This is a genomic window from Mucilaginibacter flavus (assembly GCF_030409315.1).
Classification (GTDB): domain Bacteria; phylum Bacteroidota; class Bacteroidia; order Sphingobacteriales; family Sphingobacteriaceae; genus Mucilaginibacter; species Mucilaginibacter flavus.
In genome coordinates, this window is the sequence record NZ_JAUFPS010000038.1 from 115,344 (window position 1) to 164,008 (window position 48,665).

At 40.3% G+C, this 48,665-nt stretch carries 37 protein-coding genes and 1 pseudogene (1 of these 38 only partly in view); 10 read left to right on the forward strand and 28 right to left on the reverse strand.

The features are described 5' to 3' along the window. A protein-coding gene (locus tag QWZ17_RS18160; RefSeq protein WP_290306712.1) for a GNAT family N-acetyltransferase crosses the window boundary here: on the forward strand, positions 1 to 131 show its end. 421 nt of this gene lie to the left of the window's left edge; only the last 131 of its 552 coding nucleotides appear in the window; its start codon lies off the left edge, out of view; the stop codon is at positions 129 to 131. A gap of 209 nt (positions 132 to 340) precedes the next feature. Here QWZ17_RS18160 and QWZ17_RS18165 read toward each other — a convergent pair whose 3' ends face one another. Then, positions 341 to 949 (reverse strand): HmuY family protein, encoded by a 609-nt coding sequence (locus QWZ17_RS18165; protein ID WP_290306713.1) that lies wholly within the window; start codon positions 947 to 949, stop codon positions 341 to 343. A gap of 29 nt (positions 950 to 978) precedes the next feature. After that, complete coding sequence (locus QWZ17_RS18170) at positions 979 to 3,072, reverse strand: TonB-dependent receptor plug domain-containing protein (protein WP_290306714.1); 2,094 nt, start codon at positions 3,070 to 3,072, stop codon at positions 979 to 981. A gap of 142 nt (positions 3,073 to 3,214) precedes the next feature. On the opposite strand from QWZ17_RS18170, the gene QWZ17_RS18175 reads away from it, so the two are divergent. The 3 genes from QWZ17_RS18175 to QWZ17_RS18185 all read left to right on the forward strand — a co-directional run bounded on the left by QWZ17_RS18175 (position 3,215) and on the right by QWZ17_RS18185 (position 6,858). Then, the gene (locus QWZ17_RS18175; protein ID WP_290306715.1) at positions 3,215 to 4,159 is read left to right on the forward strand and encodes a helix-turn-helix transcriptional regulator; all 945 of its coding nucleotides are present in this window, start codon (positions 3,215 to 3,217) and stop codon (positions 4,157 to 4,159) included. Positions 4,160 to 4,540: 381 nt separating this feature from the next. After that, on the forward strand, positions 4,541 to 5,023 hold the full coding sequence (locus QWZ17_RS18180) for a peptide deformylase (RefSeq protein WP_290306716.1): 483 nt from the start codon (positions 4,541 to 4,543) through the stop codon (positions 5,021 to 5,023). A gap of 443 nt (positions 5,024 to 5,466) precedes the next feature. After that, the gene (locus QWZ17_RS18185) at positions 5,467 to 6,858 is read left to right on the forward strand and encodes a Gfo/Idh/MocA family protein (RefSeq protein WP_290306717.1); all 1,392 of its coding nucleotides are present in this window, start codon (positions 5,467 to 5,469) and stop codon (positions 6,856 to 6,858) included. A gap of 239 nt (positions 6,859 to 7,097) precedes the next feature. Here the strand turns inward: QWZ17_RS18185 and QWZ17_RS18190 are convergent, their stop codons facing one another. The 6 genes from QWZ17_RS18190 to QWZ17_RS18215 all read right to left on the reverse strand — a co-directional run bounded on the left by QWZ17_RS18190 (position 7,098) and on the right by QWZ17_RS18215 (position 19,635). Then, on the reverse strand, positions 7,098 to 8,132 hold the full coding sequence (locus QWZ17_RS18190; protein WP_290306718.1) for a DUF1735 domain-containing protein: 1,035 nt from the start codon (positions 8,130 to 8,132) through the stop codon (positions 7,098 to 7,100). 75 nt (positions 8,133 to 8,207) lie between these two features. Continuing rightward, a complete protein-coding gene (locus tag QWZ17_RS18195) occupies positions 8,208 to 9,884 on the reverse strand; it encodes a RagB/SusD family nutrient uptake outer membrane protein (RefSeq protein WP_290306719.1) in 1,677 nt (558 codons plus the stop codon). Positions 9,885 to 9,910: 26 nt separating this feature from the next. Next, positions 9,911 to 12,772 carry a SusC/RagA family TonB-linked outer membrane protein gene (locus tag QWZ17_RS18200; protein WP_290306720.1) on the reverse strand — a complete coding sequence of 954 codons (2,862 nt, stop codon included), beginning with the start codon at positions 12,770 to 12,772 and terminating at the stop codon, positions 9,911 to 9,913. A 23-nt stretch (positions 12,773 to 12,795) separates the two neighbouring features. Further along, on the reverse strand, positions 12,796 to 14,652 hold the full coding sequence (locus QWZ17_RS18205; RefSeq protein WP_290306721.1) for a RagB/SusD family nutrient uptake outer membrane protein: 1,857 nt from the start codon (positions 14,650 to 14,652) through the stop codon (positions 12,796 to 12,798). Between the two features lie 19 nt (positions 14,653 to 14,671). After that, positions 14,672 to 18,193 (reverse strand): TonB-dependent receptor, encoded by a 3,522-nt coding sequence (locus QWZ17_RS18210; RefSeq protein WP_290306722.1) that lies wholly within the window; start codon positions 18,191 to 18,193, stop codon positions 14,672 to 14,674. A 230-nt stretch (positions 18,194 to 18,423) separates the two neighbouring features. Continuing rightward, positions 18,424 to 19,635, reverse strand: coding sequence for a FecR family protein (locus QWZ17_RS18215; protein ID WP_290306723.1), 1,212 nt, complete (start codon positions 19,633 to 19,635; stop codon positions 18,424 to 18,426). Positions 19,636 to 19,874: 239 nt separating this feature from the next. On the opposite strand from QWZ17_RS18215, the gene QWZ17_RS18220 reads away from it, so the two are divergent. Next, entirely contained in the window at positions 19,875 to 21,047 is a 1,173-nt protein-coding gene (locus tag QWZ17_RS18220; protein ID WP_290306724.1) for an ATP-binding protein, read from the forward strand. A gap of 118 nt (positions 21,048 to 21,165) precedes the next feature. On the opposite strand, the gene QWZ17_RS18225 is transcribed toward QWZ17_RS18220, so the two are convergent. Next, a complete protein-coding gene (locus QWZ17_RS18225; protein WP_290306725.1) occupies positions 21,166 to 21,957 on the reverse strand; it encodes an SDR family NAD(P)-dependent oxidoreductase in 792 nt (263 codons plus the stop codon). A gap of 126 nt (positions 21,958 to 22,083) precedes the next feature. After that, a complete protein-coding gene (locus tag QWZ17_RS18230) occupies positions 22,084 to 22,662 on the reverse strand; it encodes an RNA polymerase sigma factor (protein ID WP_290306726.1) in 579 nt (192 codons plus the stop codon). A gap of 329 nt (positions 22,663 to 22,991) precedes the next feature. Here QWZ17_RS18230 and QWZ17_RS18235 point away from each other — a divergent pair, with 329 nt between their 5' ends. Continuing rightward, on the forward strand, positions 22,992 to 23,705 hold the full coding sequence (locus tag QWZ17_RS18235; protein WP_290306727.1) for a DUF4397 domain-containing protein: 714 nt from the start codon (positions 22,992 to 22,994) through the stop codon (positions 23,703 to 23,705). 525 nt (positions 23,706 to 24,230) lie between these two features. Here QWZ17_RS18235 and QWZ17_RS18240 read toward each other — a convergent pair. From QWZ17_RS18240 to QWZ17_RS18320, 17 genes are all read right to left on the reverse strand, one after another. Beyond that, positions 24,231 to 25,580, reverse strand: coding sequence for a sugar transferase (locus QWZ17_RS18240; protein WP_290306728.1), 1,350 nt, complete (start codon positions 25,578 to 25,580; stop codon positions 24,231 to 24,233). A 302-nt stretch (positions 25,581 to 25,882) separates the two neighbouring features. Beyond that, positions 25,883 to 26,803, reverse strand: coding sequence for a glycosyltransferase family 2 protein (locus tag QWZ17_RS18245; RefSeq protein ID WP_290306729.1), 921 nt, complete (start codon positions 26,801 to 26,803; stop codon positions 25,883 to 25,885). Positions 26,804 to 27,065: 262 nt separating this feature from the next. Next, positions 27,066 to 28,046, reverse strand: coding sequence for a glycosyltransferase family 4 protein (locus QWZ17_RS18250; protein WP_290306730.1), 981 nt, complete (start codon positions 28,044 to 28,046; stop codon positions 27,066 to 27,068). 23 nt (positions 28,047 to 28,069) lie between these two features. Beyond that, entirely contained in the window at positions 28,070 to 28,990 is a 921-nt protein-coding gene (locus QWZ17_RS18255; RefSeq protein ID WP_290306731.1) for a hypothetical protein, read from the reverse strand. 344 nt (positions 28,991 to 29,334) lie between these two features. Further along, positions 29,335 to 30,498: a glycosyltransferase family 4 protein gene (locus tag QWZ17_RS18260; protein ID WP_290306732.1), complete on the reverse strand. Its 1,164-nt coding sequence runs from the start codon at positions 30,496 to 30,498 to the stop codon at positions 29,335 to 29,337. Positions 30,499 to 30,508: 10 nt separating this feature from the next. Further along, a complete protein-coding gene (locus tag QWZ17_RS18265; RefSeq protein ID WP_290306733.1) occupies positions 30,509 to 30,943 on the reverse strand; it encodes an acyltransferase in 435 nt (144 codons plus the stop codon). 131 nt (positions 30,944 to 31,074) lie between these two features. Beyond that, positions 31,075 to 32,082 carry a glycosyltransferase family 2 protein gene (locus QWZ17_RS18270; protein WP_290306734.1) on the reverse strand — a complete coding sequence of 336 codons (1,008 nt, stop codon included), beginning with the start codon at positions 32,080 to 32,082 and terminating at the stop codon, positions 31,075 to 31,077. Position 32,083: 1 nt separating this feature from the next. After that, a complete protein-coding gene (locus QWZ17_RS18275) occupies positions 32,084 to 33,439 on the reverse strand; it encodes a polysaccharide biosynthesis protein (protein WP_290306735.1) in 1,356 nt (451 codons plus the stop codon). A 124-nt stretch (positions 33,440 to 33,563) separates the two neighbouring features. Continuing rightward, positions 33,564 to 34,481: a transketolase family protein gene (locus QWZ17_RS18280; RefSeq protein WP_290306736.1), complete on the reverse strand. Its 918-nt coding sequence runs from the start codon at positions 34,479 to 34,481 to the stop codon at positions 33,564 to 33,566. A 1-nt stretch (position 34,482) separates the two neighbouring features. Beyond that, positions 34,483 to 35,301 (reverse strand): transketolase, encoded by an 819-nt coding sequence (locus QWZ17_RS18285; RefSeq protein ID WP_290306737.1) that lies wholly within the window; start codon positions 35,299 to 35,301, stop codon positions 34,483 to 34,485. Then, complete coding sequence (locus QWZ17_RS18290) at positions 35,288 to 36,211, reverse strand: NAD-dependent epimerase/dehydratase family protein (protein ID WP_290306738.1); 924 nt, start codon at positions 36,209 to 36,211, stop codon at positions 35,288 to 35,290. The genes QWZ17_RS18285 and QWZ17_RS18290 overlap by 14 nt, the downstream gene beginning before the upstream one ends. Then, complete coding sequence (gene rfbG, locus QWZ17_RS18295; RefSeq protein WP_290306739.1) at positions 36,204 to 37,280, reverse strand: CDP-glucose 4,6-dehydratase; 1,077 nt, start codon at positions 37,278 to 37,280, stop codon at positions 36,204 to 36,206. The genes QWZ17_RS18290 and rfbG overlap by 8 nt, the downstream gene beginning before the upstream one ends. Positions 37,281 to 37,282: 2 nt before the next feature. Then, positions 37,283 to 38,056, reverse strand: a complete 774-nt coding sequence (rfbF, locus tag QWZ17_RS18300; RefSeq protein WP_290306740.1) for a glucose-1-phosphate cytidylyltransferase — start codon at positions 38,054 to 38,056, stop codon at positions 37,283 to 37,285. A 178-nt stretch (positions 38,057 to 38,234) separates the two neighbouring features. Next, the gene (locus QWZ17_RS18305; RefSeq protein WP_290306741.1) at positions 38,235 to 39,317 is read right to left on the reverse strand and encodes a Wzz/FepE/Etk N-terminal domain-containing protein; all 1,083 of its coding nucleotides are present in this window, start codon (positions 39,315 to 39,317) and stop codon (positions 38,235 to 38,237) included. Positions 39,318 to 39,337: 20 nt separating this feature from the next. Continuing rightward, positions 39,338 to 41,818: an SLBB domain-containing protein gene (locus tag QWZ17_RS18310; RefSeq protein ID WP_290306742.1), complete on the reverse strand. Its 2,481-nt coding sequence runs from the start codon at positions 41,816 to 41,818 to the stop codon at positions 39,338 to 39,340. Between the two features lie 168 nt (positions 41,819 to 41,986). After that, positions 41,987 to 43,654, reverse strand: a complete 1,668-nt coding sequence (locus QWZ17_RS18315; protein WP_290306743.1) for a capsule assembly Wzi family protein — start codon at positions 43,652 to 43,654, stop codon at positions 41,987 to 41,989. Positions 43,655 to 43,968: 314 nt separating this feature from the next. Then, entirely contained in the window at positions 43,969 to 44,553 is a 585-nt protein-coding gene (locus QWZ17_RS18320; RefSeq protein ID WP_290306744.1) for a Crp/Fnr family transcriptional regulator, read from the reverse strand. Positions 44,554 to 44,708: 155 nt separating this feature from the next. Here QWZ17_RS18320 and mgrA point away from each other — a divergent pair, with 155 nt between their 5' ends. The 4 genes and pseudogenes from mgrA to QWZ17_RS18340 all read left to right on the forward strand — a co-directional run bounded on the left by mgrA (position 44,709) and on the right by QWZ17_RS18340 (position 47,195). Further along, complete coding sequence (gene mgrA / locus QWZ17_RS18325) at positions 44,709 to 45,704, forward strand: L-glyceraldehyde 3-phosphate reductase (protein ID WP_290306745.1); 996 nt, start codon at positions 44,709 to 44,711, stop codon at positions 45,702 to 45,704. Between the two features lie 22 nt (positions 45,705 to 45,726). Next, positions 45,727 to 46,548 (forward strand): glycoside hydrolase family 30 protein, encoded by an 822-nt coding sequence (locus QWZ17_RS18330; RefSeq protein WP_290306746.1) that lies wholly within the window; start codon positions 45,727 to 45,729, stop codon positions 46,546 to 46,548. 23 nt (positions 46,549 to 46,571) lie between these two features. Beyond that, a pseudogene (locus QWZ17_RS18335) lies at positions 46,572 to 46,934 on the forward strand (glycosyl hydrolase); the annotation flags it as partial. Positions 46,935 to 47,057: 123 nt separating this feature from the next. After that, positions 47,058 to 47,195, forward strand: coding sequence for a glycoside hydrolase family 30 beta sandwich domain-containing protein (locus tag QWZ17_RS18340; RefSeq protein WP_290306748.1), 138 nt, complete (start codon positions 47,058 to 47,060; stop codon positions 47,193 to 47,195). Positions 47,196 to 47,300: 105 nt separating this feature from the next. Here QWZ17_RS18340 and QWZ17_RS18345 read toward each other — a convergent pair whose 3' ends face one another. Then, on the reverse strand, positions 47,301 to 48,257 hold the full coding sequence (locus QWZ17_RS18345) for an MBL fold metallo-hydrolase (protein ID WP_290306747.1): 957 nt from the start codon (positions 48,255 to 48,257) through the stop codon (positions 47,301 to 47,303). Between the last annotated feature and the right edge of the window lie 408 nt (positions 48,258 to 48,665).

Sequence of the window (48,665 nt, forward strand, 5' to 3'; positions counted from 1 at the left end):
TGTTATTGGACGCATTGAACAAAGAGCGCCAACTAAAGTATTATAAAAATAATGGCTTTGAACATTTTTTGCTTAATGACATAGAGGACAAAACCAGAATCATGTATTACGATCTGGAAAAAATATCTTAAATCACACATTTAAATTTTTAAAAGAAAAAGGCTTAAGATAACCATTGAGCCTAACGAAGGGGGAAAGACTGTTTAGTTTTTCCTCTTGGCAGGGTTGCAGGGCCGTACCGATCAGAATACGGCCCTGCTGCTACCCAGCCTTCCCCCGCCCTCTTCCTGACAATTAACAAAGAGAGCTTTCGCTAAGCTTATCAACCAAAAAAAGAACGCTATTTAAAGCTCGTAGTACCATCGCCCTGGTAAGCAAAGCGGAAGGTGTAAAATCTTGATGCAGGCCTTTTGGTAAGGTCGGCAAAATCGGCAGTAGTTGTGTTTGGATTGCCTTTGTAATAGCTTATCATCTCAACTTTGGCGTAGTTGCCTGCCGCGGTTTTAATCACAAATATTTTACCGGGTACAGTAAGTATAGCGTGTGTTGGCGCGGTATCGGCAGTGTAGGTATACCAGCCGGTTATGGCATTAGCTCCGGTAGCATCGGCTTTGTAACCATCGGCAGGCGCTGTTAAAAGCGTTTCAAATGTGCTGCTCACCACCTGGGCTTGCGTAGTACCGGTACCAGATGTACCACTGTTTACAAATATGCTGGTGCTTTTAAATTTGAGATCCCATTTGTTGGTGGCAGTATCAGTACCGGTTACCTGCGCGCCGGTAGAAAGGCTGAAGTAAACATTCCCGGTAGATCCGTCCAAATCGGCTACGGTTTTGGTAGTGAGTTTGCTCGCCGCAGGGGTTACATCGTTATTGCTTTTACTGCACGATGAAGCCAGTAAAATTACGGCAGTACTAAAGGCTAAAGACAGGGTTGTGATTGTTTTCATTTGTGTTTTTATATGTGTTTAAATTTTAATTACTTGCTAAAATTGTAAGCTAAGCCCGCGTAGACCAACCTGCCGGGCAGGTTAAGTATTACCAGGCTATCTTTGTAGTTGAGTAGGTTTTGAGCGGTAAGCTGCACCCTGATGGCATCCTTCAGGAACATTTTTGAAATCGACGCGTTTACCAGCACGTAGCCTTTGGTGTATTCATCATCGCGGTTTACGATGCCATTGCCATCGCTATCCTTGTAGCCGTAGCGGCCCCGGTAAATAGCCCTTACAGATGCATTGATGCCTGTTTTTTCATCAAGGTAGTTTACCCTTACATTCCAGGTGTATTTTGAACGACCGAGCAAGCCGCCATAATCACTGCGTTTGATAACCTTGGTAAGATTAGTTTCGGGATCTTTGGTAAAAACCTTACCCGCTTTAATCTGATCAAGCACATCCTGGTCGTAAGCCTCCAAGTATTGAAAGCCCCCGGCCACTTGCAGGGGTTTAAAAAGCTGGTAACTCAAATCAGTTTCTATCCCCTGGGTAAATACTTTATTCAGATTGAAGTAAGAAAAAACCGATTGCCCGTTTGTTTTTATGGCGATGGCAGCGGTTTCAATCAGGTTACTGATATTATTCCTGAACACGTTGGTGGTCCAGTATAATTTGTCTGTTGGCTTGTAGCGGTAACCAAAATTGAACGATGTTGAACTTTCTGCGTTGAGCCTCTTCAGCGTAGATGGATCTATCAGTACCGTTTCAATTTGCCCTTCTTGCTGTAGCCGTTGAATACCCGCGGCCGCTTCCTCATAGCCGAATACACTATAGCCTACTTCCGCATTGGTGAAGTTTAAATACAGTTGCCTAAAATCGGGCGCTTTATAACCTCTGCCTACCGAACCCAATATGGTTAGCTTTGGGCTAAGCGCGTAACTTGCCGCCAGTTTAGGACTAAACTGCGATTTGTAAACGCTGTGCACATCGTACCGGCCACCGGCAATAATATCCAGCTGCTTAACCGGCAACCAATCGGCCTGGAAATAGCCATAGCCCGATGTAAATGATTGTTGTTTGGTATACCGGGTGGCCTCTACAGTTTCGTATTGGCCCCCAGCCCCGGCAGTAAGTTTAATATTATCGGCAATAGCGTAATCATTTTGAATTTCGCCACGGTTGAAAGTCTGGTTAAAATAAGTTTGATCGTAAACAGCGCCGTTATCCTCGTACCTGATATCGGAATTAGTTTTATAGGTTGACCGGTATAACTGCAATACAGATACATCCTTTTTGCTGAAACGGTGAGTTAAAATCGGGGCTATGTTAAAGTCTTTTTCGGTGCCTTTGCCTGCTGCATAACGGTTTGCATCTACCAAAAACCGGCTGTCCTGGTTATTGGTGTAATACCTGCCCGAAAGTTTAAGACTGGTATTATCATCAAATTTATAAGCAGTTTTACCATTAAAAGTATACCCTTCAAATGGCGATACCGTTGGTACGCCCGATGAAGGTTGCAAAGTGTACCCACCGCTGCTGTACCTGTTCACAAAGCCCGAGATATAAAATTTATCGGTTTTGTAGGCCGAGTTAACGCCCAGGTCGGCAGTTTTATTGGTGCCGTAGCGGCCCGCCAGGCCGCCTGTAAAACCTTTAGCAGGCTCGGTGGTGATAATATTAACAACGCCGGCCATAGCTTCGCTGCCATATAGGGATGATGTAGGGCCTTTAACAATTTCAATGCGATCTATATTATTGGTGGTGATGCGTGATAGTTCAAGGATACCCGTGCTGCGGCCAATCAACGGTAAGCCGTCAATTAAAATCAGCGTATAAGCCGGGTCGAACCCCTGGATCTGGATACCCTGTCCGTGCGGATCATCCAGTATAGTCATCCCGGTTTGTTCGCTCAGCACTTCGTTCAAGCGTACCAATCCTTTTTTCTTAATTTCTTCGGATGTGATACGGGTTATGGGTATGGGGACCTGCTGTAAACTTTTTAGGGTACGAGTGCCGGTTATTACTACCTCTTTCAATTGCTTTGTTGCAGTATCTTGCCTTAAAGTATCTCGTTGCTGGGCCTGCGCGTTTGATACGAAGAGTGCTGTAAGTAATGAAAGAGAAATATAAATTCGCATTTATTTAGACCAATTAAAAATAATGATGCAAATTTGTACTATTCCTAAGATGTTTAGTCAACGTTAAACGGATTGAAAACAACGCCAAACGGATTTTATGCGCATTACCTTTACATCAGCATCACAAAAAAACGCCCAACTTATGCTTGAATGTCCTCCTGCTTCGGACATAGGGCGACTAATCGAACAAAATTCGACTTTACAATTACCCAACGGTGACATCACCATTCAAAGTACCTGGTTTGGCGGTGCCTGTATTATAGTAAGCCAATGGGATATTAAAAAGCCATCGCCAATTACCATAAAATGTGATTGCTTTTGCTGGATGATGAATTTTATGATGGATGGTGAACTGGCATTAGGCCTGTCAAAAAAAGAACTTGCCTTAAAAGCGGGGCGGTACCATACCTTTTATAGTACGTTGCTCAATGTTGATATTAGTGGCAAATGTAAAAGCCAAATGTTAAGCATCTGCCTCAAGAAAGATTTTATAGAAAAATTATTGGGCCACCATCTGCTGCCCCTCCAACTTGAAAGTGATATTGAAAAACATTTTACATTAATAACAAAGGGAACTTATCATAATAGTACCTTAATGTTATTGGTAAATGGATTGTTAAATGCAGATCAGCCGCCATACATCAGGCGTATTTTTTTGGAGGCTAAAATACTGGAACTTTTATCCCTGCAATTGCAACAATTAGAGAATAGCAATAACACCATAGCTATTTTTAATGCTGATGATAAAGCCCGCTTGCAGGAGGCAAAAATGCTGATAGCGCAAAACCTGCGATCACCATGCTCACTTATAGAACTATCGCGCAAAACGGGGCTTAATGATTTTAAACTAAAAAAGGGATTTAAAACGCTCTTCGGCAATACCGTTTTTGGCTACCTGGCCGAGTTACGTATGAATACCGCCTACAAGCTATTACAGGATGGCGAACGCGTAGGCGTAGTTGCAGAAACCGTGGGCTATAAAAATGCCCATCATTTTACAGCCGCTTTTAAAAAGCGGTTTAATGTTTTGCCAAGCCAGGTGATTAGGGTGTTGTTTGTTTTGATGAATTTGGCTTGTTGTGTTTAGATTTACTTTTGTACAATTACAAGTTGCTGTTTAAAAACGAAAAAAAATGTCGTAATTACGAGTTTTAAAATCCAGCGAATTTTGAAGGAAAGCATGACGTAAATCGGTCGTAGAAGACTCACCCCGACGAGGCTACGCCCGTCTCCCCTCTCTCCGACTGCGTCGCATAGAGGGGGCAAAAAAGTTTTTATCTTCCTTACCCTCTTTGCGGCTTTAGCCGGAGAGAGGGTGGTCCAGCGAAGCGTAGACCGGGTGAGTCGTAGCCCGCGTTCAAAGCCAATAATCATGTAAAACATTTATAAACAAGGCATTAATAACCAATAAAGATTCCTTTTTGGCCAACGGCTTTCGAAACCATTCCTAACCAAACACTAACCAACCATGAAAACATTAGATAACCTTTTACTTTTAGGCGATGAGCGCTTGTACCAAGTTTGTGAACCCGTTTTACCTTCCGAACTACCGCAGGTAGCCGATTGGGTTGCCGATTTACATAATGTAATGGAACAGATCAGAGCAAAGTATCATTTCGGCAGGGCTATAGCCGCGCCACAGTTGGGTATTATGAAAAGACTTATCTATATGAACATTAATAAACCTGTAGTTTTCATAAACCCCGAGCTAAGCAACCTGAGTACCGATATGTTTGAATTATGGGACGATTGTATGAGCTTTCCCAATTTGTTGGTTAAGGTAATGCGCCATCAGCAAATAACCATTAACTATCTTGATAAACAATGGCAACCGCAACAATGGGTGATGGATGGTGCATTATCAGAGTTACTTCAGCATGAGTTTGATCACCTAAACGGTATATTGTGCACCATGCGGGCTATTAACAATACCTCTTTTAAATGGCGGTGATCGTAAAACCAAATCTGATGGGGTTTGGTGCTCTACAAGGGCTTCATTGGAGCAAAAGCTTTGTAGCTTAACGGAATAGGCCTATATGCCTGGAAGATATAAGCATCAAACGATAACTTGTTTTATTGCCTGGTCCTGGTTAAATGATCCAGGTGTCGAATGGACTTGTATTGACCAACAACAGGTACCAATATTTGGATGCGCCTGATTGCGCTTTACATCAGTTCAGTATAAATCATTTTAAAATATTGATTATTAGATATTTATAATTTCACATACATAAAATGTGTTAAGTTATGTTAACCCTGGTTAGATGCGTTTGCCTTAACTACTACCATAAATATTATTGCATTTTGATTTTGGTTTACTAAATTGCCTTGTATAAACCTATGTGATTGCGCCTTGCAATCAATACAATCAATTTTAAACTTTAATCCACTGCCATGTCAACCGATCGCCGGAAATTCATTAAGCACCTGGGTGCTTCTGTATTGCTTACCTCAGCAACACTCAATAGTCTTGCCGCCAAAGAAGATCATGAATTAAAGATCCTGAAAGCCCAAAAACGAACCGGACCAAACGACAAAATCCGCATTGCCACCATAGGCATGGGTATTATGGGTTTTAACGATACCCGAGCGGCCTTAACCGTTCCGGGTGTTGAGTTGGTTGGCTGTTGCGATTTGTATAAAGGCAGACTTGACAGGGCAAAGGAACTCTATGGCCCTACCCTTTTCACCACCGGCGATCACCGCGAAATACTGGCCCGCAAAGATATTGACGCCGTTATTATCGCCACGAGCGATAACTGGCACAGCCAGATTGCCATTGACGCCATGCACAGCGGCAAAGCGGTTTATAGCGAAAAGCCTATGGTACACCAGATAAGCCAGGGCCTTGCCGAGATAAAAGCGCAGCATGATACCAAAATGGTTTTCCAGGTAGGTAGCCAGCGGGTAAGCAGCATTGCCTACGCGAAAGCCAAAGAGTTATATGAAGCAGGCGCCATTGGGCAAATCAATTCTATCGAGGCATCATTTAACCGGCAGAGCGCTTTAGGTGCATGGCAGTATACTATCCCTTTTGATGCATCGGTACAAACGGTTGATTGGGCCAGGTATCAATCAAATGCCAAAGTGAAATATGATTTTGACAGCAAACGTTTTTTCAGGTGGCGCAATTACCGGGAGTATGGCACCGGCGTTGCCGGCGATTTGTTTGTACACCTGCTGAGCGGCATCCACTTCATTACCAGCTCCAAAGGACCGGAGCGCATCTATTCCATTGGCGACCTCACCTACTGGAAAGATGGCCGCAATGTACCCGATGTAATGAGCGCGGTGATCCATTATGGCGAAACCAAAGAACATCCCGCTTTCGAGGTAACTTTGCGCGTTAATTTTATTAGCGGAGAAGGCGACCGCAGCAGCACTAAAATAGTAGGCTCCGAAGGTGTACTCAATTTAGATGATGAGAACGGCTTTACCATCAGTAAACATAAACTGCCGGTAGCGCCGGGCATAGGCGGTTGGGATTCTTTATCAACCTTTACCGAGGCACAGCAAAAAGCCTTGATGGATGATTACAACAAACGCTACTCGCAAGCAGATAACCAACGACCAAGCTCACCGGATATCAGCTACCGGGTACCCGATGGCTATAACTCATCGCACGATCATTTTGCCAACTTTTTTGATTCCATGCGTACCGGCAAACCCGTTGTAGAAGACGCGGTATTCGGTTTCAGAGCCGCGGCGCCTTGCCTGGCCTGTAACGATAGTTACTTTGAAAACAAAGTGATCCACTGGGATGCGGAGAACATGAAGATTGTTTAAAACAAAAAAGCGTCCCCGAATCTCACAACGGGAACGCTCATTTAACATACTAATCAACTAAATCTCAAGATTTTTCTTGTAGAGACGCAATATTTTGCGTCTCCCGTGTGCAAATTAAAAATGCACATCGGATATAGTGCAAATGCTTTTACAAATCGGCTCTGTATAGCTGGAGACGCAAAATATTGCGTCTCTACAGAAAAAAGCAGGGCCGCTTTTAATAGCAGCCCTACTTTATCTTAATTTATTCTTCTAAAATCAATATTGGTAAGCTTAATACCGGTTGTGCCCAGGCTTGAACCTCCTGAACGGATAACCAGGTAGACTGTACCAGCTGTTGGGAACGAAACCACGTTACCATTCCCCGCGCATGAAAGCGATGACAGTAAAGCGTCAAATGGTGTTTTGCCACAGCCATTCCAGGTGTTTAAGGCTATGCGGGTACCGCCATCACTATAATCCTTACCGGCAACAGGTGCAGCCTGCCCAACATATACCTCAAACCAGCAATCGGTAGCGCCAGAGCCTGCAACATTCATATCAATTTTGTATTGCTTGTTGGCCCTTACCTGGAATGTTTGCAGAATGCCTTGCTGCCCCCAGTTCCCCCCGGTTGCCAGTACGCTTCCGTCTTCGTTCACTTTAAAGGTTACGCCGTCGCCGTATTTTACAATACTCCAGGCGCTTTTATCAACCATGTTGTTTTTAGGGGTTACGGCGTCAAGGAAATCATCGGCATTAAAGTAAATGATAACCTTATCCATAGCGGTGTTTATTGCCTGTTTGCTCGAGTTGGCAATTTTGATACCCATAGCCAGTGTTTTGCCCGAATACTTATTCATTTGGGCAATTTTTATTTTGGGTACAATGTTGCCTTTCATAATGTTATTATTCAGCGAAACCGTGTCTTTGGTCGCTATGGTATAATCGGCAGGGTCCAAAACCACAGTATTGGCAGGTAGCGCGCCCGAAGTGATCAAACCAGCGATAGCTGCATTATCGACACTTACGTCGACCGTTAACGATGCAAAATTCGATTCTCCCCCACGATATACCGGCACCGAAAAGTTGGCGGTATTCGCCGCGCTGTCTACCACATATTTAGTATCAGTAAGCGCCGCAACAAGCGCGTTGGCTTTTTCGGCCTGCGGAAAATACACCATTGTTGATGGGGTAGTTTTTGGTCCCTCCAAAAACTCCTGTTTGCAGGATAACACCATGGTAAGCATTAAACAGGCAGACAATTTTAGTATTGATGATACATGAGTTTTCATAAAATATCTTTTAATTAATAATTCAAATCATGAAGGTTCATCGCACCAAGATATGGCGCGATGAACCTGTTATTTTTACCAGCCGGGGTTTTGTGTCCAGTGTGTTTTTGAAATTTCGCTTTGCGGTATAGGGTACCAGTTCATTTTAGTTGAAAACACCCTATCCTCTAACTTTTTAACGGCATAGGTATTGGTAGCACCATTGTTGGTGATCTCGATACGGTTAACAGACCCGTTAAAGTAAGTCGCCCCCTTTTTCCAGCGACGTACATCCCAAAGGCGCTGGTTTTCAAAACTAAGCTCCACATTGCGCTCATGCTCAATACGGGCCTGGTTTACCTGGGCGGCTGTTATGGCCGGCATGCCTGCACGCTGCCTAACCAAATTGATGGCTTTTAGGGCAGTGGTACCATAACCTTCCGGGTCAGCATCAGCACCGTAGGCATTAAACATGGCCTCGGCAAAGTTTAACAAGGTCTCGCCGTACCTGAAATATCCCCAGGCATGGTTGGCCGTAGTAGCATTAGTTAAATCGACAGATTGGTTAACCCATTTTGACAGGTAATAGCCGGTTTTAGTTGCGTTTTGCTTTGGCAAACCGCTGCTACCGCCGGTGTAAGTTTGTGTTACACTACCTTTAAATGAGGAGCCGTTATAAACTACCGTAGCTGCAAAACGCGGGTCGCGGTTACTGTATGGAGCTGCCGCGTGAGTTGGGTTATTCCAATCAAACGGAACCGCTGTACCTGCCGTTACTACTTCATAGTCGTTCACAAAGTTTTCTGTCGGCGTAATGCTGTTGCCATTGCTGTTTTGAAACGCGATAGGAAAGTTGTTATACTCCACATAATTGATAGCGCCATAACGGCGGTAAAAAATATATTCTTTTGATGAGGTATTGTTTGAGCCAAAGAGATTTGAATAACTGCCATCAAGCGAATACTTGTTTAAGGCCATCACATCGTACGATGCCTTGGCGGCCTGCGCCCAGGTAGTAGTTGAACCGGCATCTTTAAACAACGGACTTGCGCCATACAACAACGCCCTTGCCTTTAGGGCTTTGATAGCACCCTGCGTAACCCTGCCATCATCATACCATGAATATGGCGAAAGATCGGCAGGTATTATGGCAGCTGCTTGATCGCACAGCGTGGCTATATATTTAATACATTCATCTACCGAGTTTCTTTGAATGTTATTCCAGCTGGCTGTGTTACTGTAATCAAGCGGTTGCTCCAATATGGGCACGCCGCCGTAGCGTTTTACCAATTCCATGTAGAAAAACGCTTTCAGAAACAGTACTTCGCCCTGCATAAATTTTACGTTGTTGCGGGCATTAAAATAAGTGGTTGAATCTGTTGAGGTGATCTTTCCTTTAATGTAGCTGATATCAACCTTATCCTTATTTTGGAGGTATTCATTAGCCTGCCTGATGCCATTAAAGTTATAGGCCCAGGCATCATCGGGATTGGTGTATTGACTCCAGGTGCCATAGTTAAAAGCCTGCGCTTTATCGCTCACATTGGTAGCCTCGGCATTATCTGTTGCCGATTCCAGGTCGAGGTTGGCAAACCCATCCGGTAAATAACTGTACGTGTTCCAAACCACCTGTTGCACATAGGTATAATTGGCATACAGTTTATCTACGGTAATATCGGCCTTTATCGTTTTAACATCCAGGTAGTCCTTTTTACAGGAGTACAATAAAGCACTCATTACCAAGGCTGCTGTTATATAATAATTTCTTTTCATGTCTTCGTAATTACTATTATTTACTACTACAATTTCACTTTTAAGCCAAAGGCCACCACTTTCATTAAAGGATATCCCATGGATAAGCGCTCGGCCTCCAGGTTATCTATTTTATCCCAGATAATAAGGTTGGTACCATTTGCAAATACTCTTACCGCGTCAAGCTTCTTTAAAAAACCAACACGTGGCAACGTGTAACCCAGTTCTACACTGCGCAGCTTGAAGAAATTACCATTGCGCAGCCAAAAATCAGACTGCTGATCATTGTTGGCGTTGCTTTGGGTTGATAAACGCGGCGCGGTAGCTGTGTTTGCGGTAGCAGGTGTCCAGGCGTTTGCAGAGAAAGGTGTAATGTTGTTATTATTTACAAACGGATGCGTGTAGATGTAGGCATCATCAAGCAAACTCACGGTACGGTGCAAAACACCCTCGCCATAGGCAGCAAAATCAAAGCCCATGTATTTGAAGCCCAAGTTGAAACCTAAAGTGATCTCGGGCAATTTCGCGTAACCTAAAGGCACTTTGTCATAATCATTAATGATGCCGTTACCGTCCTGATCTGCAAATTTTAAATCGCCGGGTTTAACGTTAGCGTATGAAGATGATGGTACTCCTGCTTTTAAATTACCATTGGCATCAAAATCCGATTGCTGATAATAACCTTTAAATACCAGGCCTTTCATTTGCCCAAGGCGGTAGCCTGTATTGTACAGGTAAGCATAAGGCTGCGCGTTTTCTGATTGCTGAATCACCTTATTACGGGCGAAAGCGGCAGATCCGCCTAAATTATACTGGAAACTACCAACGTTGTTATTGTAATTAAGCGATGCCTCAAAGCCTTTGTTCTTCACTTCGCCGGTGTTGGCATATTGCAAGTTAAAACCGGTAAAAGCAGGTACATTGGCAGATGGAATTTCAAGAATGCCGGTACGTTTTTCGGTAAACACATCAACAGTTGCCTGCAGGTTTTTCCAAAGGGTAAGATCAACACCGATATTCAGGGTAGTTTTCTTTTCCCATGATGAGTTAAGATTGGCAAACGCGCCTTCGGTCATTCCGTTTTTATAGCTGTTGGCGGTCCCTACAATATAGCCATTGGCTCCTACCGCGTACTGTTCATTTAAAAAGCGGAACGCCTCGTTGATATTACCGGTTGTACCGTATGATGCCCTAACCTTTAAAAAGTTGATGGCGGTATTATCTTTCAGAAAATCTTCTTTAGATGCTATCCAACCCAAACCTACCGATGGGAAAAATCCGTAACGGTGTCCTGGAGCGTAATCTGCCGATCCGTTGTAGGCTCCAGACAGGTTTACAATATATTTCTGGCTATAGTCATAAGTCACGTTGCCCGATAAGCCCTGGGTACGCACCTGGTAAACCAAACCATCGTGGCTGTAACCTTGTCTTTGCGCTAACAGCATACCAGTGAAGGTGCTTTTGCCAAAGCTGCGGTTATAATCAAACCCAAGCTTAACCGAATTGCGGTTCCAGTGTACATTGCCTCCATCCACTATTGCCTGCCCTACAGCGCCTATAGTTTTGTAAACAATATTACCATTCGCGTCTTTTGTCGGCTGGTCATTGGCATCTTTAACAATTTCATAAGATGGCACCGAGAATAACTTTTGATAAGTACCGATATATTGGTTACTGAACGATAATGATCCGTTAAATGCCAAGCCTGGCGTAATGGCATCCAGTTTTTCAACAAAACCAAAATTGGTTTGCAGGTTACGGGTATGCGAATTGTAAACACCAAACTGCTGCAAATACTCAACCGGGTTAAAATTATATACAGAGCTGTTCCCCCATGTACCGTTAGGGTTTTTAACCGGGAAGGCAGCAGCAGGTATATTCAAAAGACCGTTGAATAACGATGTGGCAGTGAAACCGGCCGGCGTGTTTTTATCTTCGGTAATACCGGTGATGTTGGCCTCTACAGATAGGCTTTTGCTCAGCTGCAATTCCACATTGGCACGCAGGTTAATTTTATTGTAACGCGCGTTGGTACCAAAGTCCTTATCAATGGCGTTGGCATTTTTGTATAAACCTTCAAAATCGGTATAATTCATGGCCACAAAATATTTGGCCATATCATTACCGCCACGGAACGAGAAGTTATAATCCTGTATGGTGGAGTTCTTTTTTAATACCTCATCATACCAGTTCACATTTGGGTGAAAAGGATCATTGCTGGCCTTGTACAAATCCGGATTGGTGTATTTGATTGGCAAGCCGTCATTTTGCAATGCCTGGTTATATAAACGGGTATAATCATAGGCATTCATGGCGGTTGGCAACTGCACCGCGCTTAAAATACCATACCTGCCGTTAACGGTTATTTGCGTACGCGGCAAATTAGCTCCTTTTTTGGTACGGATGCTCAATACGCCCGCACCGCCCTGTAAACCATAAATGGCGGTAGCAGCGGCATCTTTCAATAACGTAACCGATTCAATTTCATAAGGCGACAACGAGGCTATGGCGCTCATATCAACCTGGAAACCATCTAAATAAATTATTACCTGGTTACCTGCAATATTCCAGCTGCTTTGGCCACGTACGTAAAGGGTTGGGTTATCATATCCTGGTTCGCCCGAGCCTGTTACTACCGTTAAACCGGGGATACGGCCCTGCAAGGTATTTAACAGGTTACCGGTTACCATATGGGTTAACTCTTCGCCTTTAAGTGTATAAACAGCTCCGGTGCTTTTCCATAACTGCTCGGTACGCAGTCCGTAATCAACTGTTGCAGGTTTAGTTTTATTGATTTTTGCAGAATCTGCCGAGGTAACGTTGGTAGTTTGCGCTGAAGCAGCTGAAACACTACCGAACGTAAAAATCCAGGCAAAAAGCTTTATATATTCTTTTTTCATTGTTTTCATTAATTAAAATGTTTAAAAACCAATTACCATCCCGGATTTTGTCCATCCCAGCCCTTAGCATTACCCAGGTAACGCTTGCTCACTTCATCATTAGGGAAGGGAACGTAATAGTACCTTGCAGGGAACGTGCGTGTAACAAAAGATGTAGTTGCCCAGGTACGTTTTAAAGTACCGCCAACATTCCTGGCTGTTGTTACAATGCCATGCAAGGTTCCGTTCAATACAGATTTGGCTTTTAACCAACGATTAAGATCATTATACCTGTGGCCTTCATAGGCAAACTCAATAGTTTCTTCGTTTTGTACCGCGTCTCTGAAAGCGTTAGCGTCGGTAAGGTGCTTCTCTGGCATACCGGCTCTTTTCCTTATCAGGTTAAGGTAATCGGTAGCCTGTCCGCTTGGACCAGCATACTCGTTCATGGCTTCGGCATAATTCAGATAAAACTCAGCCAGGCGGAATACCGGCCAGGCAAAGTGATTATCGCTCATGTTATCAATGCGGGCAACAAATTTGTAGGTTTCCATAGCGTAACCATCCACACCGGCATCACTGCTGGCCAAATTACCATCGGTAGCATAATCACCTTTTTTGTAATAGGCCAGTATGCCACGTTGAGCGCTATAATACATGCCATCGTAAGCGATGGTTTGATAAAAACGAGGATCGAGGTTAAGCGCCTGTATATCTGTTGGCAAATCGCTGCCGCTTGCGGGCAGCGTCCATTTGGTACCGTCGCGTTTTTCGTACTGTTGCATAAACTCAATAGGCACGTTATTTTTTACACCCCATTGTGCCAAACGTAATTTTGATGACAGGTACTGGCCCCATGCAGATCCATCGCCCCAGGCGTTACCGCTTGGCACCTGGTTTGAGGTGTTTACCAATATCAGCTCCTGGTTGGCAAACACGTTCCAAACAGATTCATAATCGCCAATGGTAGCGTATGTTTCGCCGGTTGTTAAAGGTTTGCCGGTATTGTACAACGATGCTCCTGATGCACCGGCAGCGTCAATTACATCTTTAGCGGCTTTGGCAGCTTTGTTCCAACGCTCAGGATCATAGCTTGGATAAGCCAGCACCGTATCGCGGCCATCGCCATAACGGGCACCGGCTACTTCTGATTTTAAACTTGCAGGGGTATTATAAAGCGGGCTTGCAGCATATAACAAAATGCGCGATTTTAAGGCTAATGCGGCCAGTTTGGTAATACGGCCATAATCGGCAGATGGACGGGTAGCAGGCAATAAGCTTGCAGCCAGATCGCACCATTTCACTACACTATCTACAACAGATTGTACCGAACTGCGTGGTACAGATATTTTACCGGTACCATCCAAAGGTTTGTTTACAATGGGTACGCCACCATAATATCTAAACAGTTCGTAGTGCTGCATAGCACGGCAAAATAAAGCCTGCCCTTTAACATCCTGTTTCCAGGCGTTATCGGCATCGGTAACCATATTGATGTTTTTTAACACTAGGTTGGCCTGGCGAATGCCTTTGTAATGCCAGCCAAAACCGGGACCATTATCGGCACCAAAACCATAATCACAGGTATTATTGGCACTCATATTACCGGTAATGTAGGTACCGGTACCAATGGTGTTTGAAGCCCAGTCATAAGCAGGGTGAATAATGTACAACTGATCTGTAATAGCCTCGGGACGACAACCGTCATAAGTTTCAGGGAAATAACCCCTTATGCACAGCATGTACATTTGTGCCACGGCATATTGCGCCTGGTTTTTGGTATGGAAAATTGTATCAACCGTTACCGCGCCGCCCTTTGGTTTTTCAAGAAAACTTTTTTTACAGCCCGGTGAAAATATACCACCGGCTAAGCAAGCTAAAAGCAGTATAATTATATTTTTTCTTTTCATAATTTCTTCTCCTGATTGATTAAAAATTAACATTTAAGCCAATATTGTAGGTTTTGGTAAGCGGATAGCCCACGTAGCCCAAATTCTCGGGATCGCCCCAGATTTTGTTTGGCGACCATGTGTACAGATTTGTTCCGTTCACATAAAAACGTGCCGACCGGATACCTATCTTCTTTAAAAATGTTGGCTTAAGGGTATACCCTATTTCCATATTTTTTAACCGCGTGTACGATGTGTTTTTCAGGAAAAATGTATTATAGGTAGCCGCCTGGTTGTATGCCGCAATAGGGAAATCAATCCGTTCGCCGGCATCATAGCGCTCCTGGGTAAACCTGTTTTCATCCACCTCAAAAAGTGATTGCTGTTTGTTAAAGTGTATGGTGCTATTAGCAAATTTGGCTACACCGGCTACACCTTGTAGCAAGGCCGAAAAGTCAAAACCCTTGTAGTTAAAGCCGAAAGATAAACCGTAGCTAAGCTCAGGGATATCGGTTTTACCGGTGCGGATATAATCTTTCTCGTTAATGACACCATCTTCGTTAACATCCTGCAATCTAACCTCACCTGGTTGCAATGCAGCGCCCGCGTAACCCAAATCTTTTTGGTATACAGGATTACCCGCCGCATTGGTGTAAGGCTTGCCTGCCTTGTTAAGCGCCAGTACAGGGCTTGATAATATTGGATTACCATTAGCATCTGTTTTATACAACTGCGACCATGAAGTATATAAACCCTCGGCTTGTAACATTAACGGCTGATTAATTGGGCGGCCGGTTGCAGCCTGGTACTCTAAACCCGGTACAATGGCTTCGTCCTGAAAAATGATTTTGTTTTTGTTGGTTGAAGCATTGCCTTTTATCCACCAGGTAAATTTGCCCGGAGTGCTGTTGTAAGTAAGTTCCAGCTCGTTACCCCAGTTTTTAACCTCACCCAGGTTATAAGGCGGCAAGGTAGCTTGTACAATGGCAGGTACAGTACCTTTGTAAGATAGGATGTTGATACGATGTTCGTTGTAATGATCGTACACCACGGTTACCCTATCGCCAAACAAATGAGCTTCTAAACCAATGTTTGATTTGGTAGCAGTTTCCCAGGTTACGTTGGGGTTACCAATTACACTTTCATAAGCACCTTGTATGGTGTTACGATCATTAAGCGTTCCAAAAGTGTAACCACCACCGTTGTTGTAACCCTGTCCGTACTGCCAGGTATCGGGCAGGTACAAATAGCGGGCACCACCAATGTTATCATTACCTACTTTACCCAAACTACCGCGTACTTTTAAATAAGTAACGTAATCGTTTTTAGGGAAAAAAGATTCGTTACTGGCTATCCAGCCTGCCGAGTAAGCAGGTAAAAAACCAAAACGTTTGCCTTCGGGAAAGTTTTCAGATCCGTTATAACCCATGTTATATTCAACAAAATACCGGTTATCATAAGCGTAGGTTACCCTGCCTGCCACACCCATATAAGCGTGCGGAAGATCATAGGCTAAAGTTGGATCGTATTTCTTCTCGGCATTGTACAGCAATAAACCTGTTACCGCATGTTTTTTATCAAAGGTGTGGTTATAGTTGATAGAGAACTCGCCATAAACCTTGCGCCATTTACCATTGTTCCAATCGCTCCAGCGTTGCGGCGGGGTATCGTCATTTAACTGTACCAGGATAGGATCAAGCTTGTTACCGTTAGGGTTGGGCCTTACACCGTACAATAATGGCTTATAGCCACCACCTGTACGGCTGCTAAAAAAGCTATCATAAGCGCCTTTGGCGTTTACAGATAAACCTTCGGTAATAAAATCTAACTTGTGGCTCAACCTGATGGCCGAGTTTAAAGTACTGTTATTGGTGATATTATAGTTATTGCTGCTCGCGATGGCATACAGCGGGTTAAGCTGATCGTTCTGGTTACTAAACGGAACCACAAATTTGCCATCAATCATACCCGGCGAACCTAATGGCGATGACCACAGGATTCTTTTTTGCCAGGTATAACCATCGTTATCCATACCGGTAATGGTTACAAACTGCGTACCCACATCAACCGAAATCCTGAAGTTTTTATTTACATCAAAATCGAGGTTGCTCCTCAGATTGTAGCGTTTCTTTTTAAACTGCATCTCATCAGAAAAAGGCATGTACGATGTATTGAACAAGCCACCCTGAGTAAGGTATCCTAATGAAACAAAGTACTTTACAGATTCGGTACCGCCGGTAATGTTGGCGTTATATTGGGTTTGAGGCGCAAACTTTTTAAAGATCTGTTTTTTCCAATCCTGGTCCGGGTGTCCGTATGGATCATAGTAAGGATTTGGCTGACCGTTTAGAGTTGGCGTATGCGCGTTTTGGTAATATTTTAAATCCTCGGGCGAGTAATAAATGGTAGCTTCTTTAATCCAGTTGGCATCACGTTTTTGCGCGAAATCATTCCAGGTAGTAATATCGGCATCTTTAGAATGCTGAATCCAGTAATTTTCATAACTCTGTTCATTAAGCAATGAAGCATACTGGTACGAGTTAACAAAATTAGGCATCCGCGAAAACTCAGAAATAGCAGTCTGTGCTGTAGCGCTCACTTTTGGCGCACCCTCTTTACCACGTTTAGTAGTAATTAAGATTACACCGTTTGCACCACGCACACCGTAAACCGCAGTAGCCGATGCATCTTTCAAAATACTGATACTTTCTACCTCGTTGGCATCAATATCATTATAGCTATCGCGCACAATACCATCAACCATAATCAATGGCGCTGTTTGGCCGGTGTAAGTACCAATACCACGTACATATAAGGTTGAGTTATCATCACCTGGCTTGCCCGATGTTTGAATAGCTGTTAAACCCGATAAACGGCCGGCTAAAGCATTACTAAGGTTAGCCACCGGCGATTGGGTTAAATCTTTAGTACCAATGGTAGAAATAGCGCCAGTAATTGATTCCTTTTTTTGCGTACCATAACCCACAACAATAACCTCGTTTAAGCCTTGTTGGGTATCTTCTAATATTACGTTCAATTCCGAACTGCCGGTAAGCGCCACTTCTTTGGTAGTAAAACCAATAAAAGTGAATACCAGTGTGGTGTTGGCATCAGATACATTAATGGCATAAGTACCGTCGGTACCGGTTACCGCTATTGATTTTCCGCCCTTTTCCTTTACCGTTACGCCCGGTACAGGCAAACCCAGTTTATCGGTTACCTTACCTGTAATTTTTTTAGGTGGCGCGTTGGTGTTGTTTTGATTGGTTGATTTTTTTTGGATGAGTATGGTTTTATCCTCAATAGAATAAGTTAGGGGTTGTTTCCCCAGCAAGGCATCCATAGCCTGGTTTATGCTAACGTTGCTTAAATCTACCGTAACGGGTTTAGCCAGCTTTATATCGTCAGAATTGTAAAGAAAATCGTAGCTGGTTTGCGTACGTATTTCTTCAAAAACTTCTTTTAAAGTAGCTTGTTTAACTTTTAAGGTTACCTTTTGCGCGTAAGTAGCAGCAGATACCTGTAAAAAAGTTGCCGTTAGCAAAATAAGAATTAGCTTCATAATAAGCACAGTTTTGTATAGGCGCCCACGTAGTTTGCCGCAAGTAAATGCAGTAAAATTTTTATACATTTGAATGTCAGTTTATTAATAAAGTGGTTGTATTCGCTGCAATTAATTTCATTATCTGACTAAGCTGCACAGCGGCTTGAAGCCAGGGGCGGTCCGAAACGCTCCTGGTTTTCTTTTTTTATGCAGATAATTACTGGTATTGAATAAGAGGAGATGTAAAACTATTCCATAACAGTAACCCTCCTTCCTGAAACTTTAAAGTGCACTTTCCCAATTTTTTCAAGGTTTTTCAAAAGCTCACCAATGCCTTTTGAGCGGTAAAAAGTGCCGCCAAAGTTTTGATTGGCAAAACTTCCCTTCAACTCTACATCCACATCGTACCAGCGGGAAACCTTTTTCATAATGGTGGCTATATTATCGTCGTTAAATATAAAATAGCCGTTTTTCCAGGCCATCACCTCCTTAATGTTTGCCTGTGCTACACGAATCTGTTTAGCATCAGCATCATTACTTACCATGGCCTGCCATCCCGGTTTTAAAACAAGCTGAGTATTATTTTTACTCATCTCTACCGACCCTTCCAACAAGGTAGTGGTCAGTTCCTGATCATCACTATAGGCCGAAATATTAAAATGTGTACCCAGCACTCTTATTTGAGTATTGTTGCTGGTTACATAAAAAGGCTTGTCTTTATTTTTAGCCACCTCAAAGTAGGCTTCGCCGGTAAGTTTTACACGGCGCTCGTTACCAGAAAATTCTACAGGGTAGCTTAATGATGATGCCGAATTTAACCATACCTGCGTACCATCGGGCAATACCACCTGGTACTGGCCACCGCGCGGGGTTGAGAGCGTATTGTACACCAACGCGTTATCAATAACTTTGGCTGTAACGCCTGTAGCCTGGGTATTGTAAGTTAATTTCCCATCGGCCACTTTGCTTACCTCTACCTTACCGGCTTTGGCAAGCATGCCGTTGGCTTTATTATCTAACACTATGGTTTTTCCATTGGCCAGGGTTAAAATAGCTTTATTACCGCCCGGTAAAATTTTTGACGATTTTACTACCGCAGCCTGGTTTTGATTTCGCGAAGTTTTATTTTTTTGGATGAAGTAAAAACCTACAGTGCTAAAAACGGTAATTATCGCAGCCGCTTTCGCTATGCTGATGAATAAACCCAGCAACCTGGTTTTAGGTTTTACAGTTTTAGATTCAACAAACCTTGGATCGGCTTTAATATGATCAAGCACATTGCGGGCCTGCATGGGGTTCATCTCGGGTCCTTCATCAAGCTTCAATAATTTTTCGTCAACAACACCAGATACTTTTTCAGGGTTATCTTTCAGATAGCTCAACAGCTCTTCGCAATCATCGCCGCTGATGGTGCCATCAAAATATTGCTGCAGTAAATACTTTAGCTTGTTTTGGTTCATACAATTGGTTTATAACAGGTACCCGGAAGGGGCTAATTATGTATAGAACACACAAGCACGGTGGTAGGACTACCCGGATTGAAAATATTTTTATTTTGTGTAATTACATTAAGTTAATTCCAATAGTTTTAATGGAAGATGCTTCAAAATTCAATTAGAAGCTATTTTCTTACAAGATCATCTACCTTTTAATTTCAACAATCCATGCAAATTAAACATTTAGTATTATATTTACATGGATGATTGCAAGAAGAATAGAAAAATTAGTTGAGGACGCACTTGGCAGAAGTGCATCGGTAGCCTTAATGGGACCGCGCCAAGTGGGAAAAACAACCATTGCCTTAAATATCAACGATGCCAAACCCGCTGTCTATCTTGATCTGGAAGACAGGCTTGACCTTCAAAAGATAAGCGATGTTAGTGCTTTCCACTCCGAAAATCGCAATAGCCTGATAATTCTTGATGAAGTTCAACGAGTGCCTGAAATATTCGCATCCCTTCGCGGCATTATTGACAGGGAACGCAGAAGAGGCCATAAATACGGACAATTTTTATTCCTGGGCTCAGCGTCTATGGATTTACTGAAACAATCCAGCGAATCACTGGCAGGCAGGATTGCCTACCTGGAATTACAGGGTATCGACGCTTTGGAGTTTGAAGCTAATACACCTGAAAGGCTAAATCAGCTTTGGCTTAGAGGCGGCTTCCCCGAAAGCCTGTTGGCTGGTAATGACAGGAACAGTTTAGCCTGGCGGCGCGATTTTATCAGAACCTATCTTGAAAGAGATATCCCACTATTGGGTCCGCGTATACCGGCGGTTACGCTGGAGCGTTTTTGGACTATGCTGGCACACATTCAAGGAGGAATATTCAACGCTTCACAAATTGCAAAAAGCCTGGAAGTAAGTGCTACCACTATAAGTAGATACCTGGACTTAATGGTTGATTTATTATTGGTACGGCGGTTGCAACCCTGGTCACAAAATGCAGGCAAACGATTGGTAAAAAGCCCAAAAGTATATGTGCGGGATAGTGGAATAACTCATGCTTTGCTTAACCTGCAAAACTATAACGACTTGCTCGGTCACCCAGTGACAGGAGGTAGTTGGGAAGGATTTGTAATTGAAAATATATTATCGGCTGCACCAGAGCGGGTAATCCCTTATTATTATCGAACATCTAACGGAGCTGAAGTTGACCTGATTCTTGAATTTTCGGTCAAAGAAAAATGGGCAATAGAAATTAAACGAAATTCCGCGCCTGTGCTTTCAAAAGGGTTTTATATAGCCTGCCAGGATATTAAGCCTGATAAGCGTTTCGTTGTTTACGCCGGGCAGGATAAATTCAGGATGGGAGAAAACATTACAGCCATCTCTCTGCCTGGCATAATGGCGGAATTACTGCAACAATAAAAGGTGCGTATTTTGGTATTACTTTCTGATGAGTTTTTTATCAAATAGTAATACTATTTGATTTTAATTGAAGCAGCAATCCAATTATTTAAGATATCAATTTGGTTAGATTTCAATCCTACTCCGCCCTATAATTCAACCCCACTGTGGTCCCCCCGGTAACATCAACTGTAACGCCGGTGATTTTACCGGCAAAATCTGAGGCCAGGAATACGGCCAGGTTAGCAACATCAACCATAAGGGGGAGTTTTTTTAACATGGTATCATTTTGCATTTTTTGAAGTACACCGGCCATTACATCGGGGTTATTGTCAATAGCTTCTTTGAATACCCGGGAATCGGGCGAGCCGCCTGAACGGATATTAACAGCACGCACGCCATAAATGCCCATTTCAGACGCCAAATTAGCTGTAAAACTTTCAACCGCGTTGCAAGCTGCAGCAAAACCTCCCGTAAAGGGATAAGCTATACCTCCTGGCGTTGCGGTAAGTGACAATATAACACCAGATCCCTGTTGCTTCATTATCTGCGCGGCAGCTACAGCAGTTAAAAACCGGGTTTGCAGGGTTGCGGTAACCGGGGTTACAAAATCATTCATAGGTAAATCAATCAATGGGATACCTTGCACCACATCAACGCCAACCGCGTTAAAAGATATATCTACGGCCCCTGCCATTTCAATAACCTTTTGCAGGTGTTTTTTTATTTCCTGTTCATTAAAGCCATCTACCTGAGTTATTTCTACCTGTCCTCCCGACGCGATAATTTCCTGTGCCACCACCTGAACTGATTGAACGTTACGACCAGTTAAAAACACCCGCGCGCCTGCAGCCGCGAAGGCTTTGGCTACTGCCCCACCTAAAGAGCCGCCCGCGCCATAAATAACCGCGTTTTTGTTTTGAAGTATCATTTTTGGGGTGTGTTTACTAATTATCTGATTAATAATACAAACCTAAAAACTAAATTTAGTTTTCAGCAGGGATAATAGCGACAAATTAAGGGTGATACACGCCAGCAGAAATTAAAAAACGAGAATTTAAAAGAAGAAAAACAGGGGAGCCAAATAAATTAAATCAGAATACTGTAGCTGCGCTTTGAGGGTTTTGAGCGCTTCTACCATATGGTTTTTTACAGTATTTGGCGATATATGCAGCTGTTCGGCAATTTCCTTGTGGCTAAGGTGCTCTGTTCTGCTCAACCTAAAGATAAGCTGCTGTTGTTTAGGGAGTTTACAAATAATTTGTTCGGCAAATTGCTCCAGGTCATGTACCAATATATCTTCTTCGGTATCGTTGTGGGTAGTGGTTATATGAAATATAAGTTTTTCGGTAAGCTGGCGCGATTGACTAATTTTTCTTAACGCGTTTAGCGAAAGCCTTTTGGCTATCACATACAGGTACAGCCAAATATTACCATCGGCATTTAACTTTTCGCGCCCCGTCCAAAGGCTTATAAAACACTCCTGCACAATTTCCTCACTTTGCTCACCATCCTTTAAAAACCTGTAAGCCAAACGGTAAACTTTACTACAGTATGCCTCATAAATTGCATCAAACGCGGCTTCATCGCCTGCAATCAATTGCTGAATATAACTGCTGTTAATTTCCTTGTACACTCTTAACTGTTTATAATTGGTTTATAAATATAAAGAGTAAATTTCGGCAAATCCTAACATTAAATTAAAGTAGTGGTGTTGTAGGGGCAATAAAAACGCTTTTATAACGTTTTAGCAACCACAATAACAAAAACATAACATACTGTATTACAGCAAATAACAATCAAAAACAGCAATAAAATAATTTTTTTCAATTTCTTTGAAAAAAAACATCTCCGGTTGTGTACCAATCACACCTTTAAGCTCTGCTTATTTCATACAAATTATACTATTAGTAGTAGCGTTTAACCGCCGGTTAGCGTAAAGGCTATTAGATATACTTACAAACTATGAGAAAATTATTTACTAAAGGGGCAGGCATGATCGGGATGGTGTGTTTGCTGGGTGGCTTGTTAACCTCGTGCGTTAAAGATCATAACAATTATTACGTTGCACCGCCGGTAGCGCTTGTATCGGCTATTAATGCTTCGCCAGATGCGCAACCGGTTGATTTTTTCCTTGATCAAAACAGGGGCAACAATTTTTCAATTAAAAGTGGAGAAAGCCAGGATTACATCAGGGCCTATACGGGCAAAAGAACTATATCTTTTTATGTTGGCGCAAGCAGGCAGGCCATCAAATCAGATACTGTAACGCTTAAAGCCAACAAACTTTATTCTGTTTTTTTAGCCAACCAGGTTAGTACGCCCGATTTGTTGATAATTGCCGACTCCGTTAGCCAGCCTGCCGTAGGTAAATTCGCGGTTCGCTTTGTAAACCTTAGCCCCGATGCCGGAGCCGCGGATCTGGCCATTAAAGGCGGAGCAGTGTTAGCATCCAACATCGCCTACAAACACTACTCGCTGTTTACACCTGTTACAACCGGCAGTAATACCAACACGTATGAAGTTCGCAAGGCGGGTACAACAACAGTATTATACACCCTTACCGATGCTTCATTCAGAGCAAACACCATTAACACTATTTGGCTACAAGGTTTAGCCGCCGCCACTGATGTGAAAAAAATTAGTGCTCACACCCAGGAAAATGTGATTTATTATTGAAGAATTGCATTGATTAAGACTACCAACAGAAAAGGCGCTTCACGGCGCCTTTTCTGTTGGTAAAAATGTAGCATCAGCACATTTTGAACGTTGTTGATATAACCGCACACCTAACATATGACCACAAGGCAGAGCCTTGCAGTAGCGGTAGAGATGCACAACGTTGAATCCAAACCGTCCCTATAAATTGGTGATTCCGTCGTCGTTCTACCATTTACGACATATTAAAAACGGAGTCATGCTGAACTCGTTTCAGCACCCCACACAACATGTTCCCTCCGTTATGAATACCAAACTTCTGAGGGCCGAAGCAGGTATGACATTGTGGTTTAAATCCTGTTATCATAGCCAATTAGAGTCTGGGGATTTCAAATCGAAAGACACATCTCTGTCGACCATTCATACTTCACATAGACCTGATTTTATAACTCCACATAAATAAACTCGTCATTTTCCACGAACAAAAAAGGCGCTTTACAGCGCCTTTTTTGTTGTATTGATATAGGTAGATGATAGATGCCTGTGTTATTTGCCCTTAAGCTGAACCATAACCTGTATGGTTTTTAAAATGATGTTCATTTCGCTATTGAAGGAGATATTGTTCAGATAAAGTAAATCATACCGCACACGGTTTAGCATTTGATCAACATTTTCTGCATAACCATAATTTACCTGCCCAATTGAAGTAAGGCCCGGTTTAAGGGTTAATAGTTTTTTATAATTAGGCGATTTTTCTAACAGCTGCTCAATAAAGAACTGACGCTCGGGCCTTGGGCCAACTATAGACATTTCGCCTATCAAAACATTCCAAAACTGTGGCAACTCATCCAGCCTTGATTTACGGATAATTCTCCCCCATTTGGTAATACGCGGATCGTTCTCGCTTGACAATTGTGGTCCCGCTGCTTCTGAATTAACGTACATGCTGCGGAATTTATAGATGTTAAATATCTTCCTATCTTTTCCAACCCGCTCCTGGCGATAAAACACCGGACCTTTTGAGCTTAACTTGGTTGCAATAATTAACAGTAAAAAAACCGGCGCCCCTGTTATCATTACCAGGGAAGAAAATGCAACATCAAAAACCCTTTTAAACAAAATAATTTTAAGGCTAAGCTCTGGGTTTGACGTGAGCTGTATTACGGGCAAATTATCGTAATTGATAACACTGGCGTAATTGTTACTCAAAAATAAATCAGATACTAATTTGATTTTAACCTTGTGTTGATCGCCAAGGTCAACCACCTTTTGAAGCAAAGGCAATTGCATATTTTTATAACAAATGAATATTTCGTCTGCATTTCTGTCAAACAACTTTTCCAGCAATAACTCGTCAGAAAGTTGCTCGATCATTTCTTCAGTGATCAAATCAATAAAATAGTATCCATATTCCGGATGGCGTGAAAACGATCTGATTAATTTATCTGCAATTAATTTATTACCAATTAAAAGAATATGCTTACGGTTATAGCCCTTTTTACGAATGTAATCAAGTAAAAAAAAGATGGTAGCCCTTTGTAAAACAATGAACACCAAAAACATGCCGTAGGTAAAAAACATTTCCCAACGGCTTACTTCGTATAGCTTAAAAAAATATACTATTCCAAGTACCGTTAACAAGTGGTATATTAATGAAGTCAAAAACTTATTCACGGTATTACCTAATACCAACGGCCTGTGAATCACGTAGTTTTTAGTTAGTGAGGCAATAGAAACCCATGCCATATTAACTAAAAGGATAAAATTAACGGAACTTATCTCATCAGAAAAATATCTAAACACAAGTGAATGAGCACATTGCAGGGCGATATTTAATATTAGCAAATCACTTATAAAAGTGAAAACTGGGAGCAACTTAGAGTAGCGTATATTCATAGATAAGGTGATGCAAATGTAGTAATTTTAATTAATAAAACGCACTAACAATATAAATAGTGATAACAAACTCCACTATTTATTACCATTACGCATAATAGTCCATTAACGCTACAACCCTTATAAAATTATTTTTTTTCTAAAACTTATATTATTATCAGGTACCTGGTAAAAGTACCCTTTAACCCTGTTTTGAACTATCCAAAAACCATATAAACAATTTCGTTTTAGTAAAATAACAATTTGTTCACAAAAGGGTTTTAGATAAAATAAAAAAACTCACAGTTTTAATTTTGGGCTATCTATTTCCAATAAAATCCATGCATGGATAGCTTTTTTAGCAACCACGGAGACATTTTTTTATAAAAGCCGGCACTTTTATAGCCAAACCATTTGGCACCTAATGATGATACAGATTTGAAGATACTTTGGGGATTGTTTTTTAAAACATATTTAAGCTCCGACATCATAAACTTGATGCCTGCGCCAGTGGGTTTGCCGTAAGTTTCAATTATCCATTTATTTTGCTCGTGAAACACCCTTGTATCAAAATAGCGTTTAAACTCCTCAACAACAGTGTAACTATGTGAATGATAAACCTGGGCATCAGCCACATAAGCTTTTTTATAACCCGCTTGTAGCATTTTGGCGGCTACTATTGCGTCCTCGCCCATTATAGAATCTGAAGGGAAACCACCAACTTCCATTAGCGCGCTGTAACGATAAGCAGCAAAAGAATTAGAGCAAAATGTTATTTTAAAACCCAATTCATCCACGTCGTCAATCGAGTTTACTACCGATTTATCAGAATAATTGAACAAGCGGGCATGTGTTTCTAAGGGTTTTGCATTTTTATGTGGGAGTTGTCTGCCATAGGCCATCCCCACATTAGGATCATCAAAAGCTTCGACGATATTTTTAACACTTTCCGGCGAAGCAAGAATGGCGTCCTGGGTTAAAAAAACACAAATATCAACCCCGTTTGCTAAATCGGCAAGTTGTTGACGGGTTTTACCATGATTAAATTGTTTTTTGTTTATACTAACAACTTCGAACCCGAATTGCTTAGCTAAAGAAATGGTATCGTCTGTTGAACCTGAGTCAATGATGATTTTTTTTTTTATTTCAAACAGCTGTCCCTCTATACTATTGAGCGTTTGAAGCCACGCTTCGCCCGCATTAAGGGCAGGAATTAATAAGGCGATTTTAAAATCGAGTTTCATAAATTTGCCAAATATAATTGTTATTCATAGAACAGTTTCAATATAAAAAGCAGTTTATGTATTGCGGTTTTAATAAGCTTTATAACGTATCGGGCTTATTTTCATCCGGACTATTGCGTTAATACGACAATAACAATTCCTAAATCGCACTTTATCTGATCGTTACATCCGACTAATAATATATAAATTAAAAAAGACGATCAGAAAAACAATTGCAGATTTAATTCTTAAAAACCGGTTCTATTAATAATAAAAAACTTTATCAATACATAATGGTATCCCATGTCTTTTTAGCTGTAATATTCCAGTTGAATTGTTGGGCTCGTTTACGGCCTGTTTTGGAGAGTTCATGGTGTAATTTTTTATCATTAACTAATTGTTCTATCGCGTTTGCTATGCTGTCTATTTCAATTGGATTAACGAGCAGCGCATCTGCGCCCGCAATTTCGGGCATAGATGTTATATTGGAAGTAATCACAGGAGTACCTGATGCCATTGACTCAATAACTGGCAAACCAAAACCTTCCATTAATGAAACAAATAATAATGCATATGCTCCTTTATATATCGATGGCAATTGTTCTTCTTTTATAAAACCCAAAAACTTCACCCTATTCTGCAAGCCTAATGATTCAATTACCTTCTTCAATTGATCGTCAATATCGCCAGATAATACAAAAAGATATTCTTTGCTTATTTTTGCTTTACTGAAACCTTGCAGCATTCGCAAAATATTTTTGTATTTGCGCCTATTGCCTACATATAAAAAATAAGGCCTGTTTAATGAATAAATTTCCTTATTCGATGCAAATGACGAATCGATGCCATTGTAAATAACTTCAATTTTATTCGGATCAATTTTTAACACCTCAACCATTTCGTTTTTGGTGTAATTTGAAACGGTAATAATTTTTTTTGATTTACCGGCTAAATTTGCAATCAGATGCTTCAAGTATATTTTATGGAAAAGCGTATAATAGTATAAATGATTTAGATCATGAATTGTGATAACAAAAGGGATTTTAGATTGCCATGGTGGCATAAATGAAGGCGAATAAAATATTTCGGCATTAGATTCATTTATTTTTTTTCCCAAATACCATGGACTTAAAAGGTGCCCCAATTTCAAATCGAGATTTAAAGTTTGCATTTGAACAGAAGTTGGCTTTCTATCTATGATTTCTTTGTAAAGCCTTCCAATGCCAGTATCTCCTGCCCATCTTCCATCTGCAAGCACATTCATGTTTTCTATCTTTAATTAAAGGGTTAGTCTATTTTATTATTAGTGTAAGCCACTTGTGCTGATGGTTTAACAATTATGCGAGACATAAAAATGAGGCATTTTGCAAATATTAAATTAACAACCATCATTACCAATGGATTTGTAGCACCTCCGAGCCCGAAAATACCACCAAAACCTACACAAATAAGCAATAAAAAAAATCTTACATTTTTCCTTTTCTCGGTTTGAACTTCATATTTCCCTAAAAAAAAGCCTAAAATTGATTGCTGAAAAACTATTTGCAACAAACCAAATAAACCAAAATCAACATAAGCCTGTCCAAATGGTCCAAATGATGGAGCTCCTAAATTTAACTCAGTAATAGTTGGATAAACACGGTAAGAGATATATAATGACCCGAAATACAAGGGTTTATTGGGCCATAACGCGCGGGGAATAAAAGGATAAAAGGCTTCTTCAAACAAAATCTTGCCGTGCAAATAGCCTTCATAAAAATAACTGTTAAAATGGCTTATCAGTATACTAAAGTTTGTTTGATACTCATTGCCAAAGCCCAATGCAAGTTCGATGATTTGCATACTATCTAAATCAAACGTTGTAAGCCAAAACAGCACAAATACCATAACGGGTAACGCCACTGAGATCATTACAAGATATTTATTATCCCTGTACTTTTCTTTATTTTCATCAATAATGAATAAGTAAATGAGCAAATATATAAATACCACTATTATTTTAGCTTTACTTCCGTATGGTAACCCAAAGATAATGGATAACAAAATATGAAGCCACTTTCGTTTATTATAAAACAGGCCGAGTATGATAAAAATATTGAAAAATGTACCAGCTACATAAAAAATTTGCCCTGTTCCTACCCTGCTCTCTGTGTAAACTACAAATCTTGAATTTATAAAAGTTCCCGAAAAGCCATAAACGGCTACCATATAAACAATAAAAACCAGGTTTATAAATAACGAGAACAAATAAAGGTTTTTAAAAAAATTGGTTTTGGCTATATCATAACTGATGGCTACTTTTTTCCCTTCGTTATACCTGCCAATTATATAAAATACAAACAATGATAAAAAAGATACCACATTGAACGCTAAGCCAATTGGCGATTTTATAATATCCATGCCAATTAAATCGGCAATAGCAGGAAACAAAAAAGTAGTAGCTAAAGAAATTAAATTGGCAATCAGAAAAACATTGTACTTGTTTTTAGTTAAGTAAACCGACAAGAAACAAAGCAGTATAGGAAAAGCCAAATTAATTACCACCATAACTATCAATCTATTTGTAATATTGAATTGTAGTTTTTAACCATTTTATCAATATTAAATTTTTGCTCGGTTAACTTACGGGCATTTTGCCTAACCTCATTAAGGTTATCCCAATTATCTAAAACCTCTGTTAGTACATTTTTTAAAGATTGGCTATCTCCTGCCTCAAATAAAAAGCCGTTAATTTTGTGGGTTACTATTTCGGGAGAGCCACCGGTATTGGAAGCAACTACTATTTTATTTAATGCCATGGCTTCATAAATGGTTGTTCCAAGCGGCTCGCTCATTTCTGGCAAGCTTGCGTTTACCAATATATCAATGCCTGAATAAAGCTCAATTACGTTGTCGCTATACCCCTGTAAAAAGATATGTTTACTGTCAACAAGTTCTTTTACCAATAATTCATATTCATGTTCAACCGGCAAAAACTTGCCAACAATAAGCAATTTTATATTTCCATGTGTTTGAGCAAGTTCATTTATTACATTTATGAGCAACAAATGGCCTTTTCTGGGAATTATTAAACCTACTATGGCAATTATAATTTCTTCGCCGGCTTTAATTTCTTCTCTAAAGTTAGCACGTAAAGATGGTGAGCTTTTAAACAACTCCAAATCTAAACCATTATATAAAACATGAATTTTTTCCTGCAAATCTGTAGCAAACTTGTTTTTCACGGCTAATGAAACTGCCAGTGTTGCATCAAAATTTTTAACACATTTGCCGGCTAAGTCGTCCATCTTCTTTCCATCCGGATATACAAGATCATGGTTTGACCAAACAAATTTGCGGGATGATGAAAAGAGTTTAAAAAAAACAACAACAGGTAAAATATAAACCGAAGCCGATAAGTTATTAGCGTGAATGATTTTTAGTTTATGTTTCCATATAAGGCCCAGTACTCTACTATTGATTTTTAAAAAATTCAGGGCTACAATTAATAGCGTTGCCAGCCTCCCCCGCTCCTTATTAGCTCTGTTTAAAGCTTTGAGCGACCTTTCATTTATAACTTTGATTCCTTTACCCGTTAATAACTCAGAAAACGGTCCTGGAGGGCAAAGTACTATTGGAACCACCAGTTTGTTATTTTCTATTAACCTGGTAATTACTATTTCGGCTCCAGAATAGTTTGACGAACCAAATACATACAATACGTGTTTTAAACTCATTAATTTACAACTAAACCCTCATTTTAATAAATTTAGCAGGTATGCCACCATTAAAAGTATATGCCTCAATATCTTTTACAACAACAGCGCCTGCCGCAATTACAGCTCCGGTACCTATTGTTACACCAGGTAATATTTTTGCACCGCAACCAATCCAAACATCATCATGAATGGTGACGCCCAATCGGGTTATGTCCCAGGGCTGATCCATTATATATTGCCCCTTATCAGTTGAGTGGTTACTGCCTATTATACTAACATGTTGAGATATAAGACACTTTTTACCAATTTTTATAGAGCCCCCAGCTGCTCTTATGTTATTCATTTCGCCAATATAGGTGCCTTCGCCAATTATAATTTCTGAACCGTTTTTATGCTGGCTATCTTCATTAGTGCAATATATTACCGTATTTGCCCCTATAAAAACGTTTTTTCCGAAGTTCAATTTACTAATGTCATCATATTCAATCTGGGCTTTTACATGAATTTTGCAATTAAACCTGCTTGATAATGAGGCCAGTTTTAACTTCATTTTAAGAGGCGATACAAGATATTTTAAAAAGATGAGCAGCATAACTATCTAACAAAAATATTGAACTTACTTGAGGTTAAAACGGATTTTCTGATGGCTTCTGACTTCAAAACTAACTTAAGCAGAGGCTTACACACCAATAGTAAATAACAGGCCTTATAAGCAAGGTATTGTTTTGGCTTATTACGTCTAAACTGAAAACTTGTTTTGTATATTTTTTTATATAGATATATGTGATAATCGTCTATCTTATCAACGTTAAATTTAACTCCAAGTATAATATCGCACAGTATCCGCGGAAACGTTTCTATACTTGCAAATAAAAACTTGCCAAATTTTTCATATTCCAATCCGGTTAAGTTAAGTGGCGCTTCTAATAAAGCGCTAAGTCCTAAAGCCTGTTGTGCATCAGGCCATTTTTCTGTTCTATCGTCAAGTATGTTAATTACAATTTTATACTTTGAGATAATTAACTTTTTTCCGTTGCTTAACCCTACTAAACATGGAATATTTTGAGAAGCCATGGTGTAAGCGCCCCAATATCCATAGCGTATGTTTTTTATGTACTCATCACACTTATATACCGAAGTTGACAGGAATAAAAAGTTCTCAAAATTATCTATTTTAGATAAAAAATCGCCCATACCAACTGCCACCGTTGTTTCTGTTCGGCTTGTGTAATTTGATCCAAAGTTAAAACCAACCACATCGTCTCCTGCGTTATTCTCAAGTTCTAAAAAGATCCGTTCGATGGCTTCGGGTTCAACTATGCCATCATCTGCTAAAATCCATATGTAAGGTGTTTTGCAATACTCAAAACACCGCATAAAATTCCCATCGGCTCCAAGATTAATAAAATTACGCTGAACTCTTAGTTGGCCGGTATTGGGCACATCTACATTTTCATAAATGTAATCTTTTATAACAACGTCTGAACAGTTATCCAAAACCAGGATGCACGTTTCATCATTTATTAGCGACAAAAGTGTTTTTACAGTATTTAAAACCTTATCTGGCCTGTTGTAGGTAGGTATTGCAATTGTAAGCTTCATATTAAACAGAAATTTTGTGCCACTCACTTTTTTTATTATCAAACAAGTAAAAAGACCATACTAAGCTTACAACAGTGATTAAAAATGCATAACCAATTACTATACCCATAAGCCCAAAAACCTTGCTTGTAATAAAAATAGATATACTACATAACACCGCCATTACAATTGATTGCAGCAGAAAAGGTTCTTTTTTATGGCACCGTAAATATGTTGCCCAGGCATAGGTAATTTGTGTAACAAAGCAAGTTACTGAAAGAATAATTGTTGGTAGCAGAGGTAAAAACCTATGAGCGTAAGAAATATTAAAATAATTGAGCAGCAACACCCCTACGTTGAAAATGCCCAGTAGTAAGATGCATACTTTTTTCATTGATGATAATGTTTTGTTAAAAAGTTCATCAAGTGTAGTGTAATCTTTTTGTGCAATATAAGCCGAGAATAGCGGTATTTTAGTAGCTATCCAGCTGGCACAAATAGCAGTTATTCCGTTTAATGCCTGAAGCGTAAGGCCCATTTGTCCGGCAACCACCGCGCCTTCTGATGCAAACAAAACAGGGTTAAATAGCTGAAACATAAAATATCCACTCATCCAGCTCAAGGCTATTTTCCATTGAAATGGAAATATCTCGCGATAGTAATTGATAACATCGGCACCTTTTGCAAGCCATATGGCTTTTAAAAAAGTTATTCTTTTGGAAAATACAATTTGTACGTAATTGATGCTTATGGATACCAGCGACGCTATTGCGCTTGAGTAAAGTTTAAACCCAAGAAAGAAAAACAAAAACAACAAAAGCACATTTGTGATTTTTTGAATCAATCTTACTTTCGACATGTCTTTTACTTCACCCAATCCATCAAAAAACGCAAGCAGCGGGTCAATAAACAAATTTAAGGATGTACTGATACATAACAGTAGCCACGGATTTTGCCAATTAACAACCACACCCTGGTTATAGGTTTTGAAAAAATAGTAACCCAATGCTGTTAAAACAAAGCACAGAAAAATGGCAACAATGCCAAACCATTTAACGCAGAATCTTAACAATGATGATAACCTGGACTGGTAATACCCTGGACCGGTTAGCTGCCCGTTTTCCCATTTTAAATGTGCAAACTCGTAAGCAGTATATTGCGTAATTATGCCACTTAAACCTAATTCAAAAAAAACCTGTATCGCCAATATACTTGCAAAAGTATAATAATACCCCTGCTCGTTAGGGGTTAAAAACTTGGCTATCACAAAAATAGAGCCTACCCCACCAGCAGCTTGTATTACGCGTGTTAGTATTGTAAAGGCAATAGCCCCATCAATACCTACAGTAGCTAATACCTTTTTTCCTTTTTTAAGCACCTTTGTGTTTTTTGTAGATATCTAATTTTAAGCAATTCCAACATTTTATGCGCTTACCCTGATTAGTACCGGTTTACAATAATTAATGGATAGTAATAGACTTTTTTACCGATTTAGTTATTAGTTATACGTTAAAATCGGCTACATCAAGTGTAAGGCCCGCCAAGTTTCGCAGGTATTGCTGCGAGCCGGAAGTAGAATAAAACTTATCTTTTATCGCTATTCTTTTTATAAATGGAATTTGTTCAATTTGAGCATCATTAAGCATCTCATTAGCATACTCTAAAATAGCCGAACCAAAACCACCGCTTGCCTGGTGCTCTTCTATTGTTATAATCTTCTTATACTTTTTAAACAGGGGTAACAAAAATTGCACATCGATAGGCTTAATAAATGGAAAGCTGTAAACCGATGCATCAAGTTTATTATCATTCACAAAATCTGTAACGTATTTTAGCATAGCCCCTGTTGAAAAAACAGCGCACTCTGAACCATTGGCAACTTTTAAAATATTGCCTAACAAAAGTGGTTCTGTAATTTCAGATTTGTGAACAAGTGGCTCGCCCGCTTTGCCTAATCTTAAATAACATGGTCCGTTATGCTTGGTGGCAAAAGTGGTTAATAACCTTGCTTCCCGCGGATCGCCGGGCGCGCAAATAACCATATTAGGTATTGTGCGCAACATGCCAAATTCTTCTGTAGCATGATGGGATGGGCCTAAAGAACCGTATGCATAACCACCACCTACAGCTACTATTTTAACATTTAGGTTATGGTAGCAAATATCATAACGTATTTGTTCCATACACCGTAAAGTTGGGAAATTGCCTATTGAATAAATGTAAACGCAATATCCTTCCATTGCAAGGCCGGCAGCTATACCAGCCATATTTTGTTCGGCAATACCTACATTTAGATACCTATCCGGAAACAATTCGGCAAAGGGCTCAATTACGGAGAAGCCCAAATCTGCAACCAGCAAAAAAACTTTATCGTTAACTTTTGCCTCTTCTATCAATTGCTCTATGAACGCGGTTCTCATGTTAGTTGTTAAGGTTTTGAATTGCAGTTTTAAGCTGATCGGCATTAGGAGCCCTATAGTGCCAAAGAATTTGATTTTCCATAAAATCAACACCCTTCCCTTTTACTGTATTGGCTATAATAACTTTAGGCTTATTATTTTTTTGATTACATTTCAACAATGCATCATTAATTTGGGTATGATTGTGGCCGTCAATTTCAAAAACATCCCAGTTAAATGATTCAAATTTTGATTTAAAAGGCTCCAGATCAATCACATCCTTTACAAAGCCTAAACTTTGTATCTTATTGTAATCAACAATTAAAATGAGATTATCCAACTTTTGCTGTGGCGAAAATAGTATTGCCTCCCAATTTGAGCCTTCATTTAACTCACCATCACTTACCAAGCAAATCACTTTCCAGGTTGCGTTTTTTCGTTTCCCGGCAAGGGCTACTCCTACAGCGACAGGCAACGCGTGCCCCAAACTTCCTGCCGATATTTCAACACCGGGCACCATATGACTTGTATGAGATAAATATTTACTACCATCTGCTGCATACTGTTCCAGATCTTTTAACGGGAAAAAATTTTTCAATGCCAATGCCGCGTATAACCCCGTACAGGCATGCCCTTTTGAAAGTAAAAACCTGTCTCTTTGCTCGTTTTTTACATCTAAAGGATCTATATTGAGTACCCCATCATAAAGTACTGCAAGAATATCCGCCATTGATAACGCACCACCTACATGTGATGCGTTAGCTTTATGTACCATTTCTAATACCTGAATCCGTATCTGTTTGGCAAAATCTTCTGATGATATCATATTACTTTGTAACATTATTTAAATAAAAATACTCAACCACATTTGCCAATGCCTCATCAAAATCAGTTTCATCGATATGCCCTATCTGATCGCTTAACAATTTTGTATCGCCCGCTATAAGCATCGATTGATTTTCCCGGTAAGGCAAAGCTCCGTAGTTAATTTTATTATTTTCTATTTTAGTTAGAGAAATCAACTTGTCAACTACTGTGCGGAGGGAGTAATTTTGGGCCGACGAAAGGTTGTATGAACCTGATTGAGCCTGTGTTATTACTACTTTATAAACAACAGTGGCCAAATCTTTGACATACATGTAAGCGTATTGTTGCTCCCCTGCAGTCATATCCATGGGTTTGTTTTGGTACAGGTTATTTAATACCGTTGGTATAAACCAATTAAGATCTTCCTTTTCGCCAAAAACCGGAAATATCCTTAACCAATACCAATCAAACTTATACTTTTCAGCGAAATATTTGATTGTTTGCTGCACCAATGTTTTATACAGGCCATAAGCCGAAGTAGGGCTTATGGGATGGGTCTCGTTTATTCTAACATTAAATTGTCCGTACTCGGCCTGCGAACCTAAACTAATAAACTTTTTAATTTTCAGTTCCCGGGCAAGCTCAAGCAGTTCAATAGTAAAATTTAAGTTTTCTTCCTGCTCATGCCAATTGTCCCGGTTGCCAGCGCTTACTCCGGCCCAGGCAGAATGAAAAAAAACGGAAACGCCAGACGCTAACACCTGGTTTTTCCAGTCTTTGCTGTCAATATCAATCCAACTAATTTTATCAACAAAGCTTTCACAGCGCCACAAATTCGACTTACTCCTTTTTATGGCAACTATTTCAAAGTTGCCTTCAATAAGCTTCTCAGCTACAGCAGCCCCTAAAAATCCAGTAATGCCTGTAATTAAAATTTTATACATCAAAGTAGTTTAATATTTGTTCTTCCGTGTATTTAGCTACGTCGCTGTTTTCATGAAATTTCTTGTACCAGGCAATGGTAAACTCAACAGCTCTTGTGGCATCCAATTGGGGTACCCAATTTAACTGCGCACGCGCTTTGCTAATATCAAGTTTAAGCAACCCGGCTTCATGAGGTTGATTTGCATTTTTTTTCACTTCAAAACTACCATTCCCCCAGGCTTTGGTTGCCATAACAGTCATTTCATGTACCGATAGCACATCATTTACATCGGGGCCAAAGTTATAAGCCTGCGAAAATAATTCAGGCTGTGCTGCAAGTTTAGCACCAAGTAACAGGTACCCCCCTAATGGTTCCAAAACGTGTTGCCACGGCCTCACGGCATCCGGGTTTCTGATTTCAACGGGTTTATCGGCAGATAGGGCACGGATAACATCTGGTATCAGCCTATCTTTAGCCCAGTCGCCGCCGCCAATTACGTTACCGGCTCTGCCCACGGCTATTGCTTTTTGGTGTCGATGATATGAGCTTATATTAAAAAATGAATTACGATAAGAGTCGATAACTAATTCGGCACAAGCTTTACTTGCACTATATGGATCATACCCTCCCAAACGATCGTTTTCACGATACGGATAATCCCACTCATTATTATGATAAACCTTATCGGTAGTAATTAAAACGGCACTACATGGTTTGTTTAATTCGGCAAGCGCATCTAACAAATTGGCTGTTCCTATTGCGTTTACTTCAAATGTTTCGGCCGGTATTTGGTACGATAATCTAACAAGCGGCTGTGCAGCCAAATGAAAAATAAAATCGGGGTTAAAGCCTAAAACCGCCTTTTTTAATTCATCCCTATTTCTAAGATCAGCAATAACAGATTCGCACAGTGTGTCGCCGTTCAACGTATAATATAAATCATGCTCATTTTGGGGCGCAAGCGCGTAACCCATTACTTCGGCGCCAAGTAAATTCAAAACTTTTAGCAACCAGGCACCCTTAAAACCGGTATGTCCTGTTACAAATACTTTTTTACCGTTATATATTTCTTTTAAATAATTAAACATCACTACCAGGTTTTCCAGGGCGCGTTACCACTTTCCCACATGTTATTTAAATCGTGCTTATCTTTAAGTGTATCCATCGGGCGCCAAAAACCATCGTGTTTAAAAGCCATCATCTCGCCGTCGTTAGCAATCTGTTCCATGGGTTTCTGTTCCCACACGGTACCATCACCCTCTTTTATATAATCAAATATATCCGGCTGACAAACAAAGTATCCTCCGTTAATCCATGAACCATCACCTTTTGGCTTTTCTAAAAATGATTTTACAAACATATCTGACGTAATATCAAGAGCACCAAAACGGCCCGATGGTTGTACCGATGTTACCGTGCACAATTTACCATGCCCTTTATGATATTCTACTAAATCCTTTATATTGATATCGCTAACACCATCACCATAAGTTAACATAAAAGGCTCGTTTTGAACATGCGGTTGTATACGTTTTATACGCCCCCCTGTCATCGAATTATTCCCGGTATCCACCAAGGTTATTTTCCATGGTTCTGCCTGTGAATCATGCACTTCTACGGAATTATTCTTTAAATCAATAGTGACATCAGATTTATGTAAAAAATAATTAGAAAAAAATTCTTTTATAATATAGCCCTTGTAGCCAAGACAAACCACAAAATCATTGAATCCATGCGCCGAATAAATTTTCATGATATGCCATAATATTGGCATACCACCAATTTCAACCATCGGCTTAGGTTTCACTCCTGTTTCTTCTGAAAGGCGGGTACCTAAACCACCTGCAAGCAATACAACTTTCATTTTATTAATTTAAATTTATTAAATAGCACTTTCCACGTCGGCTGCATCATAAAACACAATATAATTGTTGGATTTTTTTGAGCTGGATAATTTATTATCAGCCAGATAAGGTTTATATAGTTCCATTTTCAATGGCGTAGCCCAATATGAAATAAGAGCAATGCCTATTTTAAGACACTTAATTTTCTTTTGAAATAATTTTTTTTAACGTAAATATCAAAGTAATTAAAAAACAGCTTATAAATATTCCAAAAAGAATGCCTTTTATCTTTGTTAATTTATCTACTTCTAACGGAAACACAGGTCTATCTATCACCTGTATTATTGGCGTTTCCTGTATTAATGAAAGTTTTGATACTTCCAGATTTTTTACAATTTCGCTGTAGATAGCAGTGTTAGCCTGCACATCAACCTGCCTTTTTTGCGATGGTACCTTAAGAGCAACCAATAAAGGATTAGCGTTTGGCGAAGCATCAACAGCAGCAGCAACCCCTGATATGGAATTATTTAGTTGCATTCTTACACTATCTGCCTGTTTTTGCAAAATGTTAACATTCCTGGTTCCCTTTTTTGTTTTAGTTAATACATAAAAATCATTTACCGTTTCTACCAGTTTATCAGTAAACAGTTTTGAAAATAACTCATCAGTTGATACCGTTTGAACTTTTATTACCGCAAGTTTTTTATCGAGCCTGAAAACAACTAAAACATGCTTGTTAAAGTTATCGACTATGTCTGTTATGATACTATCCTGATGGCGATTAAATTTATCGGCATCGCCATTAAAGGTAATACCATCAAGTTCCGGGTTCTTTTTCCATTTTAATCTAAGGTGGTTAAAATCTATATACCTATTAATTAGCAGGTCATTTTTACCGTTAAAATTAGCATTACTTAATAATGCTTTTTCTATCATTAAACGTGACTTATATAACTCAAGAATATTATCTCCATGAAAAATACCGCCGCCGCCACTGTCACCGCCAACATCAATACCAGCAAGTGAAGCTAAACCGGCATATTGCCCAAGCCCACCACCAGAATTACCGTCCTCTAAAACAAAAGTACATGTTGCGGTATAAATAGGTTTTCTGAATATGGAATAGACAAGGCCAATACATCCACCCAAAATTGAAAAGCATACTATAATTAACCATTTGCTTTTGATATATTTTAAGATGGAACGAATCTTAACAACGATACGATCTAAAGTTATAGCATCAGTTTGGAGATACCTATTTTCATCATTAATGTTAGTCATCGATGTAGCTAATAATAAATCTATTTCTTTAAACTTAAAATACCCAAAATAATAGCTCCTAATGATGCTAAACCCGTAGTGTAACCCAATATTTGCTGGCCTGTATTTCCTTTACTTTCCGGCTTTGTGGGCACGTATATTTCACTACCAGGTTTTACCTCCGGATGGCTGTTAAAAAACAAAAACTTACGGGTTCCCTTTACCGTTCCGTTGGGGTAAACAACATAGGCGCCTCTTCTTAAAGCTCCTGGCGCATACCCCCCGGCGTTTGAAATAAAATCATTAAATGATTTTGAGCCATCATAAACTACGGCACTGGGGTACAATACCCGCCCGTTAACTCTTACTACCTGTTGCTGTTTTGGTACTCTCAAAATATCGCCATCTTCTAAAAGCAAATCGCCTTTTGAACCGGGGGTTTTGAGGATTTTATCAAGCTCGATACCTACATAGTTATTACGCTGTTGATTATCATCGGTATTGGTTGAATCTTTATAAGAGCGTTTTAACCTGTTGGTTTGTAATAAGCGTTCCTGGGCTAATGCAGTTGTATCGGCTTTATTTTTATCAATGCCTAATATGGCTATGTTTTCACGTTTCAGTGAGCCACCTTCCACATCGGCAGATGCTGTTAAACCACCCGCGCGGGCTATCAGATCTGATACTTTCTCATTTTTACTTTTGATGGTATATGAGCCCGGATATAATACTTCGCCTTCAACTTTTACTGTTTTTTGTTTTTCGTAACCAGGTAAGCTATATACCGATACAATATCAAAAGGCGTTAATACAAAATTTGCCTCAGCGGGTTTTAACTGGCCATCAATGTTTACAGTAAAAACCTGGGCAACTGAACTGCTTTTTGAATTAGGATCGGCATCGGCTATGCGGCGGGCAACCTCAATACGGTTGGTGCTGGCTCCTTCGGCAAAGCCGCCTGCCTTTAAAATAAGGTCTTCTACCTTCATACCTTCAGAAAAAGCAAACTTGCCCGGCTTTCTTACATTGCCGTTGATGGTGACAACGTACTTGTCACGTAAATCGAATATTGATGAAATGTTTACAATATCTTCGCGCTGAAGCGGAATGTTTACCGTTTTATTGATTACGTCCTTAACATTAAACCCTATTATTTCGGTTGTATTATCTGGCTTTAAGCGGGTAATTGTTCCACGCTCTGTAAAGGCGTCTTCTTTCAACCCTGCAGCCTTATCAATCAATTGCAATAATGTTAATCCATTTTGTAATTCATAATCGCCGGGTTTAAAAACCGCCCCCCTTATAACTACCCTGTTTTCAAAACGGGATAAAATAGATTCTATAGTGTATTTATCGCCTCTTAGGGGAATATAGTTTTTATAATCGGCCTCCACCACATCGGTTATCTTTCTTTGCTGATCGCTTATTTGCGAAACCTTTATGCGGGCAGTGTAAGCGCTATCGGTAAAGCCACCGGCGTACCCAATAATATTATCAAGTGTTTCGCCCGGTAAAACCTCAAATAAGGCCGGTATTTTAACTTCGCCAACAAGCTCAACCCTTGTTCTGTAGGTTGGCACGCGCACAATATCCTGATCCTGCAGGGTAATGTTGTTTTTCTGATCGCCTTTTAACAAAAAATCATACACATCAAGGTGCCTTATAATCCGGTTGTTCCTGATAATTTCTATCTGTCTTAAACTACCATTATCATTAGGTCCGCCGGCTGTGTATAAAGCGTTAAAAACCGTAGCTAATGATGGCAGTGTATAGGTACCAGGCTTTGCTACCTGCCCTATAATAATTACCTGAATGCTACGAATATTGCCTAAAGTAACTTGTACCGTTGTACCACGGCCAACCGCGTAATTATTGGCGGCAAGCTTACTTTTTATAAGTGCTGTAGCTTGCTCAATAGTTTTACTACCTACGTTTAAAACGCCAACGCCCGGAATATTGATATTGCCCTCGGGAGATACTTCAAGTTTCCAGTTTACCAGCGAGCTACCGTAAACGGCTATATTAAGTTGATCATTGGGGCCAAGTATGTAATTCAGCGGCGTAGCCAGCTTAAGATTAGGCTCAAATGAACTGTTTTTATTTTTGAAAATATCGGCTCCAAAAATTTTGGGTTTTAAACCTTCAAATAAATCATTAGTGGCTGCAGAAGTTGTATTGTTAGTATCAGGTTTGTAATTAAGTTGCCTGCCCGTTGAAGCAGAGGTATCCGCTCCGTTTTGAGCAACACTTGCATTGTTTGCTCTTACATTCTTAATCCTGGATTGTAGTTTTTGAACCTGCGATGCAGACATGCCCCTGGCTTGCGCCTGCTGCAATAAATCTGCATCACCAAGCCCTGCCTTTTGAGCCTGTTGAATCAATTGGGTAATTTGCTGATCTGAGAGGTCATCAACATTAACAGACGATATGTTTTGTAAACTGGTTTGGGCTGTACTATTGTTAACAATACCAAAAGAGAAAAGGAAAACAATAAAAAATATTAAAAGTTTAAATTTATTCATAAGTAAAAGCTATCTTAAGCTTAAAAAATAACACTTTGACAAGGGATAGTATTTTCTGCAAAAGTAAACCAATTTCCCACTTTTTAGGGTAATTACCGTTTTTTTTAATTTAATCTTAAACACTATTATCCATCAAATAGCTTATTCAAAAATGTTTATGCTGATCCATTAGTTAAAATAATAAGTAAAGTTAATCCTGGCGTGTAAGTTATAACTCGAACCGTTTCTATATTCATAATTCAGGGAATATACAGGCGTAACATCTGCCGAAAGCAAATAGTTTTTAAACCTGATATTTGTATAAAAAGTGCCCGATAAATCAACCCAATGGGTATTAAAATTTCCTGTACCGGCAAAGGCAGAATAGTACAAATCATTATTATGTAACTGCCTTTCAAAGGTAAAACCATAAGCATGGTAATCTTTTAAATAGCTTAAATCTAATATAAAACTACTGCTACCCGGCCCTATCCCTGCACCTATATATCTCCCCTCATTTGTATAACCATCTCTTGGGCTAAGTAAATGTGCATACCATGAGGGTTCATCTCTAACAACATAGGTATTTGAGCGCGCTAACTGAGTTATTTCTGATTTTAGTTGTATAAACCCACCTTTACTTAATTCAAACAATTTACGGCCGCCAAAAGTATATGCTGCCGAATGTTCGGGTTCCTCTATCAGATCGTTGATATTGCCCCACCGGTCATTCCGGGCCCATTCAAAGTAAATCTCGGCTTTGTATAAGGGCAAAAGCTGCCTGATATTAAAGGCATATGCAAAATCCTGTCCGTCGCCATTGTGGCCGTTGTTAATATCGTTGGCTTTAACAGACGAGCCTGTAATAACCGGAATTACCTTACGGAAGATGCTTTTGCTATGATAGGTAGAATCTTTATCCAAATAATCATAGCTTGAAACCCCGAGGTAGAACCCTTTTAACCACTTAGGCTGCCAGTTAACAGTATATGCCGATATATAACGGGATGTAGCAGGCTTGGGGCTATATAAATTACCCGCGTAAGTAAGCTTGCTAAAGTCATCGGGCGGGTAGCCCGATTGTTTAAGGTTGCCGCCTATAATTTGCCATTCAAAAGAGCCTATAATTGTTTTTACAGGTTTTGAGGAGTTAAAAGTCCAATGGAAAAAACCCGGAGCCGAATTACTCATCATAATGGAGTTTTTTATCCCCGGTCCCCACCACAAGTTTTCTGTCGAAACTCCCGCTTCAATGCTTTTGTAATTGAGCGTAATTTTTGATTGCCCCGGATAAAGATGAGTAATTGATTTGTTGCCGAATCTTTCCGGCGCATCAATACCGTTAACAGTACCAAAATAAGCGCCTAAAAGTTGCTGGTTATTGTTATTTGCCTGCACATCGGCAAACGTATTAAAGGGCTTGTTTTCGGCATAAACTAACTCGGGCTTAAGTTGTATTTTAAGAATACCGGCCGTTAATAAAAAGCCTCCGCTTAGCATCGTTTGATAACCTTTGTCAGGATACAATGAACCATTATTATAGCCATATGGTCGTTTCACATTATATTCATTAAGCCAGTTTAATGGCAATACCTGTATGCCGGATGGTATGCCCATAAAGTTAAATTTTGCATAAGGCTTACTTGCAATAAGTTTAAGTAACGCAGAATCGGCAGCGGTATTGTTCCACTGGCTATTTACGGGGCGTATACTAAACGAAAAAGGATCATCGCTTGTACCCGAAATTTGATTTCTGCGGGCAATATCTTCCGCGTAACTCCCCACAGAAATGGTTTGTGAATAAACATGGTTTATGATAAAAACGAAAAGGGTAAGGGCTAAAAAGTGTTTTTTCACGGGTAGGTTTTGTATTAAAATGTGTAAGGCTATTAAACGATAAAACTAATTATCCTTAGATATATTGTATGTTATCAAAATATATCTTTTTCAAAAAGTTAAATTTATGTCTAATTTCTTAACAATATCACAAAAAACAAAGCATTAAACACTCATTTTTATAATACAAATGCCATATTAAATAATTTCAATAATCAATTAATGTATTCTTTACACTATTCACTATAAGCCATACGAAAGTGTACCGGTTAACGATACAACCAAAGCAAAAAATATTTATAGTTTTTGTAATCGCAGAAGAAAAAAAAACAATATCAGCTTTTAGCTTTCAGGTGCCTTGTTCTCAGCTTGCTTAAAAACTCGGGCGAGATGCCAAGGTACGATGCTATGTAATGCTGTGGCACGCGCTGCGGAATGCTTGGATAGCGCTTTATAAACTCCAGGTACTTTTCCATCGCTGTGTTTGATATGGTTTTAAAAAGCCTGTTTTGTACTACGGTAAGGTGGCGTTGCAGCATCAGCCTAAACATGCGTTCCAGTTTAGGCACTTCGGTAAGCAGTTGCTCTTTAGCATCGCGCGATAAAATAAGCAACTCGCAATCTTCCAGTGTTTCTATGTACATATTGCAAGGGGTTTGATCCTGAAAACTGGCTAAATCGCTCACCCACCAATCCTCCACCGCAAATTGCAGCGTTACTTCGGCCCCATTTTCATCAACAATGTATTCGCGGATGCAGCCCTTGTTTACATATGCTTCAAAATTGCAGATATCGCCTGCCTGTAGAAGTTTAGTCTTCCTGGGCACTTTGCGAAATTCCAAAATTTCATTAAAACGGGCTGATTCATCTGTGGTTAAATTCACCGAACGCGCAGCGTAGCTATTGATATTTTGAAACATTTGTCAAATATAAGCCGGGTATATTTAATCGCTGCAAATAAATAGCTGCGGGCGCTTTATTTCTTGTTCCAGTTCAATGGATTTTAGGATGTATATATACCACCTTTACAGATTGAACATTAATTATAAATCAACAGATAATTTACCTCACCAACATGACGTATTTACCCAACCCCAATCGTTACCGCAACATGGAATACCGCCGTTGCGGCAATAGCGGTTTAAAATTACCCGCTGTATCCCTGGGCATGTGGCATAACTTTGGCGCTATTGATAGTCTCGAAAACGCCCGCAACATTATGCGATTGGCTTTTGATAGCGGCATCACCCATTTTGACCTGGCTAACAATTATGGCCCACCGGCAGGCTCGGCCGAAGAAACTTTCGGGCATATTTTTAAAGATGATTTTAAGCGTTACCGCGATGAACTGGTAATATCAAGCAAAGCCGGCTGGGGAATGTGGGAAGGCCCTTATGGCGACTGGGGTTCAAAAAAATACCTGGTGGCCAGTCTTGATCAGAGCTTAAAACGCATGGGACTTGATTATGTAGATATTTTTTATCATCACCGCCCCGATCCTGAAACACCGCTGGAAGAAACCATGGGTACCTTAGATTTGATGGTACGCCAGGGTAAAGCACTTTATGTGGGTATCTCCAGCTATAGCGCGCAGGAAACAGAAAAGGCCCTGGCTATTTTAAACCGTTTGGGTACACCATGCCTCATTCATCAACCTAAATACTCGATGTTTGATAGGTGGGTTGAAGGCGGCTTGCTTGATGTGCTTGGTAACGAAGGTGTGGGTTGTATTCCATTCTCTCCGCTGGCACAAGGGTTATTAACCAACAAATATTTAAAAGGTATTCCCGAAGGCTCAAGGGCTGCGGCACACCGTGGCAACGGCGCAATTGAAGAAGATGCCATAACCGATGCTAACATAGCTAAAGTAGCTAAACTAAATGAATTGGCTATAAAGCGTGGTCAAAGCCTGGCACAAATGGCTTTATCCTGGATTTTGAAAGATAAGCGTGTAACATCGGTATTGATAGGCGTAAGCAAGCCCGAGCAGGTAACTGACTCGATAAAATGTTTGGATTATACGTCTTTCACGAAGGAAGAGCTAACGTTGATCAACAATATCCTTGCTTAAACCAATCCAGTTAAACCAAATTATGAGAAGTAATTTTTTTGTTAAACCACTGGCTTTTGCATTGCTTGCCTTATCGGCAAACCTGGCATTCGCGCAAAACACTACGCCGTTTTCTGTAGATAACAATACAGCAAAGGTATACGTTACGGCCAAAAGTACCGGTAACAACATAACCCAAACCGAAACCTTACAGTTTAAAGCCTACCCGCAACCGCTTGAAAAGGATATTACTATTTTTGTTGACCCCTCAAAAACTTTTCAAACCATGTTGGGCATCGGCGGCGCATTAACAGATGCATCTGCCGAGGTATTTTACAAAATGCCGAAGGACAAGCAACAACAGGTGCTTACCGATTATTACGATAAGGATAAAGGTATTAACTATACCCTGGGGCGCACCAATATTCAAAGTTGCGATTTTTCGAGCGACACTTACAGCTACCTGAAAGATGGCGATGTTAACCTAAAAAACTTTGACATCAGCCATGATATGAAATATAGGGTGCCTTTTATTAAAGAAGTTTTAGCGGCAGCGGGTGGCAAACTAACCTTATTTGCTTCTCCATGGAGCCCATCTGCCTGGATGAAAACCAATGGCGATGTATTACACGGCGGGAAACTTAAACCCGAGTACGCCCAAACCTGGGCCAATGTTTATGGTAAATTCATAAATGCTTACGAAAAGCAGGGCATCCCTATTTGGGGCCTCACGGTGCAAAATGAAGAAATGGCCAGCCAAACCTGGGAATCATGTATATACACCGCCGAAGAAGAGCGCGATTTTATCAAGAACTTTTTAGGTCCGTCATTGAACAGGCCGGCTATGGTGATAGGAAGCTATTGATCTGGGATCATAACCGCGATTTAATGTATCAGCGTGTAAGCACTGTATTGGAAGATCCCGAAGCTGCTAAATATGTTTGGGGTGTAGCCTATCATTGGTATGAGGATATCGCCGCGGCTGGTGCAGGCATGAATTTTGAAAACGAATGACTGGTAAGCCAAACTTTTCCCGATAAGCCTCTTATGCTTACCGAAGGTTGCGCCGCCGATTTTGACGTCAATAAGTTTTCCGACTGGAGCTTTGGCGAAAAATACGGTCAGTCAATGATCAACGATTTTAACATCGGCACCGTAGCCTGGACAGATTGGAATATCATACTGGACGAGCGTGGCGGCCCTAACCATGTAGGCAACTTTTGTATGGCCCCTATTCATTACGATACTAAAAACGACAAGCTGATTTACACCAACGCGTTTTACTACCTTGGGCATTTCTCTAAATTTATTCACCCCGGTGCCAAACGCATCGTAAGTTCGGCCAGCAGAAACAACCTGCTTACCACCGCTTACATGAATACCGACGGCAAAATGGCCGTAGTAGTGATGAATAAATCTGATGCTGATATAAACTACCTGTTATGGATAAAAGGAAAAGCGGCTAAAACAACTGCACCTGCACATTCCATTGCCACCATAGTTATTGAATAGTTAAAATTGAATCAAAACAAAACGGCCCCAATTTCAGCAGAAATTGGGACCATTTTGTTTTGATAACGAGGCTTTTGTTCCCGGCGTTTATAACATTAACTGTAGTTACAGCCCTTTATACACAAGCCTGGTAAAAAATGTACCATCGATAACAAACCCTCCGTATTTAGCATCGTAAGCAGCTGTAGGTTTTTCTGCAATCACCTCATTTATTGATTTGCCCTGTTTCTTTAACACGGCAACCTTGTCGCGTATGGTGGCAAGCATTGCATGAAATTCTATTAGGTGTTGCTTATTACCAATTGGGCCGTGCCCCGGGATAATGATGGTTTCTTTGGTAGCCTTATTTATATTGATTTCCGCAGCTGCAATCATCCCATCAATACTTCCCCCGGTAGAGTAATCAATGAATGGGTAATAGCCATTCCAAAAAGTATCGGCAACGTGCAGGATGTTCGCATTAGGAAAAAACACCGAACTGTCGCTATCTGTATGTGAATTTGGATACTTCTTTATCAAAACTTTCTCCCCGTTAAAATGAAGCGTATGTTCTGTTTTAAAAAGTACAGTTGGTAAAGCATCAGCCGTAAATGGATCAAAAGTGTAATTCCAGTCGACCACCCTCGTCTTTTCGGCCAGGTGCTTTCGTGTTTTTTCCTGTGCGATAATAGTAGCTCCCGCTTCATGTAACCACTGGTTCCCAAAAGTATGATCAAAATGCCAGTGACTGTTGACAAGGTATTTGATAGGATCATTACTGATAGAATTCAGTGCAGCCAAAACATTTTGTTTAGATACGCCTATGCCGCCATCAACCAGCAACTTGCCATCCGGCCCTTGTAAAACGGCAATATTACCACCTGAGCCATCCAATACATTAATGTTTCCACGGAGTTTAGTTACATTAACTGTCGCGGTTTTGGCGGCATTAATAATGGTGACTACCGGGCTTGGAGTCTGCGCAAACACTGTTTTGGGCATTAGGTACACCCCGGCCACTAAAAGCCCGGCCGAGCTGATGAAGCTACGACGGCTGATGTCATTTTTTTCTTGATTGTTCATGATTCGGTTTTTAATATTGAGATAAAGCATCTTCTGATACATCTCCAAGTATTAAATACCAGGCCAATAAATAATAAACTAATAATCAATAACTTAAATAAAAAACACAAAAAAACAGCACCGAAATTAAGCCGAACGTTGAGCTCGAGACGAAATAAAGGTGAATATAGAAGAAGCGGTTGCCAGTATCCAGTTTGCAGTTCGCGGTTTGCAGTTAGCAGGAGAAGAGGCAGTTAACAGTATTCAGTTGTCAGTTTACCGTTTGCAGAACGCTGCTCCCTGCCATAGCAGTCGTTGGCCAGTGAAGGGATGAATGAAGGGTATAAAACGCGAAAAGCCCTCATCGATAGATGAAGGCTTTTGCGATAAGATTTGGCACCGACCTACTCTCCCACGTTTTACCGCAGT

Coding starts and splice junctions, on each gene's coding strand:
- QWZ17_RS18305 (WP_290306741.1), bottom strand. CDS start 39,317: ATGACTAACATTAATGATGAAAATAGGTATCTCCAAACTGATGCTATA.
- rfbG (WP_290306739.1), bottom strand. CDS start 37,280: ATGTTTAATTATTTAAAAGAAATATATAACGGTAAAAAAGTATTTGTA.
- QWZ17_RS18320 (WP_290306744.1), bottom strand. CDS start 44,553: ATGTTTCAAAATATCAATAGCTACGCTGCGCGTTCGGTGAATTTAACC.
- QWZ17_RS18235 (WP_290306727.1), top strand. CDS start 22,992: ATGAGAAAATTATTTACTAAAGGGGCAGGCATGATCGGGATGGTGTGT.
- QWZ17_RS18195 (WP_290306719.1), bottom strand. CDS start 9,884: ATGAAAAGAAATTATTATATAACAGCAGCCTTGGTAATGAGTGCTTTA.
- QWZ17_RS18290 (WP_290306738.1), bottom strand. CDS start 36,211: ATGTATAAAATTTTAATTACAGGCATTACTGGATTTTTAGGGGCTGCT.
- QWZ17_RS18285 (WP_290306737.1), bottom strand. CDS start 35,301: ATGTTACAAAGTAATATGATATCATCAGAAGATTTTGCCAAACAGATA.
- QWZ17_RS18330 (WP_290306746.1), top strand. CDS start 45,727: ATGAGAAGTAATTTTTTTGTTAAACCACTGGCTTTTGCATTGCTTGCC.
- QWZ17_RS18240 (WP_290306728.1), bottom strand. CDS start 25,580: ATGAATATACGCTACTCTAAGTTGCTCCCAGTTTTCACTTTTATAAGT.
- rfbF (WP_290306740.1), bottom strand. CDS start 38,056: ATGAAAGTTGTATTGCTTGCAGGTGGTTTAGGTACCCGCCTTTCAGAA.
- QWZ17_RS18225 (WP_290306725.1), bottom strand. CDS start 21,957: ATGATACTTCAAAACAAAAACGCGGTTATTTATGGCGCGGGCGGCTCT.
- QWZ17_RS18180 (WP_290306716.1), top strand. CDS start 4,541: ATGAAAACATTAGATAACCTTTTACTTTTAGGCGATGAGCGCTTGTAC.
- QWZ17_RS18345 (WP_290306747.1), bottom strand. CDS start 48,257: ATGAACAATCAAGAAAAAAATGACATCAGCCGTCGTAGCTTCATCAGC.
- QWZ17_RS18340 (WP_290306748.1), top strand. CDS start 47,058: ATGAATACCGACGGCAAAATGGCCGTAGTAGTGATGAATAAATCTGAT.
- QWZ17_RS18190 (WP_290306718.1), bottom strand. CDS start 8,132: ATGAAAACTCATGTATCATCAATACTAAAATTGTCTGCCTGTTTAATG.
- QWZ17_RS18165 (WP_290306713.1), bottom strand. CDS start 949: ATGAAAACAATCACAACCCTGTCTTTAGCCTTTAGTACTGCCGTAATT.
- QWZ17_RS18245 (WP_290306729.1), bottom strand. CDS start 26,803: ATGAAACTCGATTTTAAAATCGCCTTATTAATTCCTGCCCTTAATGCG.
- QWZ17_RS18215 (WP_290306723.1), bottom strand. CDS start 19,635: ATGAACCAAAACAAGCTAAAGTATTTACTGCAGCAATATTTTGATGGC.
- QWZ17_RS18310 (WP_290306742.1), bottom strand. CDS start 41,818: ATGAATAAATTTAAACTTTTAATATTTTTTATTGTTTTCCTTTTCTCT.
- QWZ17_RS18200 (WP_290306720.1), bottom strand. CDS start 12,772: ATGAAAACAATGAAAAAAGAATATATAAAGCTTTTTGCCTGGATTTTT.
- QWZ17_RS18270 (WP_290306734.1), bottom strand. CDS start 32,082: ATGAAGCTTACAATTGCAATACCTACCTACAACAGGCCAGATAAGGTT.
- QWZ17_RS18255 (WP_290306731.1), bottom strand. CDS start 28,990: ATGGTAGCCGTTTATGGCTTTTCGGGAACTTTTATAAATTCAAGATTT.
- mgrA (WP_290306745.1), top strand. CDS start 44,709: ATGACGTATTTACCCAACCCCAATCGTTACCGCAACATGGAATACCGC.
- QWZ17_RS18210 (WP_290306722.1), bottom strand. CDS start 18,193: ATGAAGCTAATTCTTATTTTGCTAACGGCAACTTTTTTACAGGTATCT.
- QWZ17_RS18280 (WP_290306736.1), bottom strand. CDS start 34,481: ATGAGAACCGCGTTCATAGAGCAATTGATAGAAGAGGCAAAAGTTAAC.
- QWZ17_RS18205 (WP_290306721.1), bottom strand. CDS start 14,652: ATGAAAAGAAAAAATATAATTATACTGCTTTTAGCTTGCTTAGCCGGT.
- QWZ17_RS18250 (WP_290306730.1), bottom strand. CDS start 28,046: ATGAATGTGCTTGCAGATGGAAGATGGGCAGGAGATACTGGCATTGGA.
- QWZ17_RS18260 (WP_290306732.1), bottom strand. CDS start 30,498: ATGAGTTTAAAACACGTATTGTATGTATTTGGTTCGTCAAACTATTCT.
- QWZ17_RS18170 (WP_290306714.1), bottom strand. CDS start 3,072: ATGCGAATTTATATTTCTCTTTCATTACTTACAGCACTCTTCGTATCA.
- QWZ17_RS18220 (WP_290306724.1), top strand. CDS start 19,875: ATGATTGCAAGAAGAATAGAAAAATTAGTTGAGGACGCACTTGGCAGA.
- QWZ17_RS18175 (WP_290306715.1), top strand. CDS start 3,215: ATGCTTGAATGTCCTCCTGCTTCGGACATAGGGCGACTAATCGAACAA.
- QWZ17_RS18185 (WP_290306717.1), top strand. CDS start 5,467: ATGTCAACCGATCGCCGGAAATTCATTAAGCACCTGGGTGCTTCTGTA.